Genomic DNA, 55,000 nt, shown 5'->3' on the forward strand with positions numbered 1-55,000 from the left:
CTGACCACCGGCAGCAGCAAGGAACTTGGCATCCATTCCGGCACGGTGAACGCGACATGCGAGCAGTACGCGAAGTCGCGCAGCCAGCACCGACGGCCTTTCCTGCGCTATCGCGGCAGAAAGTCGCTTGGCTGGGTGCCCCTGAAGGGCCGCGACCTTAAACGCGAAGGCCAGGCGTTCCGCTTTGCCGGCAACACCTTCCGTGTGTTCAACAGCCGTCCTCTACCCGAAGGCAAGATCAAGGACGGCACCAACTTCGCCCAAGACGCCCGGGGCAACTGGTTCCTCAACATCGTGATCGAGGTTGCCGACGTGCCGGCACGTCCGATCCGAACCGGTGTCGGCGTCGATCTCGGTCTGAAAGACTTCGCGACGCTCTCGACCGGAGAGAAGCTGCCCAATGACCGTTTTGGGCGATGTGCGGCTGAAAAGCTGGCGAAGGCGCAGCGGGCGCGAAAGCACAAGCGGCATATCGCTAAGCTGCATGCCAAGGTGGCCAATGCGCGCGCCGACTTCCAGCACAAGCTCGCGCTTGACCTCGTTCGACGCTTCGATTACATCGCGGTCGGCAACGTGTCGGCGGCAAAACTTGCCAAAACCAGGATGGCGAAGAGCGTCTACGACGCATCCTGGTCGTCCTTCCGGGACAGGCTCCGCTATAAGGCGATCGCGCACGGGGCCACGTTCGAGGAAGTGAACGAAAGCGGCACTACCCAGTCCTGTTCGGCGTGTGGCTCGAAAGACTGCACGACGCGGCCGAGAGGTATCTCAGGACTGCGAATAAGAGAGTGGACCTGTAGTCGCTGTGGTGTCGTGCTTGATCGAGATACCAATGCTGCTTTGAACATTCTCCGATGCGGACGTGCATCGCCAGCTGTGGGAATCTCCTGCCTTTAGGCAGGGGAGGACGTCAAGAATAGAGGGGCCAAAGCGCTCTCCTCTGGGACCCGTATCGACGGCGGCAACGCAAGTTCGTGCAGCGTCACGATTGACTATAGCCCTCAGACACCGCAATTGTTGCTCGTGATGGTTGTCCAACAGTCCAGCTGCCTGCGCTGAACTTGGTGCTTTCTGCTGCCACGGAAATCCCCAAAAGAAAAGCCCCGGACGGCGCCGGGGCTGAGCCTTCTTCGACCACTTCAGTACCTAAGAACGGCACCAAAAGCGAATCGCTGAAGGGATTTAGAGGGAAATGGTCAACTCCCGAGGGATGATCCCCCGGGGTGTTGATCGATCAAACGAGTGCTGCGAGGCTCGGGTCCAGCATTTCGAGAGCCGAGTCCCAGGCCCGCTGCTTGAGCACTGCGCCAGCCCCAAACCACGCGGAATCAAGGCGATTGCCTGCGCTGCGTGCGCGCTGCTGGTGGTCCACGTACTCAGTCACGCTGTTCACGAGCCCCCAGGCAGTGCCGGCAGCCGATTCCAGCGTGGCGCCGCGGCCGTTGCCCTCGAACAGGCTAAGCACAGCCTTGAGGCCGCGCTCGTTCACCTTCTCGGGGGTGCTCTCCTCCGGCTTCGCCCACCCGTAAGTGAACAGCTTTTGGAAGAAGCGCTCCGTCTCCGTGTGGCTCACCTTGCGGGCGGCCAGCTCGTGCATACGAACCATGAACCCATCCCAGGACGAGATGGCGATGCCCAGCTCTTCCTTCACGGCGCGGGGATCAAACTGGCTGCGGTGCGGCACCTTGACGGCGCCGCGGTTGCGGCCGAGCGCGATCTGCAGTGTGTTGTTGCACACCACCCGCACCGATGTGAACTGGGCCGTGGTAGCCAGGGTTCCATCGCAGGCGGTGGCCAGCAACAGATAGCCACGCACTTCATCACCGCCGGCAAGCGTCACCGATTGGCCGGTGCGGGCCAACGCCCAGAGCTTGCGCCCTTCCTTTAGAACACCAGCCGTCTCCAGTTGGTATCCACCGACCTCGGTTAGATCACGGTAGAACTCCAGAATTTCCGAGGGCTGCACGACCTGGTACTTCTTCGACACAGTGGACAACGGCTTCTTGTTGTCCGAGCGGAAAAGGACCTTCTGCGCGGGAAAGGAATGGATTGGGTCGAGATCGTGGGAGCCAATGCGATACATCACGTCCGTTTCCTCGATCCGCCAGTTCATGCCCGCGGCTTCCGCCCAGACTTCGAGCGGCTGGTGCTGCGCCAACTGGCTGCCGAGGCCGTGCCACGGGGTTGCGCCAACATAGGCCATGGTTTGGACTTCATGCGACATGGATTGCTCCTAAAAGGGATGGTGCGAGCGCGGCGTGACGCCGGTCGCTTGAAATGAGAAGGAAATGCAGAAGATTCGCTACGAGCAAGTCGTGCGAGGAGAAATGAGGCATAGCCGGGAGCCGCGATAGCGTTGGCTCGACGGTGATACGCCGCAAAGAGTTACAGCTGATGGGGAAAGTGCATGCGGGGCTAAGATCAGGCCCACGGGAGACCTCCCAACAGGGATGTCCCTGTGGGAAGTTGCAATGAGATGGCCGGCAAGCCGGCACGAGGTCGATGCGTCAGAGCGACGCGGGTAAAACGCTGTTTGGACTGAACCTGTTTCAGTGCGAACAGAGCTTTGTGGCTACTGCAAGGCTAACGGGAACGAACGCCCCAATTAGGCAGAATGCTCACGGTTTTCATACGTGATTCAAGAAAACTCCCCCAGCCAAAGGCCGGGGGACAACAAGACTCATGCGGGAACCGCGCTCGCCCCTTCCAGCATGGCCAGGCGGGCACGCGCATAGGAGAGCGTGCCATCCTTGGCCCGCAATGGACGGGAAGCTTGTCGCACCGGATCGTGAATCCAGTAGCGACGTGCCGCGCTGTCAACAAGCTTCGAAAAGCCTGCCGAGATGCAGAAGTCAACATACTCCCGGCCGGTCATTTCCTTGCCGGTTTCCAGTCGGTACCGGACTTTCTCCGCCTCTCTGGATGCTTCGGCCAACTCGCGCTCAGCACGCGCGCGCGCTGTCTCTTTCGCCGAATGCGCCTCCCACGCAGACTGCTCGTCAGGAGAGAAGCCGCACAGGTCGAAGATCCGCCGCCGGCGTTCCGCAGCCGAGCACTGCAGGAGATCGACGTCGAGCTCGTCGCGCAGTGCGCGCTTGGACACGGTGTTCCAGTCCTTGGGGTTGTCGAAAATGCTCAACAACGACGCGACATCCCGCTGCATGACAGCCAGAGCCACGGTGTTCGCCCATTCATAGCTTCCCGAGTGCCGTGCGTGCTCTGCGCGGCGAACCAGATCGTCGTAGTGCCGCTGACTGATTGCCATCTCGGCCCGCTGACTCTTTGCACGGTCCATCTCTGCCTTGTACTGGGCCTCGCATGCGTAAGATCGGATGCGCTCGGCAAGCTTGGTAACAGGAGCAGCTGCGGCACCTGTCAGCGCCTGCGGCGCAGGCGTGAAGCGCGGCGGCAGTACGCCCGCCGCATACAAGGAATCATCGACGTGCACCGCGTTGGCATCGGCCGTCAAGCCGCGCAGGCTTGCGACAAGCTTCGGCACGTTGTACTGGGTGATCTCCAGCTTCTCGTGCCGCATAGCCTGGCACAGCCCTTTCATCACGTTTGGCAGCAAGGCCCCGCGCAAGGATGGCACCGCGATAAGCGTATGCATCCATTGCAGGTCATGCCGGCCGTAGCGATCGTTCCCGCGGTACGTGTTGAGCACGCATTCACGGAGCTTTTCACCGCGCAGCAGCGCATAGGCGACGTGGACTTCGTGTCGCGAGTTCGGGATCTGGTCCGGCGCGTAGACCGGGCCATTGGTGCCGTATCCGAACCGACGAGTGAACTCAGACTGTACGTAGTGCGCGATATCGAACGGCCCGGTTTCCTCGAACAGGTCTTTGGTGTGGAACAACGGGCCTGCATCGGCCTGATTGAGGTCGATCGCCTCCGCCGGTGAATAGCCAATGCGTCCGGCTGCCATGACAGCACCCCAAGACGCGCGACTCATTTCGTGCGGACGCAGAACCTTGCCGTCCACGCGAACGATGAAGCGGTCCACCTCCTCGATGATGTTCGAGACAATGGATCGCGCGGTTCCGGCCGGACGTACCGCAAAGTCACCGGATGAAAGTCTGACCACAGCGATTGCGCCGCGCTCAATATGACGCACAGCGATATCTTCGATCCGCAGCGGGAGCTTCGTATCGCGGTCATCGTCGTTGAGCAGCTGCAGCACACCGGCGAGCGTCGTGCGCGTTTCCACGCGCTGGCCAAGGGTTGCAACATACATGTTTGGCTCCTGAACGGAGCACGCCCCTTCGGGGACATGCCCCGATTGGGTTGATATGAGTTACGTGACTTCCACCGCCTTCTCTACAGTGATCGCTCGCAGCAGATCGCTGGAAACGATGCGCCACACTGCTCCACGAGCGTTCCCGACGCCGAGGGTGCGCGTTGGAACAAAGCAGTCGGTGTCGAGAAGTGCGCAGACTGTCGATGCGGGAAGACGCCAGAGGCAGATGACTACTTCATCGCGCGCGAGCGCTTCTGCTGGAACGTTGCTGGTGAAGGTCTCGTAACAGTCGCCGGTCAACGTCTCCACGAGGGATAGCGCCGGGCGGTCGTTCACGGCATAGAACTCGACGCCGAATCTCAGCGGCCCAGGCGAGCCAGCCAAACCAGACCCATCGATGAGGGTAGGCATTGATGCTCCTCGGCCCATCCCTTGCGGGACGGGCCCGCAAGGGTGGATAACGACGTCAGGCGACAGCGCGAGGCTGGCGACTCCGACGATTCTTGGGCCGAAGCCCGGCTACGTCGGCGAGCAGCTCGGCATCGAGCACGCGCCAAACGTCATAGTTTGCAGAGACAGCCTGGTTCGCGCGGCCTGTGCGCTCGAACTTGCCGCTGTCCAGCAGCGCCGACTTGACGTCGGTCGGCAGATTCCAATCGGCCGACACGAGGATCTCGTCCTCTGCCAGTTCGAGCTCGGGGACGTTGACTGTCAGTGAGCCATACGGCATGCCATCGTCTGCGCAGACAAGCTTGAATGCCGGACGATGGTTTTCTTCGTAGATGCAGGCTTGCAGGATCACGCCGGCGGGATAGCTGGCCATCCCAATGCCGAAGATGGGTTGTTCCATGGGGAGACTCCTTTTTGATGGAAGCCGCCCCGACGGGACGACGCCCGTATGGGTGTGAGAAAGAAAAAACGCACCCCGAGGGGTGCGTTCAAGCGGTGAGCCGACGAATCGGCTCCTGAGAATCGGTAGGCTCAGCCCTTGCGGTCCAAGTCCTTGAGCATGCGCTGACGGTCTGCGTTGCGCAGAACCCAAAGGAAAAATCCGGCAATGCCCAATCCGAACAAAAGTACAAATGGACCAAACATCACTTATCTCCTTTCAAGAATGCAGCGCCGATGGCCAATAGTACCCCAGCGACAACAATAAGGCTCACGCAGTTCAACATCGTCGTGATGGACCACCCTGGTCTACCGGCCGCATAGCCGAAGAAGCCAAGGACGGCCGCAGCCGATAGCGTGTGGCAGTACCTCCCGTAGGCTTGGAGTTGGTCTTTGCTCGGATCACGAAAGGCATCTGCGATGCGCGTGGACCACCGCTCGCTGGTAGCGTGCTCCATATCCAGCCTGTAGCTGGCATCTGTTACGCAGACAAGCGGAACGGCACTGCCCTTGAACTGCGCGACGATGGCATAGCCTTCGCCGGCGTCCACGGCTGCCAAAACACGCATCATCATTCGCTTGGGGAGTTCAACGCCGTCGTCCTTGTGCAACGAGGCAAAGCCCGTGGTTTCTTCACCGGAAGTTGATGTGAAGGTCACCTTAATGAGGCGAGTCATTGTGACCCTCCTCAGCTGCGCCGCCCAGCAACCACGCGGAGCGTGGAGACTAGGTTTGCATAGCCTTGCTCAGTGGCCAGGGTTTCCATGTTGACAGCATTGTCACGGCCGCCGGTCAGATCATTGCGGCCGCGGCACGTCCGGTAGGACATGAGCACGCCACCGTCAGCGCCTGCCGGGTGTTGGATCTCCACCAGCACGGAGTCCGTATGCAACGCGAACACGTCCACGTCACGGCGGCGCTGGCGATGCTCACGAATCGTGTATTCACGCGGGCTCAGCGCCATATCGCTTGCGAAACGACGCAGCACGCGGCAGGCATCCTGGCGAACCGCTTGGCATGCCGACGAGTTGGTCGGGCCGTGCCGACGGGTAAAGGATTTGGGGAGTTTCATGGATGTCTTCGATAAAGTCGGGACATCCCTTCCCTGACGGGACGAGTTGTCCCGCAATGGGTTGGTCCAGGCGAAGCTGGACAGTAGGTCGATGCGTCAGTGACGCGGGTGAAAGCGGCTTGCCGAACCCCTCTGGGTTGGGCAAGCCCTCTCGGGGCTTGCAGAGCCCGCGCGGAAGGTCCGCGTGGGTAGGATGAAATGAGAAGGGAACCCGATGGATTCCATTTAACGCGTCAGACGATAGCCGCCACCGCCCGAGACGAGATACACCTGCTCTCCCGCCTGGAAACGCTGGTCAGCGTCCTGTGCGACGACAATCTGGCGGCCATCCTCCTTTCGGACGATGACCTCCACACCATCGCGACGGCTCATGTGCTTGGCAGCTGCCTGAGCAAGCACGGCCGAGACGGTGCCTGACATCGCGCCGGCCAGATAGCGGCCGTTGCCGTTACCGATGACGCGAGCGCCCAGCACGCCACCAACCAGAGCGCCAATGACGCCAGGCACACCGGTGTTGGCTGATGCAACGCCATCGGTGTCGGCGATCGTGACCTGACGGACACGTACGACAGTGACGACTTCGGCTGACCCAGTGCGAAGCGCTTCCGAGCCGCGATAGACGTTCGGAGACGTGGGCTGGGCAGCGCAGCCGGCGAAGATGATGCAGCAAACGAAAAGCGAAGCGATGCGCTTGAACATGATGGCCTCTATGGAAAAAAATAGGGCCAACATGCCCACGGGCAGGAAGGCCCGTGGTGGGAGAAGGAAAAGCTGTCCGGCTATACAACCGGAAGTGTCGATGCGTCTGAGACGCGGAAGGTGCAGCAATGGTAGCAGCGTTCCTGCGACCTTGCACAAGGCAAGGCCCGCCTCCAGCGCGAACATGGGTGTGGCAAAGCCATTCCAGTGGGAACCGTTCGAGTACGCCTCGACACTGAAATCATCCGGCAGACCTTCGCATGTCACGCGAACGAGCTTCCGATCGGATGCAACAATTACTTCGGTAGATTGGGTCACAGGGTGTGCTCCTAGAAAAATGGAGCACAGCCGCCAGGGCGATGTGCCCCAACGGGTGAAGAATTGCGTGGCACGTAGCCACGAAGGTCGATGCGTCATAGACGCGAGAAGTGCTGCACATGGTAGCAGCCAGGCCAGCACTACTGCAATGTGACCGCACAAAAGAAAAAAGCCATCCCCGACGAATCGGGAATGGCTGGTCAAACAGATCTGCGCGGCTTGCGCGCGGCACGAGGCTTGGGCACTGGTAGCTTGTACCCGAATCGTTCCCACGCTGCCGGATCGAGAGGTAAAGGACTCGTCCGGCCCGTGGCCAGATTCACGAAGGCACCGCAGTACTGCAGCTCGCCTTTGCGGAACAAAGTCCACAGCAGGTTGTACGCCTGCACTGCAATTGCCTGGTTGATCACCAGCGATTGCTTCTGCAAAGCATCGGCCATCGAGCAGGAAGGCGCGGTATCAGCTTTGTCCCCTTTCGGGTTCAGCAGATCCGGGAACAAGTCGCCCACGTGGGGCAAACGTTCCGCCGCCTTGCCGCGCACCTGACCGAGGATGACCTGACCACTGTCCGACTCATTGCCGCAGTCGAGATAGTAGCCAGCGGTTCCTCGTTTCATCGCGCCGAGAATCGCCTTTCTGGCGGCCCGCGTGTCGACGCAACCAATCACCATATCGCACACGAAGCGATCGCCGCTTCCAATCCGACGTGTCTGCGCTTTCCAGCGCGTGCCCATCAGATTGTTCAGACGATTCACGATCAGCGTCGCTTTGTGCTGACCCACGTCGACCGGGTAGAACCCCTGCCGGCCGACGTTGGTCTCGCTGACGGTATCGTCATCGTAGACCGTGCAGTCAATGCCGCCAGGGTGCCCCAGTTCAAGCATGGCATGATGAAGGCGCGCCAGGTTCGGTAGCAATGCGCTGCCGGTACCGCCAGCGCCCACCACTGCGACTTTCCATGCGCGGGCCGCCATGCTCGCTGGAATGCGGTGCTCGAAGGTCATACAAGCACCTACTCGCGCGCCGCTTCGTACCACTCGCCGGGCACCTTCTCAACGTTCTCGAAGATGCCCTTGGCACAAAGCCGCAGCGCCATTGAAGGCGTCAGTGCATGGCAGTTGCCCAATACGAACGCGAACTTCACGTCGTGCTGGTCATCGTCATCATCCGTTGCCGAGAAATAGGCAGGGTAACGCCCATGCGAATGGCAGTCGACCACCAGTACGTCGCCTGCGGCCACGACGGGCCGCTCGTACTTCAGGTGCCCTCCGCTATGCTCCAAAATGCCAACTGGGACAAGGCGGAATTCCAACGATGCAGCGTTCCAAACCACCCACCCGCCAGTCTCTTTTGGGTGTGCGGCACGCGCCATCGCGGCGAATTCGCCGATCAGGCCGGCGGGAATCCGCTCGCAGCGCAGTTCGGTAACTTCCACTGCTTCGCCATATGGAATGGCGGTGCGGTACTGGAAGGTGCCGAGACGACGGACTACGCGCAGCCAGGGTCGAACGATCTCAAGAAAAATGCCGTTTGCCGCGATGAGCAGGCGCTCACCGGATCGCTCCATGGGGGCGAGCGCACCGAAGCGCGGTACCAGCACGGAGGGGAAGGACTGCTGCAGGGCAGCGTCAGCAGGATGCATGGTTACTTGTCCAGTTTGCCGGCGATCAGATCGGCCAGCGTGAATTTCATGGGGATGAGAACTTGCCGTGGGTAGTCTGGAAACTTCCCGTCGAGCATGTCCTTCCAGAAGGCGTAGGCACCGCGTTCGAAATCGACGCGCTTGCCGCCCTGGTTCGGATGAGTGAAGGCCGAGGTGAAGAAGCTCTCCTCCCACCCGGCGATTGAGGCCACGTCAATCTGCTTGGGAACGTGTGCGCTCCCGATGCAGATCTTTCCTTGGTCCCACGTGTTGAAGTAAGGCGGTTCGTGCAGCACCGTGGTTGGCACCGGTCTGTCTTCGCCATGCAGCGCGAAGACCCGGAATCCGGATGCCGATGCCTGGAATACCAGTGCCGGATGGGGAACCACTGCACTGCGCTGGCCGAGCTCGTCGCAGTCGAAGAAGACCCGCCGATGGCCTGCCGGGCACCACCATGTCACCGCAGTGGGGCTGATCGACAGCACATTCGGCGTAAGGAATTCGCCCTTGGGGAGCGATTCCTCTGCCACTTGACGGACCGCATGAATCAGGGCCTGCCGGTTGAGTGGCGTCCCGGGTCCAATTACGGGACGTCCGCCGGCGCCCTCCTTTTCAATGAGGTGGGCGGTGGCGTACGAGAAATTCCCCGGATTCGGGCCGTAAAGCAGAATGGCCCCTTGCAGAGCCACGTCGAAAGACCGCGAAGCGGTCTGAATGGTGGCCATGGGGCCTCCTATGAAGAAATGAGAGTGAGAACGCGATCAAGGGCACCGATGATCCGCAGCATGCCGTCCAGATTCTGGAACTGCTGACGAATGGCATTGGGCTCGCTCGCGATAGGGATAAAGCACTGGTAAAACGTCGCCTCACCGGAACAATTCAGGGTGTCGTAGTGATCGTCGAGGATTTCCGACACGTAGCCGCTCTCCTTAAAGGCGATCACGGCGGCCGAGTAGGCGGGTTCGCCCCATTGGGAACCCTCAAAAACCGAACGGTTTCCCTGCCGCGCAACAAGCTGCTCCAGGTCGGCAAGAGCCCCACACAACTTCCCTATCCAGCCGCCTTGTGAGCGGGCCAGCGCACGCAGGGTGCGACGGCTCAATTCGCGCAGACGGGCCGAGCGTGGTTCGAGGTGGGCAAACCGTGGCACTACGTCGTCCGGCGCCAACTCGGGGCGTACGATCGACGGCAGGTAGCGTTCAATGTCCTCATCTTCGTCTCCGAAGCGTTCCTTGAGCAGTTCCCGTGCCTCGTCGTCTGTCGACTTCGTGGTCCAGTCGCCTTCCCAGTACCAGCGGGCGAACATGTCCAACAATTCGTCCGGCGTGCGCAAGTACAGCGACTTAGAAGCTGCCGAATTGATGACACTCATGGCAGTGAAAAGCAGCGACGGATGCACTTTACGCAGGGCTTGCGCGCGCTCCATGCCGATGGCGTAGACCGCGTCACCTGGCAAGTCGATTCCGAGGTACAGCGAGGCGTCAACCTCGCCGTCCCAGCCGAACTGACTCACCTGATCTGCCACCGCGCCGCGATCCAAAAGGGATAGGCTGAAACTCAGCCTTTGGCACTGCGGCGTCCGATCACCGATCCAAGCAAGCATCGCCTGCGCAAACGCATCTCCGGCGCTGGTCGGCGCTGTGACATCCTTCGCCCGCAGCACACCAGTGGCGAACTGCGCGCGAACGACATCGAGCAGATCCACCGTATCGCCGTGGCACAGGACTGCAGTAGCGGGCACGGCAGCCGGGACAGTCGGCAGTGTCAGAAAATCATGGGCAGGTCGACATTGGGCAGCGGAATGCTGTCTCGATGGCGACCATGCGGGTTGTCCTCCAACGTCTTCAAAATCAAACGACCGAGGATCGAACAGCATTGTTGAGTCTCCTCAGAATGAAAAAAAACCGCCCTTTCGGGCGGCTCCGTGTTGACGGGGAACTGGCCGGTGGCCAGTGCCCTCATGAGGTCAGATTTGCGCATGGGCGCCCTTCGCGCCGGCGGCACGAACGAACTTGTAGCGTGCCACGCCACCGCTGTGCTCCGGACCGTCCACCGCTGCGGTGGTCAACTCCGGGTACTGCGCCGAGAAGATGTCGCGCACCTGGTCCGGCGTGAACGCCGAGCCCGGATCGGGCAGCGTCATGCCGTTGTAGGTGAACTCGCGGTTCAGAGGCTTAACTTCGATTGCCATGGCCGATCTCCCTTAGAGAAGCGATGAAAGGTCGGTTCCGCCAGTCTGAGACTGGGTTTCCGGCTTAGCATCGCCCCGCGTCGGCAGATCGTCGTCATCACCCTTCTCGCTGTCGGTCGTAGCCGTCGTCGAGTCTGGCTTTGATGCCGACTTGGTAATCGCTTTCGTTGCCTTCGTGGACTGGGCGGACTTCGCCGCGTCCAGGATGGACTTGGTGGTCTCGGCCTGTTCGGCCAGCGAGCGATGGGACGCGGTGAAGCCAGCCAGAACGTCGGCGAGACCGACATCCAGCTCCGCTGGCGTTGCGGTCAGCACCAGCGGCGTGGCCAGTGCACTGTCGGCCGGATTCTTGACCACCGGCGCAACAACCACGGTCATCTGCTCGTCGTTGCATTTCATCAGGGTGAGTACGACCTTTTCGCTCGAGTTCACGAGCGATTGGAGTTCAACAAACATGGGAGTCCTTTCGGAAATATATGGAGAGAGGCGAAGCGCGCGCGGAGGCGCGCTCCGCATTGGGAGGATCAGCAGCAGAGGACCTTGGGTACCTTGCCGTTGTAGTCGAAGTCCTTGACGGCCAGCAGGCCTTCAATGACCTCCGGCTTGGACTTGTTGAAAAGCTTGGCGAAACCATCGCCCAGCACCTTACGGATGCCGAGTTCGTCGGCGAGGACTTTCATCTCCGCCTTGGTCAGCATTTCGAGAAAATCCCGCTCGTTCACCAGGTTCCAGTGATTGCGTAGGTCGAGCTTGTGGAAGCGGCAGAGTTCCCGAAGGTTGTTCACCTCCAGGCCCTCGATCGCAGCGATGGTCAGAGCGACCGTCAACTGCGCGCGCTTGCCATCCTCTACGTTCTGTACGGCGCCGAGGCAGCCGAGCAGTGTGGAGGACGATTTCGCGCCCGTGAGCTTCTCGAAGAACTTGGTCATCGTGTCACCGGCAATCGTTCGCGATTGCCCGTTCACGGCCAGCGCAAGCAGGTACTTGTTGGCCAGGTCGGGGGATGTGCCCACTTCCTTGCGCAACGCCTTGCGCCAGAGAGCGGTCCGGTAGTTCTTGACCTTCTCGGACTCACTGATCGACGTGACAGGCTTCTCAGCCGCCGCAGACGACTTGTCGCCTTTGGCACTGCCCGCAGCCTTCGCTCCTGCTGTGGACGTGCCAGGCGCGGTCTTCGTCGCGGCTTCGTTCGCATCACGCTCTGACTTGATGCGAGCTGCTACCTTCTGCTGGTTGCAGCCGGTATCGAAGCATTGGCCGTTGTAGACCTTGCCCACGGAACCGGGCAGGCCGCTGACCGCGGCGCCGAAGCTCTGGCAAGCGTGGCAGGCTCTCGCTTGCTCCTCGCCAACGCCGGTGGGACCATCTGCCCGCAACTGAACGCGGGTTTCATTGTCGCCTGCTTTGATAATGCGCACGATCGGGTATTCGTCCTTCAACCCGTAGGCGATGCCTTCGAGCTTCCGTTCGGTCTTACCGTCGTAGCAGGGGCGATTGGTGCAATTTCCAGTCGCAATCGCCTCGCTGAACATCTCCGTCTGCAACGAAGAGTTGTGCGGGCAAGCTGCGCACTCCGTCTTGTCGAAGATGGCCGATTCCAGGCTGCACGCGGCGGCCTCGATCGTCTTCTTCAACTCGGAGACAGGCTTCTTCTCGCTGATGATGATCGGCAGAAGAACGTTCTGCTTGTCCTTGGCGAGGGTGGCCAGCAATTCGGCATGGCCGAGTTGGATCTTCTCGTGGGTCAGTGCTTCAAGAACGTGCAAGCTGCAGTTCATGAGAGCCAATCGCTTGTCGAGCTTGCTGCGCGACCAACCTACGACACGCGCGGCTTCATCACGATCGCCCTTCTGGCGGCCGACCTCGTTGGCAGCCCATGCCGCCTCGTCAGCGGGAGACATATCGGATCGCTGAGTATTTTCGACACCCGCGAGCGTGTCCGCGGTGTCGTCATCCACGTCCTTGATGAAGATGGGCATCGGATAGTCAGGCCCATGCTCTTCCCAGGCGGCAAGATAGCGCCCTTCGCCAGCGATTTCCTCGTACTCGTACTCCCCATCCTGCGGGATCGGACGCACGAGAATGGGCTGAATTACGCCGTGGACCTTAACCGACGCGCGCAGTTCCGCGAATTCACCGGGGTTCCGGTAGGTTCGGGGGTTGGCGCGACGACGAATCTTGCGCAGCGGAATGGTGTTGTTGTTGGTTTGCATTGTGGGTTCTCCGAAACGGAAATGGGGAACCCGTTGCCGCACCGGGAACATGGTTCCCGATGGGATGGAAGGGACGGAATTGCCAGGCGATGCTGGTGACCGTCGTACTGCAGAAGCTGGCACCTTGCGGTGCGGGGTCGATGCGTCTAGGACGCGGTAAGTGCCGTGAGAATAGCGTAGGCCAGTTTCGGAATCAAGCACCTGCGGTAGTGGGGTACCGCTCCGGGGGCCTCCTCAAGAAACCAGAATCGTCCGGGCCGGGCCCTTCGCCGATCTTCTCGTGGTCCATTTCTTTCCGATCAAAACGAAGCCGGCGCGGCACCGACTCGGCGCAGCATCGTTTGGACTTCGTCCAAGCCAAACATCGCCATGGGAGGATGCCGATCACCCCGAATGATCGCCACAGACACGGCCGCGTTGTAAGCGGCCAAGCGTTCTCGATGCATCGCCTGAAGCCCCGCCACGAGCAAAGTCCGGTCCGCCTCGCCAACCATGGTTCTCAGGTCTAGTTCGTTGCCCATGTCATCCTTTCCGATGGCTATCCGACCTCAGTTCGTGCGCTGTGAAGGGGCGTACTTGCGCTCTATAGCGCGGTCAGCAAAGACACCAGCTACCGTCACTACGAGCGCGGCCGGCACGCCGACCCACCAGGACAGGCCCAAGTGTCGGCTCGCCAACAGAATCATCAGGGCCAACGCGCACCCCAGCAACGACACCAGTAACGTCCATCCGGGCAGCTTGCCCGCTTCGGTGCTTCGGTTCATGTCTTTTCGCCCTACAGCACTCGATGCATAGAGAACCGCCCGTCGTCCGCTGCGACTGCTGCGTTGCGACCAACGTCCGTCTCGATGTAGACGCACCGGTGCTCGCGGCGCTTGATGGCCTGCCACACTTGCTTGAATACCTCCTCGCCTTCATCACCGCGTGGGCCGAAGAGAACCAAGTGGCTGACGGCTTCATAGAGGAGAGCTTGTTTATCGGCCTCGTTTGCTGCGCGGAGATAGTCGACCCACAGCAGGCAAACATGGTGAAGTCGGTTGAACCCGGGCGCGTCCTGCGGGCGGGAATCTGCGGGTGGAGCAAGTCGCTGCATTTTTTTCCTTTCCTTGCCTTACTGGGCGGGCTTCCAACCGATGTCCTCGCTGCACACAACCGGTGTGCCGTCCGCAGATACCTTCGCCCCCTGCTGCGCAACACAGGGAACCCCTTGAAAGGCTGAGCGATCCTTCTCCAGGTAGTACCGGCCGATGCTGGCCATCGCGATAGCGATACCGAACAAGACGAGCTTCGTTTTGATGCCCATAATTGCTAATGCCCTTCCTGCGTAGTTAGCGCGTGGTCGAAAGCGCCTTCGAATCGCGCAGTTCCCGGTGGCCGGCATGGAAGGCACGTTTCATTGTCGCCCGATTCCACGTTGAACCTCACGCCAAAAGAGATATGTTTTTGGTGAACTTTCGAGGTTTTGGGTCGAAATCCCCCCGAACTGCAAGAAAAACCCCGACATCGGAGAACGGCATCATCGGCAGGCCAGCAACGAAATGAATGGACTCCCCTGCCGAAGGGGGATGTCCGGCTCTCCCGCAAATGCACGTTGCAATGAAAAAGCCCCGAACGTCTTGAGCGACGCCGGGGCTGATTGAAGGGAACGCGGTGGCGGTCAATGAACCGGCGGCTTTTCACCGGGTTCCGCGGAGCGAAGGATGTAGCAGTCACCGGCGACGGGCACAATCTGACCAGACTCTGTCAGGTTCCAGCACGACGGCCCGGCGCTCTTGACGCCGCGATCAACGATCTGGATAAGGGGGCGCTGGGGCTTTCCCTCATCCGGCACAGTTCCCGGCGCGTGCCGGGATTCGCTGTATAGCGTGACCACAGTCACAGGGCGTGCACCTGGTGCTTCATGGGGCGATTGCGCCAGCGCGACTTGCGTGGGCAGGCAAAGCGAAGCTGCGAAGAGAACTGCGCAGCGCAGGATCGCCGCGGGTTTCGTGGAAATAGTGGTTGCACTCATGAGTGGGCTCCTTTCAGAAATGGGAAAGGCCCGTAACGGGCCCAATTGGAGAGAGCTTCCACGTGCGAGAAGCATTCGCTGATACCTAGAACAGCTGCGGAGCAGTCTCCGATCCGGCAAGCGATTGCGAACACTCGCGGATGAACTCGCGCTTTGTGCGAGCGACTGACTTCACTCCATGGTGGCGGGCCACAAAAGCACGAGCTTCCGCCAAGGTAATGTGGTTGAGATCCAGCTTAGTGACTAACGTTTGCAGCGTGCACCGATCGATCATCACGGCCGCTCCGTCAAGGTGGACAGTTCAGCCACGCACGTCGCCCAGTCGATCAGTCCTGATTGGTGGCGCTGCATGATGGCCGACCGCTTCACGCCCAAGGCCCAGCGGGCCGTTGAAGCCACGCGGTCTAGTGCGCCGCTGTCGATCCTCCGATAACCGAGTCCCATCATCTCCTCAACGGCCGCAAGCATTGTGTCGTGCGCTGCGTGGCCGGAGAAGCCGTCCAGGTCGAAGTACTGCACGCGAAAATGGCACGGAGAACTCGCGTCAGGAAGGACGAAGGCCCACGCATCGCGCGAGACCGAACGGCACTCTATGCCGATTGGCACGCCAGCGTGCCGCCCCATCAATTTCTGATACGCGATCTGCGCGGGTCTTGCAGCATCGCGCAGGTGCTCGGCGAAGCCAGGATCAAGGTCACGGTCCTCGCCGCAGACGCGCATCCACGAACGAGTCCTATAACGAGCAAGCAGGTGGCGAGGTTCGACGTAGGCGAGCATGCCATGCTGGTTTAGCACGGCGACCGTGTTGTCCGGCTGATCTGAGGCGAAGGCCTTTGTTGTGACCGTCACGGAATTGCCGGCGCGGAAGCCCCAGCTGTGGCTCTCCTTGTTGGCATGAACCAGACGAAGCTTCATTCCGTCAGTGAAATCGATCTTTTGCATGAGTGGACTCCTATGTGGAACCCACATCCCCAATGCGGGAAGCGGGTCCCGTCGGGTGAATATGCGAAGCGTCCTCCACGATGGTGGTGGACAGGAGGGGTTGGACGTGGCCTACAGCCAAGCCGAGCGAACGAGTTTCATGAGGCGCCTGGTTCGGCGTATCGCGCGGACGCGAAACGCCAGCCAAAGGCCGCCAGTGCAGACGACCGCAGAGCCGCAACCCAACAACTGCGCGTTGAGCAGGGCCGCGTTCGTAGAAGTGACGAGGAAATAGGATGCGGACATCAGCATTGCCACTACCAGAAGGACAGCGGCGTCCGATGCACGAGTTTGAGACATGGCAAGACTCCCTAAGAGAACGAAGCCTTGCCCCATAGGGAAGGCCCCTATGGGTGGAGAAATGAGGTGTGCCGGCGAGCCAGCAAGGTCGATGCGTCAGAGACGCGGATGATCACGCTGATTTTAAGGGAGGCAGGAAGCATCGACAAGCCGCGCTCCTGCGGCACAAAAAAAAAAGCCCTCACGAATGAGGGCGGGTAGGAACGGGTCATCTGAGAGAGCTTCCGTAGCGAGGCGCTACAGAGACAATCTTAGGGGCATTCGGGTCGCGGCCATGCCTCGAAAGCTCCCCAATTTCGCCTCCTTTTCTCCATCAGAACAGCGCGAGCTGATCATCAGGAACGAACACTCGCATGGCCGGCCTGGTCACTGCTGGCTGCTCTGGATCCGCGCTTACGTGAAGAATCGACAGTAGGTCGGCGGCTTCTCCGTCACCGTCGACGTCCGGCAGGGCCTCCGCGCATTCGGTGTCGTTCTCCGCTGCCGGCATGTCCACCAAGGTCTCCATGGCCTCACGGAAACGCTTCAATCGAAGCTTCGCGCCCCAACCGCCTAGGATGTGCGCCGGCGTGAACCAGTTGGCCCAAGACTCCACCGACAGAGCATTTCCGTGAACGACGATGGCGGGAATGTTCAGGAGTGATAGTTGGACATACGCCATGTGCACGCACCGCGGATCGATATCAATGCATGTTGCGTGCATGGTCTGCTGATAGTTCCGGCCGGCATCGTGCAGAGCGTCGGCGCAGGCGATGACCATGCCGCCGGCCCCGCACGCTGGCTCGCTGATCGTGACGAAGCCATCTCAGTCGATATACGGATTGCCATCGCCGATGTTCATGCGGGCCATCATCCGGGAGACGTCGTACGGGGTGAAATACTGCCCTGCCCTGTCGTTGCCGAGCTCGAGCATCATGTAAGTTTGCCCAAGGATATCGGCCAGGCCGTCGCCATTGGGCACCAGCTGCTGAACGCGAGCCTCGAACGTGAGCGTCAATGCTCCCAGCATGCTTGCGAACCGCGCCAGGTCGTCACGCTCGTACCGTTTGGCGATCTCAAGGTATCGCTTCTCACGCACATCGAAATGATGGCGATCGACAGCATTGCTGATGGCCAGCGCGGACATCTCAACGAAATCCGAGAAGACCTCATGCGTCGAATGTTTGTGGCCAAAAGCCTTGAAGAGCGACAGCAATTCCTTGTGAGGATCACTGGCGTTGCCTTCGAACTTGCGTTTCGCTGCGCGGCTCATGGGCACGCCCTACGCAGAAACGGGTACGCCGCCGACTCCCGGCGAAGGAATGGGAAACTGTTGGTGGGCATTTTGGTAGGGTGCGATGCCCGGGATCACCCCTACCGGGACGATTCCCGGACGGGTTGAAGTAGATGGTTCAGTGCCCAACGAATTGAGCGAGGCGCACGGCAAGATCACGATTCAGCCGGATCTCCCAATGCTCGTTGAACTGTCGAATCTCGGCGCCAGGGAATGGCCGCCGTTGTGTGGGCGCAAACGATGCATCGACGCGGAACTCGTGCAGACACGCGGCGAGGGGAAGTTCGCCAGAGTGCTTCGCAAAGACCGCCAGGGCGGTTACGACCAAGCGCGCGCGCTCAACTGAGCCAGCGCGCAACCACCGCATGCCAGGCTGTTGGCCCGCCGCTGGCTCAGATGTTGCGGAAAGACGCAAAACCCCTGTCTCGCGCGTCAAGCGCATGCTGAGGACCGCGTTGTCCGCGAAGGCCCCGCGCAGCAGGTTTGCAGCGTGCTCGACAGCGACTGGTTGCATAGTTGGGGCGACCATCTCTTGCCAGAGCTTGTCCAGATCGGGAATCTCGCCAGCGTCGATGATTTGCCAGACGTTGCGGGGGCCATCGAGAAATACCCGCGTTTCGTCGACGCGATGACCGAGCTGCATGCTTGCCTTGTCGACAAGGTTTGCGGTTATCCGTTTCAGGAACGCTCGGCGGTGGCGCAGCCGCGACTCAGTGGAGCGCAGGCGGGCCGCTGGTCGTGTTGCATGGGGGAAGAGGTTCGATTCCAGTACAGCGATGCGATCCATGTCGGCGGCGCTGGACTGCACGGCGGCCAGGAACTGGCCGATGAGTTGGTTGTACATTCTGGTCTTCTCAATGAAATGAGGGAGACCACCCCATCGGGAGGTCTCCCGATGGAAGGAATTGGTGCGTCAGAAGCTGGCGTGAATGCTCGCCGCCGACGGCACAGTTATTCAGCCAAGCTGACCCAGTGGCGGGCAGCTTGCCTGGACACGTCGGCAACCGGCTCGCTCCGGACAAGAGCCTCTTGGCCACCCGGCACGGCCTTCAGTTCGTCTACGTCTGCGCCCTCGATGTCGTGATCCACGATGATCACGGTGGGATAGCCATCGCTTTCAACTTCCCGCACGAGGCCGCCGCTCAGATGAACGATGACCGTAGGGTTCGCGATGCTGGTAGGTTGATTGCTCATGGGTACTTCCTCAGTGTTTTCGGGAAGCGCCCGCCGGGACGTTTCCCGAAAGGGTGAAATGAGAGTTGCCGTGCAGATCCGAAAGGATCCACACGGCATATTGGTCAATGAAGACCGTAACTGAGATTGCTGGCGAGGATCATCTCTCGCGCGGCATGCTGCTTGAAGCCACCGAGGTTCTGGCGAATCCATGCGGCTGCAAGCTCATTCACATGTGCTTCATCGCGATAGATGTCACCTCCGAACCGACGCAGAAGAAAGGCGTGATAAGCCTCATGCGCGGCGCCGGCGATGCTGCGGCCGCTCGTAGCATCCAGACGATCAACCATGATGCTTGGGGCAACGCAGTTGAATGTACGGGTGTACACGTCACCGTCCCAAGCAGCCAAGGACTCATGGCCGTTGTTGAACTCAAAGAAGTCTCCTTCCTTCACCAACGTCCGACCAGGTGTGCAACCTTCATCCAGTGACACGAAAGCGTCACCGAGGATGTCGCGAACGACATCGATCGCAGTCCAACGGGCTTCCATATGCATTACTCCATAGGAATAGCGCGCAGGTAGCCCATCCCTTGCGGGGATGAATCCCCGCGCGGGAAATGAAAAAGCGAACGTGATCAGGCCGGCTGGCCCGAAAGATGAGAGAACTTTGTGAGCGCCCACAGGACTGCAACTGCCAAGGCAGCGACAGCCAGAGTGGAGAGCTGAAACGACAGCAGCGCAAGGTTCGACGTCGTGACGATGAAGAACAGGGCTGCGAAAAGAATCACGACCAGCGCAACGATGGCGACGGCCGTTTCACGGGTTTCAATGACGGGCATGATGGCTCCAATGGAAGATGGAGCCATGGCCCATTAGGGACAAAGCCCCAATGGGAGAAGAAAAGAAGATGGCCGGTACGCCGGCGAGGTCGATGCGCTAAAAGCGCGGAGAATCGGACGGATAGTACCTCGCACCAGCGCCAAGAACAAGCGCCTCGGGTCAGGCCGCGCCCTTCATTTCCGGCATGCAATCCCTGAAGTCCAAATGGAGAGCCCGCACCGGGATCATGTTCGCCTCGGCATCCGTCGAGACAAGCGCCGCCATCTGCGCCGCGTAGCAAACCAGGCCATTTGCGCAACGAACCACGTTGTCGATTAGAGCCATGGGGTATCCGGTGCTGGACCTGGACATGGGATGCATACCGCCGTGCGTGAAACTGTGCAACGCCCGCAAGGACTGCGCGCGGTACTCATCGAGATGCGCCACGATGCCCTTGACGCGTGGGTCATCGAGCTTGAGCAGCTCGTCAAACATGACCTTCACGCCCGGCGCACTGTCAGCCGCACGGGCCGACTCTTCCGTAAGCGGCTCATGGTACTGCCGCACCCATTTCTCGTCGGCTGCCTCCAGCAGCCAAACGCCGCGAATCAGCGTCTCGAACTGCGGCCGGAACAGCGCCATCGCTGCGTTTGGCATCCCGATCGTAAGCAATGCCACGGCGCCGGCCGCGTGCTCCACCGACATCAGTGCGCACTGGTATGCGGAGATCGTTCTTGGATGGTCCGTAGTAACTGCATTGGTCATGCAGGCCACAGCAGCGGAGTGAAGTTCGGCCGAACGCGCCAGAATATCGGCAGCCATAGTTATGTGAGCACCTTTATCTCGTTAGCCTCTCGCCGCGCCTGTCGAACGCGGTTGACTACATCCCAGCGCCGCTTCTCTACCTCCTCCGGGTTCTCTAGGTTGGCAAAGTCCGGCATCGGCCCATCCCCAACGAACGGCTTGTAATCTTGAGGAAGCTTGCCCTCGGCCTTCAGCTTGTCGCGCTGAAGGCGGCCCAGCCCGTCAGTCGTTTCCGTGATTGCCACGTAGTCCCAACGAGTGGGCACGGCCGCGTCGGAAAACCAAGCCTCCCCCTCGCCCTGGCCAACGATGGCGACGACATCGTAGATCCTCCCAGCGGAAGACGGCACGGCCCGCACCTCGAAGCGCAACACCTCCGGCCGCGGATGCCAAAAGACCCTGTCCAGGTAGCGCTTGAACGTGAAGGCGTCCATTCGGGCGATTTCACTGTATTGAGGCTCACCGGGGGGGATGAACTCGCGCTCGTCGCGCGGCCGAGTGCCGAGGGAGACCTCACGAGGCATGGGAGCAGGGGCGTTGGGCATGATTTTCCGCAAAAGACACACGAAATTCTATAGCTTTCGCGGCTGCGACCGGCTCCGCACACCCCGAAAATGGTTCTCGGGGCATCTCGCCCGCCGGTAGCCTTGACTTCGCCGCGGCGCCGGTATCTTGGTCTTAGACCATTCCGTACCTTGATGCCATGCGCTTTACCCGATTCGAACGCTACGAGCCGATCCAACGCAACACGCGCCGCGAGGTCGCATTCTCGCGCAAGCAGGCGCGCGAGCGTGACCGCTACCCCCTCTTCTCCGATCACGTCGCATGCGAGCAGCACGGCGTGGACGAAGAGTTTGCGCGTCGGCAGCGGCAATCCGATCGATTCGAGACGACACAGCGTGCCTTTCACGCTCGAGTCTGGCGCAAAGCCCGTACTCGATTCTTCTCGTTGCCGGAAGCCGTCAAACAGCAAATCCGCGACAAACGGCTGACATGGCCGGGGCCCACGACGGCGATGTACTTTAGCTTCATCGTCGAAGAGCTGAGCGGCGATCAAGCTCGCCGAGTAGCCGAGGCTGCGGCGAAACTCGAGGACAACCGCGCGCGAGGTCGCGCCGGCACGGGCGTGCAGCAGCGCATGGGGCTCACGCGATGACACCCACTGCCGAGCAAGACTGCGCCGTGGAGACCGTTCTCTCTGGCGGACCTGTCAAGGTCAAGGCGTACGCCGGCGCGGGGAAGAGTTCCACGCTCAGAATGACCGCGCAAGCACTGCCACGCTCCCGCGGCTACTACCTGGCTTTCAACAAGGACATTGCCGAGGAGGCCAAGGGCAAGTTTCCGAAGAACACGACCTGCAAGACGTTCAATTCGCTGGCCTTCGGTGCAACGCGACCGGAGATCACCCGCAAGCTCAAGAACCCTGTCGAGCCTCCATTTCAACTGGCGCAGCGCTACGGCCTTGGCACCGTGCGGCTGCCGACGACAATCGGCAAGGATCTGGAGCTTGGCCCCAGCAAACTTGCTCGCATGGTGATGGATGGCGTGGCCCGCTTCTGCCGATCCGCTCAGGCCGAGCCGCTGGCATGGCACATTCCGGTCGACGAGATCGTGAAGGAAGACGAAGCCGAGCACTTGCGCAACAGCCTTCTCCCTCACGTCAAGAAACACTGGGCCGAGTGCATCGCCCCCAATTCGCCCTCCGCAATCACGCACAACATCTACGTGAAGCTGTGGGAACGCAGCCGCCCGCGCATCGGCGCCGATTTCATCCTGTTCGACGAGGCCCAGGACGCTGATGGACTGATGCTCTCCGTTCTACGCGCCCAACAAGCCCAGGTAGTCTACGTCGGCGATCCGTATCAGCAGATCTACGAGTGGCGCGGCGCCGTCAATGCGATGGAGCACATTCGCGCGCCCGAGTGCGCGTTGACCGAGTCCTTTCGCTTCGGGCCCGCGATCGCTCAGTTGGCCAGCCGGATGCTCCGTCTCATGGACGAAGAAACGCCGCTGCGAGGCCAGGACGACATCGAGTCGCGCATCCTCCTCGACGAAAGCCCCGGTTTGCAGAAGTTCGACGCCATCCTCTGTCGGAAGAACGCCACGCTGCTGGCAAAGCTCGCAGAAGGCATTAGTCGTGGCCACAAGGTCGCAGTGCGCGCCAAGGCTGAAGACCTGCGCGCATTCGCCGACGGCGCCGAGCGCCTGATGCGCGGCGAGCGCGTCTTCTATCCGGCTGCCCTTGCCCTGTTTGAGACGTGGGAGGAAGTTCAAGAGTACGCCGAGTCCTTCGCCGGCCGCGACCTGCAGCCATTCGTGAAGCTGATTGACAACGAGGGCGTGGACTACCTGCGCTTGATCCTCACCCGCGTCACGCCTGAGAAGGATGCGGACTACGTCCTCTCGACGGTACACCGGGGCAAAGGGCTGGAGTGGGATCACGTGCAGCTCGCCGGCGACTTCAAGTTCAAGCAGGACGAGGGGCGGCTCACGATGACGCCCGAGGAAATGCGGCTGCTCTATGTCGCCATGACGCGCGCCAAGCACGTGCTCGATGTCAGCGAGATTCGCCGCGACCTGTACACCATGTTCCGGGAAGCCGGAGTCTAGGAGGACCCATGATCACCGTGCGGATTGGCGGGAACGAGTTCCCGATCGACGATGTGCTGGAGGAACCGGGGCGCTATGCTCGCCACCTTGAGCGCGCAAAGACCATCCAGGGATTTGCAGAATGCGGCTGCGTTCAAACCCGGCCGCGCCCGAAACTGGTCATTCGCCGCCACCGCGACATCTTTCTGCTGGCTCGCTGGCCGGAGCAGGCCCACCGCCACGCCGATTGTTGCCCTTTCCACCGTCAGGCACAGGGCAAGCCAGGCTCCGGGGACAATCTCGACGCCTTCCGCACGCGCGATGGCCAGCACGACATTCGCCTTGATGCGACGTTATCGGTCAGCGCACGTACACCGGCAAGGACCATCCAGCAGACGCCCAAGGGCGAGACCACCAAACCCCAACGACGATCCGCAGGCCTGCTCGCATTTCTCGAGTACGCGTGGGAGCACGCGGGCCTCAACGTCTGGCCCGGTACAGGCTCTCGTGGCTGGAATGCCTGCTGGTCGCAACTCACGACAGAGTTCGCCGACTGCCGCATCAATGGCAAATCGGCAGACAGCCTTCTGCACGTGATGCAGCGCTGGGACCCGGCACGCAAGGCCGAGCTCCTGGCCGAGTTCGAGGCCTGGCAGGCTCGCCTCACGCCGACGGCGGCCGGCTCGCCGCGCGGAATTGTCATTGGGGAGATCGATTCGCACGAGACAACCCAGTACGGCGGAAAGATCGTGCTACGTCAGAGCACTCAACGATTCTTCTTGTCGGGCGGACACTATGAGCGGCTCCAGGCGTCGTTCGGTACCGCGCTGGCGGGTATTGGGAAAGCCGACCAGCGCTGCATCGCAGTCCTGCTCGTCGAGAAATCCAAGTCCAATTATCTGACGGTGGTCGATATCGCCGTGATGCTGGCCAACCGCCAGTTTCTGCCCTGTGATTCGTCCCATGAAGTCGCGATGGCCGACTACCTGGTCAGCCTGCGGCGAGCTTTCCGGAAGCCGCTGCGCCATGTTGGCCGGGCGCCCGTGCACCCTGACTTCGTACTCACCGACGTTGAGCCGGAGAGGGTGATCGAGGTACTGGGCATGACCGGCAACGCCGAGTATGACGCGCGGATGGTGGAGAAGCGGGCGCATTATCAGGCTGCGGGCACGCCTTTCACCGAGTGGGACGCCACTGCGCACCCCGTCACATCCGTCCGTCTGCCCCCTCCTGCTCGCCCCAATGACGGCACCTGACATTGCTTCGGCCGCACAGATCGAGAGGCAGTATGCCCAGGCTCTCGATCTCGTCCAGAAGTACCGAGCCGCCTCGATAGTGTTGGTCCAGCGGCACCTACACGTTGACCTCCGAGATGCGGAGGCCCTCTTGCGCCGGATGGCCCAGGAAACCACGATCGTGCGCCGCATGCCGAATGGGCTCTACCAGTTCACCGGCGAAGCGATCGGCGGGGAACTCAAGTCCCTCCACGGCTTTGCCCGCGAAGTGCTCGACGCAGTAGCGACCGGACAGGTCGACGCACACCGGCTGAAGGAGGCAGCTATCCGCTTCGGAATAGCAGAGGACCTCATCGCCACAAGGCGCTGTGGCGAGCGGTGCCAATGCACCGATTTTCCGACCAGATGCCTGCGGGCTCGTATGCGCCAGTCTCCCCCAGTTACACCCCTGCCTTGACATTGGGAACAGGCCGATAGGCTGAAAGGGTCAATGGCTGCCCCTGGACCACATGAAACCCCACTCAACGACTCCCCCCGGTTTGCCTGCGGGTGACGGCGCCCCACCCTCCCATCTGGTAAGCCTGATCGCTTCCCTGATCGCCGCAGATCTCGTTGGCCAGCCAAAAGCCGAGGATCTGCAACTGGTCGAACTGCGTCTCGTCGAATTTCTCGTTCGCGCCAAGACGCACCCGTACTGCGAGCGCCCATCCACCCAGGCGGAAGCAGCAGAACGGGAACACATGGGCTGCGCGTTCTGCGGCACCGGCATCTATGCCACGCCGTCCCCAACCGCTCACATGATGCTTCGCAACGCCCCGGCCTTGCCGCCACGAAAGGACTGAAAAATGCCAACGGACCAAACCGTCTCGCCGGCGATGCGCCGCATTCTTGAAAACCTGGTGGCCGGCCGGCCCACACTTGGCCACCTGCGCGGCCAAAGTGCACACGGCGGGGCCTTCGGCACCGTTCAGGCGCTCCACCGCCGCGGCTGGATCGGCCTGAATGAGGCAACGCAGTGGGTGATTACCCCTGCAGGCCGGACCGCCATCGGTGCCGACGCGCCGGAGCGCGATACCCGGACCATCGACATGTTCGAAGGAGCACCGCTATGAGCGAAAACTCCAAGATTGGCTGGACCGATCACACCTGGAACCCATGGGAGGGCTGTCAGAAAGTCGGCCCCGGATGCGACCACTGCTACGCCGAGACCCGCAATGCGCGCTTCTGCGGCGGCCATGCCGATAACTGGGGGCCAGGCGCGCCGCGCCGCCGCACTTCGGTGGCCAACTGGCGCAAGCCCTTCCGCTGGAACGCCGCTCACGCGGCATTCGCCGCTGTGCACGGCCGCCGGCAGCGCGTCTTCTGCGCAAGTCTGGCCGACGTCTTCGATAACGAAGTGCCGATCGAATGGTTCATCGACGTTCTGGACGTCTGGCGTCAGACCCCGAACCTCGACAAGCAGATCCTGACGAAGCGCATTGGCAACGTCACCAAGCGGCTGGGTGAAGCGTTCAACGCCCTGCTATTGCGAGAGGACTGCGACGACAACCCCACGGTGCCGTGGCTGGCCACATGGATTGCCGGCAACGCGCCTGCCGACATTTGGCTGGGCGCAACGATCGTCAACCAGGCCGAGGCGGATCGCGACATCCCCAAGCTTCTGAGAACGCCCGCGAAGACTCGCTTCCTTTCCATGGAACCGCTTCTCGGGCACGTCGACGTTTTCTCTACGATCACCGGCGAGCTACTTCACACATCCGGCAACGACTACAACCCTGGCTCGATCGACTGGATCATCGCTGGGGGCGAGAGCGGCACCGGGGCGTCCATTCGCCATATGCACCCCGCGTGGCCTCGGAGCCTACGGGACCAGTGTGCTGCAGCTGATGTGCCGTTCAACCTCAAGCAATGGGGCGAATGGCACACTGCGGCGGTCCACACCGGCACCGGTGAACCTGTGTTCCGTACGTTCGAGACGTTCGACGAATGGGCCAACAAGGCCTCGACATGGGTTGGCAACGGTATCTGCCTCGACAGGCACGGCCAGCTGCTGGCCAGAGGCGAAGACTTCATGCGGGCACGTGACGAGGGGCGCTTCCCGGTCACCGTCATGCACCGCGTGGGCACCAAGGCCTCCGGCCGGCTGCTCGACGGCGTGGTACACGACGCGTTTCCAACGACAACCCTCGATGTCGCCGCGGCTTGCCATCGCGCCCTCGAGCATGGAGTCACCTAAGGGTTCAGCCTGCGTAGGCCAACGGATTCAACATATTCCGCCCTTCACGGGGTAACAATGTAGCGGCAAAGCTGTAATGTCCGGTTTTAGCAAAGCAGAAATGTCCGCTTGAGGCGCTCTTCGTGGTATTCAGCCAGCCCAGTTGAATGCAATGGATAGCGCCCAGGCGATGGCTAGAACCGACGTCATTACAGTAAGCATGCGCGAGTTAGACAGGCTCAAGACCGTCCAGGCGGTCGTGGATGGTCAGTTGCGGCCCGGCGTGGCCGCCGAACGGTTGCAGATCACCGACCGGCAGTTCCGGCGGCTGTTGGAGCGCTATCGGCAGGAAGGCCCGTCCGGGCTTGTGTCCCGGAAGCGCGGCCGGCCCGCCAACAACCGGCTATCGGCCGATCGCGAGGCTGCAGCGCTTGGCCTGATCCGCGAGCATTACGCCGACTTTGGCCCGACCCTGGCCACCGAGAAGCTGCGCGAGCGCCATGGACTGACGTTGTCCAAAGAAACGATCCGCCGACTGATGACAGCAGCCGGCCTGTGGGTGCCGCGCAAACAAAGGCCGCCGAAGATCTACCAACCTCGTAACCGGCGCGCCTGCCTGGGCGAACTGATTCAGATCGACGGCTGCGATCACCGCTGGTTCGAGGATCGTGCGCCGGCGTGCACGCTGCTGGTCTACGTGGATGACGCTACCAGCCGGATCATGGAGCTGCGTTTTACCTATACGGAGTCTACGTTCAGTTATTTCGCTGCGACGCGGACATATTTGGAGCGCCACGGTAAGCCGGTAGCGTTTTACAGCGACAAGGCGGGTGTCTTCCGCGTCAACCATCCCCACGCCACCGGCGGCGATGGTCATACCCAGTTTGCTCGGGCCTTATTTGAGCTCAACATTGAAGGCATCTGCGCCAACAGTAGCCAGGCCAAGGGACGCGTTGAGCGGGCGCACCTGACGCTGCAAGACCGGTTGGTTAAGGAACTTCGTCTGCGAGGCATTAACACGATGGAGGCTGCCAACGCGTTTGCGACTGAGTTCATCGCCGACTACAACGCGCGCTTTGCCAAAGTGCCGCGCAACAGTCATAACGCCCATCGGGCGCTGCGATCGGATGAAAACCTGGATCTGATCTTTGCATGCCGCGAGCCCCGTCGTGTGTCCAAGAGCCTGACAATCCAGTTCGACAAAATGCTGTATCTGTTGGCGGATACGCCGGAACATCGCAAGCTTGTCGGTCACTACATTGATGTCTATCACTACCCCGATGGCCGGATAGAACCGCGGGCGAATGGCATTGCTCTAACCTTCACCACCTACGACAAGTTATCGGAAGTGAACCAGGGCGCGATCGTGGACAACAAGCGACTCGGACATGTGCTGCAGTTGGCCCAATACGTTCAAGAAAAACGGGACAACACACGATCTCACTCTTTGCATACCACTGAAGGACCTCCCCGCAAGCGTGGACGGCCACCTGGTAAAAAGTCCCAGCGCTCGCTGGATCAGAGCGATATGTTGGAAGGGTTAAAGCGCCTGCAGAAGCCATCGTGGCCCCTTAACGGAACGGATAACTGACTCACTTACTACTGGAACCAAAATTCGCTCTGCTTGCATGATAGCCCTCACCCTGAGCTGGACTCATTCGTGTCAGGCCGGCACCACCGCCCTACGGACAACCCCAAAAAACTGACCAAGCGAGTTGAAGACTCACCGGACATTTTAACTTTGCCGGCGACCGGACATTTCAACTTTGCCTGGACAACAAACTCGATCAAGGTAGCAATGCAGCAGTTCGACAACGAAGAAAGAGAGTATCCCGAGCCGGAGACCGTGCTCGCCATTCGCGGCGCCATCGCCACCGGCCAGATGGGCGGCCCAATGGGCGAGCCGGACAACTGGCTGAACGAGTTCTGGCAGATCGGCGCGGCCCTACGCGACCATGCCGAAATGCTTCAGGGCTTTCAGGGAACCGCCAGGCGGGAGCTATTGAGCACAACGAGCGAGTATTTGACCGCCAATGGGTCGATGATCGAACAGCCCGCCGACCAAACCTGATCGGACCAGGCCGCAGGAAGGCATAATGCCGGCATTTTCAGCCCCCGGGATATGTCATGCCAAGCGGCCTACTTCCATGCGACCACTGCGACGGCGCGCCTTTATATGTTGCCGGCCGCCTGCAGGCAGTTATCGTCTGCGAAGAATGTGGCATGTCCACGCCGCCAGTTCAAATCGACTCCACAGATCCTGATGCGGCTTTCGTGCGCCTGAGCGCCATCTGGAACAGCCGCGTGGAACACCGCCCCGCGGACCTGGAAGCCATCTCTATGCTGGCGCGCCGCACCCTTGGCGAACCCGACATTCCCTATTTCCTCAATCTGCTCGCGTCGACCTCAGGCGACTGGGAGACGAACGGGCCGAAGTTCGCCGCAATTGCCGCAGCTCTGGCGCAGCCCAGTTCCGACTTCCAGCGGGTAGCCCCACCCAGCACAGTGCTTGCGGACGCCGCCCGGTATCGAAAGCTGCTCCGGCGCGCGAGGGTCATCTATGTTGACGGCGCGCCATTGATTCACTTCGAGCATGTCCCTGCCCTGGGGGCCGAGATCGCCGAAGAGGCACTGTCCGACAGTGAATTGGCGTTCTCTGATCGAGAAGCGTTCGTCGGCAGGGCCATAGACGGCCTGCCCGAGGGCTGGCAACCTTGACTTCGCCATCGGCGAGGCAAGCTGGTTGGGTAGCCTCCTAATAAGGACTCCCGATGATTCGCCACCTCGCCGCTGTCGCACTTCTTTGCCTCACCTCGGTCTCCGCTGGAGCACGAGACACCCAACCTCCGCAGTGCGGTACCGTATTTAGCCAAAGCCCTCCGGCCGTCACAAAGCCCGCCGGCCGCACGCAGCTCCTGTGCAATAGGGCATACGCCGTGCTGTACTCGAGCAGCACACGCACCGCGCTGTGGGCGGCAGAACGACTCACCCGTGAAGCCGTGGATGCCGCAAGAACCCTTTCGCGCGACAGCGACTTCTACGAGGAGACTCGGTTGGCCGACGCCGACCGCAGCCGGTTGTCGGACTATGCCCGTTCTGGCTATGACCGCGGTCACCTAGCGCCGAGTGGGGATTTCGCAGACAAGACTGCGCAGGCGGAGAGCTTCAGCCTCGCCAACGTCGTGCCGCAGAACAGTTTTTCAAATCGCCGCACGTGGAGTCATATCGAGACGTCGACTCGGCGGCTTGCCCGCCAGTACGGCACCATTCAGGTGATCACCGGGCCGGCATTCATCCGCGATGTAGGCGCCCTCAACGGACGCGTTCGGATTCCGGACTTTCTCTGGAAGGCGATCTATGTCCCCGGCGTGGGTGCCGCCGCCTACATCGTCCGCAATGACGCGACGCCGGCGTACAGCGTCATCAGCCTGGACGAGCTGCGCCACTTCACCGGAATCGACCCGTTCCCCGCCTTGGGCAAGCCGATGCACTCGGTAGCCATTGAGCTACCGGCTCCGACGCCTCACCCGGGAGAGAAGGCGGCTCGCCGCGTCGCCTTCGCCTGGCTGGCATCCAGCGACAATGTGGGAAGTTCGGCGGGGCCGGGATCTCTCAATCATCTCGTGCGCGATGCCGGGGCGCTGGCTTCCCTGGTTCTTGCCTACGCCCGCTAGCGCGCGCCCCTTCCATACGAACCTTTTCGCTCGAAAGACAAAAGGCGCATCTCGTGATGCGCCTTTTTCATTGGCCATGACCCGTCCTGAATACCCTGTGCCGCTTCAGCGGTTCACGGCTTCTTTGAACTTCTGGCCAGCCTTGAACTTCACCGTCTTGGCCGCTTCAACCTTGATCTCTTCGCCGGTTCGCGGGTTGCGCGCCGTACGCTCGCCTCGCTCCCCCTTGCCAAATGTGCCAAAGCCGACCAGGGTCAGCGTCTCGCCCCTCGCCACGGCTTCCACAATGGCATTGAGGGTTGCGTTCAATGCCTGTTCGGCCTTGGTTTTCGACAGACCATCCACACCAGCGGCAATCGCGTCGATCAGTTCAGCTTTCGTCATGCTCCAGTTCTCCAAAGTGACAGCCTCACGATTCAATCACGCTGTCGCTGGGATTGATCCGCGAATGACGACACTAAACCTTGGCCTTTCCCCGATTTTCCGGTGAGCGTGCTCAGAAAATCGCACCCGAGTGGAGCGCCGGCCACCCGCGACACAATCCCGCTGCCGGAGCGACCCCTACTGCGAGGATTCCGCACGGCCGGTAATCGCCAGCCACAGATACCGGATCGTCATCCTGCAATCCGAGGTAAAGGGCAAGAGGTTGTAGGCCGCGCGGAATCCGACCAGGCAGCACACTAACACTGGGATGGGGCCCGTTGCACCTACGAGGTAGACCACCGCGGCAACGATGAGCGCGACCAGCACGTCCGCCATCCACCCAGCGGCACTCATGAAGGCCCGCTTCGCACAGCTCAGTTGCCAGTACCGGTCGTCATAGGTAACCCGACCACCGAGGGGCAACATCCGCAGCGCGAACTTGCAGCCGGACGGCGTGGCACGCGTGCGGAAAATTGCCGGCCCCACTCCCAATGCAAACTCTTCGCTGTCGATTCCGCATAGCTTGGCCGCGTAATAGTGGCCGGCCTCGTGGCACACCGTCATGAGCATCTGCAGGCCGATGAGCGGGCCGACGTATGCACGCAGCAGCTCGCCATCCGTGAGCGAGAGAAAGTACGAGGCCGAGCAAGTCCAGTCGCAAGCTGTGGTCATGATGCCTCGATAATCCGGTAGAGCTTCGCGCGAGATATGCCAAGGGCGCGAGCCGCGGCCACCTTGTTGCCATCCGCAGCCGCAATCGCTGCGTCGACATCCGTGAGTGTCGGCGCCGGCCGGCCAATCGAAAGCTGCGTGGAGTACGTGGAGAGGTAGGCGTTAGCCTTTGTTGCACGGCTGTGGCCAGCCGCCTCCACTACCTTACGCATTGCTTCTCGGTGCGCGTCCAGATCCACGATCTTCCCACCGCCCTTGACCGCTGCGGCCTGGCCACTGTGCCGCTCGTACATCTGTTGCAGGAACTGGTGTCGCAAACCGTGTGCTGTAACGCCGTCGCCACCCTTGGTGATGCCGTGTTTCTCCAGCACTGTGTAGAACCGCCGGCGCCACTGGCTCTGTGTGTACGCCGCCGGGATCAACGTGCCCCGGCCGGGATTTGTCGACTCAGCTAGCCGCGCGGCCTCACCGAGCAGCTCGTACTGCCAGCCGAAGTCAATCGGCACGCGCCTGGGCCGGCCACCCTTCGTTCCATCGTGGACATGCAGCATGCCGGATGGCAGGACGTCCAGGGCCGGGCGCAGACGCCAGCTTTCCTTGGCGCGCAGCCCGAACCCCGCCTCGAGCTTTAGCTGTATCGCCACATGCGGGTCCGTGGCAGCGATCTCCGCGATCTTCGCCGCGGCATCGATGCCTTTGCCCTCCCAAGATCTGTCTTCCTGGGCCACATAGCTTCGGACATATCCCTCCGGACGCACGATGTAGTCCTCGATGCGCCCGACCATGTTCGACTTGCCCATCCACGAAGTGAAGGCCCGCAGATGAGTGAGCCGCAATTCAACCGTCCCAACGTTCAGCTTTCGATCCTCTACCCAGTGGCGCACTAGCCAGCGAATGTGCTTTTGCCGCACGGCGTAGGGTGACATCACGGCCATCGCACCGACGCGCCGGAGCTCCACGACCATCGCGAGCAATGCCTGCACACGCTGCCGCTGGGACATCTGCGACAGCGATCGGCCGCTTACGCGCGTGCCGCTGTGCGGAAGGTGGAGATGCTCGGCCGCCAGGATGGCGAATTCAGCTTTGAATCTGTCCGGCAGCTCGTACTGGCTCAGGATCGGGCGCAGGTTGATGGATTTGCTCATGGTCGTATTCGCTTGCGCTGCGCGCACGCAGCCTGGGCCATGCCTACGGCTCGGGCCCTCGGTTGGAACAGCCCGACCCCGATTCGGATCTGCCCCGTTCGATGTGCCGGGCTACCACCCCCAGCTTTCCGGCCCATCCAGCCGGTCCTGCCACCAAATCTTCCGGTCCTTTAGCGATGCCAAACCGATCGGCCCTGAGCATGGAAGCAATGCGTCGTGACCGTCCGCTAACGCGAACACGCAGGCCGTGGAGACTTGCGTTCCGCTTGCGCGGCCACCCTATCCGGTGCATCTCGCGATGCGTGCCCGCCCTCGTAAGGATTTCGTCCTTACGCCTGCGGCATATCCCGTGATGGGTGATTACCTGTTGCGCTGTTTTGGTTCCGGTAGCGCCCCCCGGTTCGATATTTGCTCAGAAGCCTGCGTTCACCGTCTCTCGGCACGCAATCAGCTCCCCGCCCCAAAGTCAGATCATCCCCGCCGCAGTGTGTCGGGCTTCGTGATCCGCACCCAGCCATACGGCTGAAAGGGCGTCGGGCATTCGCGGTTATTCCACAGATCACCTGTCCGGTGTCCGGCTTCGGAATTGTCCGCACTACGGTCTATTTTCACGAACAGACCGCCAATCGGCTTGGTATCGCGGTGTCCGGTGTCCTCACTATCCGACACGGTCCACTTGATTTGATTGAAAAAAAAGCCGGTGCAATTTCCGGCGTGAACAGCGGGCCTCGTGTTGACCCTTCACGATGAAGAATCTGAGGTCATTTGTGCCGCGCAACTGGCGGCAGGATCGATGCGTCGGGGACGCTGTAGGTGTTCAGAGCATAAACCAGCACGCGTTTCCGTGGCAACGTATCGCGCGGCAATTTGGCGAGCTTTTGGCAACTTGACATTGTTTTTTCGTCGGTAGAGTTGGTCATGACGATATGCCACCACGTCGGACAAAGTGGCACTTCACTGGGCCATGTCCCACGTCATGCCACGAGATATGGCAGCACGAAGGACTTGCACCTACGAAGTGGGACTTGCTCAGACTTGGGCGGGCGATGCCAGACCAGTTGCATATCGAGTCACTAGACCAAATCAATCTGAGAGGAAGCAATGAAGCAGACCGAACACATCAAGCACTCGACCATGGCCATCGACGTCGGCTACGGCAACACCAAGTCTGCCTGGGCACTTGGTTCGGATATCACGATGAACATGTTCCCGTCACTCTCGCCCCTCGCAGCGAATACGGCTCTCAACTCCTATGGCGCGGGAGTGTTCAAATCCCGTAACGTCATCAATGTAGAGGTCGACGGAGCACGGTACGAAGTAGGCCCTGACGTATCGATCAGTGGCGCACACGTCCACACTGGCCGCTCGCTGTCCGAGGACTTTGTGACAACGGCGAACTATGCGGCGCTGCTTGCCGGCGCGTTGCGCTACGCGAACGCCACTGAAGTGGAACGCTTGGTGCTGGGCCTGCCTGTTCACAACACACAGAAGTACGCTGCCTTCTTGAAGGACCGTTTTGCCGGCACGCACAACTTCGGCTGGGGTGAGATCCACATCGGGAGCGTCCTGCCGCTGCCACAGCCGCTGGGGACGCTCATCAGCTACATCCAGCACAGCGGCAAGAAGTACGACCCGGAGAACGCCTACCTGGTGATTGACGTTGGTTACTACACAACCGACTGGGTAGTGGCGCGCGGCTACACTGTCGATGACACGCGCAGCGGCGGTGTGCCGGGCGGCGCTGCTCGCGTCCATCAGCAAGTTGCCAGCCTAATCACGGCGGAGAAGGGGCACCCCTTCGACAGTATCGAGCGCATCGACAAGGCGATCCGCGAAACCAAGCCCCTCGTGTACTTCGGCGACGATCTGGACGTCACCCCCTACCTCACCGAGGCAGTTGCGATCACCCATCAGCCCGTCAAAGAGATCCAGTCGCGAGTCGGCCGAACCGACGATCTGCGTGCGATCATCTTGACCGGCGGTGGTGCGCAGCTATATGCGCCAGCCATTCGCGCCGCGTTCCCGGCAAACGCCATTCACATGATGGACGCGCCATGCTTTGCCAATGTGCGTGGCTTCTATACGATTGGCGCAGCGCGGCAACAATCCGCCCGCGCCGCCTAAGGCCCGCCCATGGACAAGCTTCAGATGACCGTGACGCTGTCCGACGACTCGGCTCCCGAGCTGCTCGCGTATCTGCGGCAGATCCCGGGAGCCCGGGAACGCTCGATCATGCTCCGGAGGCTTGCGCAGCGCGGTCTGCAGATGGTGATGAGTGCTGGCCCTGACGTGCTGATGCAGCCGTGTGCGAGCCCAGGTATGCCCTCGCCACCACTTTCGTCGAGGGTGAATCCAAGCCCGCTCCACGACATGCCCGCTGCGACGACGCAAGTCAAATCCATCACCAGTCCCTCACCCACCCCAGCAATGACGCCGACACAAGGCCCTGTCGCCGCTGCCGTTTCGATGGCCGACGCATCGGGCACCGATCAAGCCGACCCCCTAGCGGGAATTGATGTCGCAGCTCTAAACGACGCGCTGGCGCGCTATTGAGTGAGACTTGACCGTTAGCCTTCCTGTGGCAACCTAAGGCCATCAACTCAAGGAGCAAGATGCCATGAAGTTCTTCGACTACCTTTCCACTACCGCCGACCAGAACCGCTTCATTGTCGCGGCTTTGATCGGCTGGTGCGTTCTGGAGGCTCTGTCCGTTGCTTACAAGGGTTGGCGCTCGCGGAAGCTACAAGGCTAATGCAAACCCCCAGATCGGCATAGGGGGTAGCCGTGAAGGCTACGCCCCTGCCACACCACCCGGCATGCGGGTCCGCACCGGGCGGTTCGAGAAGTTGAGGTCAAGACAGGCGAGGCACGCCCAATCGGTCGAAGTAGCTGATAGTAAACACAGTCTTGAGAAGACCGTCACTATTGCGCCACCAGCAACGGCTATTGGCCGCCACCTGTTTCGGAGGTGTCAGGAATTCTGTGTGCTGAGGTAGGTTAAAAAAATCTCAGCGTAGGGCGTTGGTGAAGCGGTCGCCGAAGAGGATGGCGAACTGGTTGGCCGCCTGCTTCCAAGTAATGGGGGGCATCTTCCAGTCTTTCTCGATATTGCGCAAGGCCAGGTAGAGCAGCTTGCTGGCCGCCTCGTCGCTGGGGAAGTGGCCCCGGTTCTTGACGATCTTGCGCAACTGCATATGCATGCTCTCGATGGCATTGGTGGTGTAGATGATCTTGCGGACTTCGAGTGGGTAGGCAAGAAACGGGATCACCTGCTCCCATTGCCGGCGCCACATATCGGCCACCGTCGGGAATTTCCGGCCCCAATCGCTGGCGGCGAACGCCTGCAGCGCGCCAGCGGCGGCATCGGCCGTGGCAGCTTGGTAAATCGGCTTGAGCGCAGCCGCCAGGCCCTTGCGGTCCTTCCAGCTCGCCAGGTTCAGCGAGTTGCGGATCAGATGGACGATGCAGGTCTGGACCTGAGCGTTCGGGTAGACGGCCTCAATCGCCTCAGGGAAGCCGCGCAGGCCGTCGACGACGGTGATCAGGATGTCGTCCAAACCGCGGTTCTTCAGCTCATTGAAGACCTTGAGCCAGAACTTGGCGCCTTCGGTTTGCTCGATCCACAGCCCGAGCACTTCCTTGCGCCCGTCGGCGCGGATGCCCAGCGCCAGGTAGACGGCCTTGTTCCTGACGGTGCCTTCGTCGCGGATCTTCAGGCGCAGCGCGTCGAAGTAGACGATCGGGTACATCGCCTCCAGCGGGCGTTGCTGCCATTGCTCGACCTCGGCCAGTACCTCGTCGGTGATGGTGGAGATCAGGTCGGGCGAGACCTGCAGGCCATACAGTTCCTGCAGGTGGCCCTGGATCTCGCGCACGCTCATGCCGCGCGCATACATGCTGATCACGTGATCGTCGAAGCCGGGCAGCCGGCGCTGGTACTTGGCCACCAGCTGCGGCTCGAACGTGGCCTGCCGGTCGCGTGGAATGTCCAGTTCCAGTTCGCCGTGGGGCGTGAGGACGGTCTTTGGGCTGGTGCCGTTGCGGTGGTTGCCGCTCCTGCCTTCCTTGGTCTCAGCAGCCAGATGGTGCGTCAGTTCGGCGGCCAGCATGCGCTCGGCCAACCGCTTCTTGAGCAGGCCAGCCAGGCCTGATTCGCCGAGAATCGACTCGGCGTCCTTGTTCTCGACCTGGGCCAGCAACTCGTCAATCAGCTCGTCGGAAACAAGCTTGGGTGCCTTCGGTTTCGTGGTCTTCTTGGTGGGCATCGCTACGGTCATGGTCAGTTTTGCTTACAAGCATCTCATGACCTCTGGCACACGGAAAATCTGACACGCTCCCTGTTTCGCAACCGGGGCAGGCGCCCCGAGCTTCAGCAATTCCCGATACATAGTGGCGCCGCGCTTCCAGTGCTTGAGCTGGATCGCCCGTAGCCTGTGACGCATCCATTCATCGAGTTTTCGCCAGAGCCGCGGCGTTTCGGCCAGTCGGAAGTACCCTTTCCAACCCAGCAGGTAGGAACGCAATTTCTCCACAACCTCCGACATGCTGCGCCCGCCTGATCGGCCGGTCAGTTCCCGGATGCGTTGCTTGAACGTGGCTAGCGGTTTCGCTGCCACCTTGCGTTTGACTTCGCCCCCACGCGCCACCCACAGACTGTAGCCGAGGAACTTGCGACCGAAGACGCTACCGACCGCGCTTTTGCCTTCATTGACCACCAGGTGCAATTTGGCATAGCAGCGGCGCAGCAGCGCCATCACCCGCTCACCCGCCTGCACGCTGCGAACATACACGTTCGCATCGTCAGCGTAGCGCGCAAAGCAATGGCCACGTCGCTCCAACTCCTTGTCCACCTCGTCAAGCAAGACGTTAGCCAACAGCGGCGACAGGGGACCACCTTGCGGCGTGCCCTCGTGCCGAGACTGCACCACGCCATGATCCATGATGCCGCTGTTCAGATACGCCCGAATCAGCCGGATCACTCCAGCATCATCAATGCGCTTCCGTAGGCGATCGATCAGAATGTCATGGTTGACCCGGTCAAAGAACTGCGCCAAGTCAACATCTACCACGACCCGCCGCCCCGACTGGACATACGCTTGCGCGGCCAAGACCGCATCTTGCGCACGCCTGCCCGGACGGAAGCCATAGCTGTGCTCGCTGAATGTGGGATCAAGGAGGGGCTGCAGTACCTGTAGTAAGGCCTGCTGGATCAGCCGATCCGTCACCGTCGGGATGCCAAGCTCACGCTCACCACCACCGTCCGGCTTGGGGATCGTCACCCGACGCACCGGGCTGGGCCGGTACGTCCCTGCCAGCAATTGTTCACGTATGGCCGGCCACGCCGTCGCCAGATGGCGGGCGGTCTGATTGATATCCAGACCATCCACCCCGGCCGCGCCCTTGTTGGCGCGCACGCGCTTGAACGCCTGCTGCAGGTTCTCTCTTCTCAGCGCCGCTTGGAGCAGCGCCGTCCCTGCGTTCCCTGTTACATCTCGCGGGCAGCAAGCTTCATCGCTGGCGGCTTCCGGCATGGCTTCACCTTGCCCTGCGGCCACCCGCCCCGCTGACGCGGGCATCTGATGCATTGCCTGCTGCATCGACATGTCGGTAAACACTCCTTCTCGTTCGGTCCTTCGTCGGCGGATTCGAGCCTCACCAGCGCTACCTCCAACTGTCGGGTAGCGGCAGCGCATTGCTGCGCCGCTGCCCCCTAAGAACCGGACGTGCAGGTCACCCCGCATCCGGCTCAAGCCATTCTTCAGCACCACGCTGTGGCACCGGGCGACTCGACGGAGCGATTCGCAGTTTGACGGCGGGCCAAGTAGGTGTCCCACTTCGGATCGAAAGGCTGCGCCGCACCCCGGATCTTGACGTGCCTTGTAATCGGAATCGTCATTGCGCGGAAGAGCTCAATGCCCCTACTGTCGTAGGTCGAGCTCTCTGTAGCAAAGACCCATGAGCGGTGCCTCTCTACCCGGAAGTATCGTTTCCGGACCCAGCGTGCCCCTTTCGTGGGGTGCCTGCGTCTTGCCCACTTCCAGAGCAGTTGCCAGATGTGTGAATCTACCAACGAGAAGGTTGCTTTTGCCACGACGTGACGGTGATACATTGCCCATCCCCGGATGACCGGGTTGAGTTTCTGTATCAGCGCTTCCTGAGTGGCGCTCGCGTTGCCTTTGATGATTCCCCTGACCTTGTCAAGCAGCGATTTGATGCTCTTCTTTGCTGGCTTGATCAGCAGCTTGCCGCCGTACTTGCGCACGTTTTGGCCAAGGAAACCGAAACCCTCCGCTATGTTGGTGATCCTGGTCTTCTCTTCCGAGAGTTCCAGACCTCGGGCGGCCATAAACCGCCTGACCGCGGGAAGCACCCGGGATTCCAGCACATCTTTCGATGCGCCAGTCACCACAAAGTCATCGGCATAACGGACGACGTTGAGTTGAGCCTTGCTGCGAGCAAGTTTGGATGTTCCCACACTTGCATGAACTGCTGCTTCGAGCCCATCCAGCGCCATATTCGCGATCACGGGCGAGATGATGCCTCCCTGTGGTGTACCAGCCCGCGTCTCGAACAGAGTTCCCTCATCGATATATCCGGCTTGAAGCCATTTGCGAAGGACCTCCTTATCCATCGGTATGTTCTCCAGGAACCAGGGATGACTGAAGTTGTCGAAACAGCCTCGAATGTCACCTTCCAAGATCCATTCTGGCGAGACACGCTTGGCCAGAACGTTGAAGCACTGCCCGATGGCATCAGCGGTCGAACGCCGGGGCCGAAAGCCATAGGAGTTCGGATCCGCCAGGGTCTCCGCGACCGGTTCCAGGGCGAGCTTCCATAACACTTGCATCGCCCTGCACCGCATACAGGGAATTCCCAGCGGACGCTTCTTGCCATTACTCTTGGGAATGTAGACGCGCCGCAGCGGCATCGCACGATAGCCACGATGTCGCAGTGACGACATTCCTTTCCATCTGGCCGTCGGGGATGTCCATATCCTGCCATCGACCCCCGGCGTCCTCTTACCGCGATTTTCCGTCACACGCTTCACGGCTAGCATCTTGCCGCTGTGCGAGCGGGTCAGCAGACGTTGCAGAGCTTTCACCTTGCCCCATCGGCCTTCCAGAGTTGCCTTGGCGGTACGCACCTGAAGTCGTTTCACCTCGGCTTCAATGTGAGACCAGTTGGCCTGATCCCACATCTGTGCCGCGCGCGAGGACGCACCAGCGCCGGTCGCTTTCGCGTCGCTCGCCGTCATCTGCTTTTCCTCGTATAACGATTGGTCAAAGTTCTCTCGCCATGAATAACCATGCGGAAGTCTGCCCGCTTTCGCGTCGGGCGATGTTTCAGCCCGTATCCCGTCCATTACAGCCGGGCGTTCGCTTTCTCCGCCTTCCTTTACCCACAGCACCAACAGCGTTCCTTGCGGTTCGCCTGCCATTACTGGCAGCACTATGGGCTTACCCTGTTTCGCTAGAATTTCCGACTGGGGCGGACCCTTCCTATTCGCCGGCGGCTTGACATCCATGATGACCCACACAATAGGGGCCATTCCTAACCGCACACCATTTTGGTTCAAGCCTGTCAGCACGTTTGGCTTGTTCAGAGTGACGGCGTTTAGCGGAAGTTCACATACGTTGGTCGTACCCAATCATCCCTTGCTCCTCTCCGCCTTCGTGCTGGCAGATTCCGCCTCGCCTCGCGGTTCGGCGTACCGGATCTCCGGTGGCTACGTTGTCCCCAGAGCTTCACACCGAGCTGTTACCGGCTCCGCATGTCCGGGTAGGGAACGGCTGATGGAACAGCCGGTTTCATCAAGGCAACAATGCTCCGTGAAACAGAAAATCCAGCGACTTGCAGGTCGCACACTATGACCTCTGCTGAGACCCCGCTCCGATTCTCACCGTCGCCCTTTCAGGCACAAGGCGGGGCGTCCCCAGGTAAGAACGCACTCCTTCACCGCACAGCCGCTGCATCTACGCCACTTCGCCTTGGTCACAAGAGCTTCGCGGTTCGTTGCCCGCTCGCCCTGCTCGGCAGCGCCTTCTATGCAGTTCTTGTCCATCGGCTCGCGATTTACGCTCCACGCTTCCTCCCCACACTCGGTCACCCTCATGCGGTTGCGCTTCACTTCATTCGCCGTGACCAGCTTATGACGGGACTTGCACCCGTAGGAGTGCGCCCATGCTGGGCGCACAACGAAAAAAGGCCCAGCGTATGCTGGGCCTTTGCGTTAATGGAATTGCCACTTAGTGGAGTGTGGCTGGAGTCAAGCAGAGATCGAATGCCGTGTCGAATGGAAGCTGGCGCTCGACCAACGTCAGATCGCCGGACGGCTCCTTTCGATAGACATGAAAGAACTGCGCGTCGGATTGGTTCGCCTGTACTTCGCCGTCTCCGGCGATGCGCATTGCGTGAATCTGAAGTTTGTTCACAATCGCGATGAAGCCCTTCTGCAGCATGAGATTTCTCCTGAGAGATCCTGCCACGTGGGGAGCCTGCCCTGTGGGGAGGACCCACAGGGCAGAGGTTAAGATTGGCTGGCCACCGAACGGTGGCCGATTGACTAGGCCGCGATCGCAGCCGGTTGGGACATTTGGCGCAACTGATACACAGTCTTCCACTCGTCGCAGAAGTCCGTGTCACGCACCTTGGGTCGATGAAACACTACTTTCAACCCGGCCGCGCGCGCCCGCTTTTGGAGCGTTAGCGCATCAGCCATACCAGGCGATTTCCCGGTCTTCGGATCAATCTTGTCGAAGTCCGCGAATATGTGCAGCGTGTGAATGCCCAAACCTTCCGGCACCACAAATTTGCTCAGTTCGACGCGGTTCAGGCAGAACCAGGTCGGGACATGAAACAACATGTATGCGGCATAGGCATTCTCCAGACCTTCAGCGACGCCGATCTCGCCGTTGCGAGGCGCCATCAACCGCACCGCACCGCCATCCAGAGGCAAGGCTCCAGGATAGTTTCGCTTTGACGGCAAGATTTCTCCGTGGCGCGATATGACCGTTGCTTTCTCCGGCTTAACCGGATCTAGCGTAGTCCTGTGCACAGTAGCAATCCGACCATCTGGCAGCCGATACTCTGCAACGATCGTGGGGTATTTCCCGAGAATTTCCCCGTCGTGCCAGTAATCCTGCATACCCAGCCGCAATCCTTGCGGCAGTGGCGCACGCAGGCCAGGAACTCGACCGGCCAGGTATTGCATAGCGTGGTCCCCGCGCGTTACTGGTGCTGATCTTGTGACCTGCTTCATCACTCGATTCATCAACACGATAGGGCTCACGTCGTTCTCTTGCCTACGTGCAAGCCTGTAGCTCGGGGGCGGTTGCTTGACCTCCACCGGATCGCTGCATACGCCATTCATCCGGCGTTTCAGCTCGGAATAAGACATGCCGGTGTATCGGCGAACTAACTCAAGGCCGTCGCCGCCGGCAGGGCCGCCAGCATTGCATTTGCGACACACCCAGTCTCCGCGGCCGCGTTTGCAATGGTAGGTAAAACGGTCCGTACCCTCTCCGCAAAGAGGACACGGGCCAGGGCGGCCTCGCCAGAAAGCGTCGGTGAGGACAGCGGCCGGCAAGTACTGCGCAACCAGAGCGTCCCATTGATCGGACTTCCAGCTCGCAACAATTTCACTAATGTCCTTCATTGTCATGGGATGACTCCGGTTGGGAGTGGTTGGTCGATGCCTGAGACAGGCGAGGAAACGCTTGCTCAAAAGACATCCCGGCCGCACGAGGGGCCAGAATGTCTTTTCAGCATGGCGAACGTACTGGGGAAAAGAGAGTGGCGCGGAGCCGTAGAAGCGGAGCAGCCCCCTGCGCTGAATATCGCGAGGCGGGCTGTCCTAAATGCATTTTTATGGAATCACGTTCTGTCAGTCAGAACGGTATGTCATCATCCATATCTTCAAAACCGTTGGACGGTGCAGGCTGTTGCTGGCGACGGCTCTGACTCTGACTGCGTTGACCGCCGCCATATCCGTTGCCAGTTCCACCATCATTTCCACTGGCTTGGCCGCTGTCCTGCTGACGGCCATAACCACCGCCGTCACCTTCGCTCGAGGAACCACCCCGGCCACCAAGCATCTGCATCTGATCGGCAACGATCTCGGTGCTGTACTTGTCCTGGCCAGACTGATCCTGCCATTTGCGGGTGCGGATGCGGCCCTCGATGTAGACGGAGGAACCCTTCTTCAGATACTGGCCCGCGATCTCGGCAAGCTTGCCGAAGAACGCAATGCGATGCCATTCGGTCGCTTCCTTGAACTCGCCGGACTGTTTGTCCTTATAGCGATCCGTCGTAGCGATGCGAATGTTGGTAACAGCGTCGCCGCTGGGCATATAGCGAGTTTCAGGATCGGCCCCGAGGTTGCCCACGAGGATGACTTTATTGACGGATGCCATTGATGCTTCCTTGTTAATGAATGTGATTGACCTGCCAGACCTTCCGATCCCAGAGCTTCTGTTCTCCGGTCTCGTCGTCAAGAATGGGGCGGCGGGTTCTCTGGTCAAAGGCAGGCACCTTTTCGGTACCTACCTGTTTGATGGCGACGCGATCACCGATCTTGCAACCTGCGTTCGCCAGTGCGTCTTTGAGGCCTTCACCTGGCAGGGTCTTCTCACCCTCAGCAGTGTTCAGCTTGACCGCGAAGGATGTGTAGGTCTTCTTGCGACCCGGCTTGCGATTGGGGAACTCCATCTCGCCCCACTCGATAAGCGTGCCCACCGTGTACGTAGAATTCGAAGCTCGACCAGGGTTCGGTTGAGCGTTCTTTTGCATCGCCTGCCGAGTGGGAGCCTCAATAGAAGATGAGACTTCCGGCTCTCCATGCGGCGAGCCGGTGGGCTTTCCGATCGATTTGCTGCCTGGGTCGGCCTTGAGCTTGCCGATCACGACCTCCGCAACTGATTGCGGCGTGACGCCGCTGCCCCGGTGTGTCCCCACCTTGCTCCAGCGCGGTACAACCTCCGGAAGCAACTTGCACCCGAACGATGTGTGTTGCATCTGGCGCTCGAATACAGCAACGAAGTGCACAACATGGTCGCCTTCATCGAGAAAGAGATGTGGCACACCAGAGATGAGGATCTGATACTCATTGTCGGCACCAGTGCCGACCGGAATTTCATGATCCCGAGGCGACTGCGGCTGAGGAGCGGCGAGGCCACAAAGCGCAGTCGCCGCATTCTTGATCAAACTGAGCAGTGTCATAGGTACTAAATCAGGGCGCCGCAGCATTGCCGCCTAACCTCTTCGAGATCGGCAGACAGGCGGGCATTGTTGAGGATCACGTCTTGCAGAACTTCGGGGCTCACCCCGCAGATTGCACAAACGTATGTGTATGGCAGCGCGCCACCCCAGTAGCCGAAGATCCAGCCGAGCGTCATCCTGTAATCCTTGAGATCGAGGCCACTGTGATTCCGTATGCGCTTGCGCAGCAACTCGGCACAGTCGATTAGGGACTCGGGCATGTTCTCGCCGTGGCGGCTGTCGCACGCAAGGCTGATAAGCGCATCGACCATTTGCTCACGGACGGACTCGCTCCACTGCGAAGGGGAAGACGAAGTGTCGGCCGTGGGCCGCTTCGGCCGTCGAACAACGATTGGAGTTGGCTCGCTGAAGCAATCCAACTGCCATCCTGTTGTCTCTGTTGTCATGAAGATCTCCAGGCGGATACCCGGAGACCCACCAGCCGGCGGGTAACGAGTACCCGCGACAGGTGGAAAGGACCGCCCAGAAGATGGGCGGCGATGGGATCAGGAACGATCGTGCGTTCCGGTACGACGAATGGGTGTAACCACGGCCGTGCGCTCATACAAGCGTTCGGTCGGTTCTGTTTCTTTGGCAGGTTGCGCTGCAGCAGCCTTCGGCGACGAGGCGTGCTCCGGCATCGAGACCTTCGGCGCGGCGGGTACAACCTTGCTCCACTGCACCGCTTTCTCCTTCAGGAAGAAGATTGCGACCGCGGCAACAAACACACCAACAAGGAATGACTGCGAAGCCAGATACAGCACGACGCAGAGTCCGGCAAGTTTGAGAGGACGCTTGATGAGGTTCTCGGCAAAGGATTCCATGGTTTCTCACGAGAAACGTTGAAAGGGAGTTTCCTGGCGGGTGCCAGGCGATCATTCGATGCTCGACGAGCAAGGAATCCTGAGAGGCGCGCAAACACGCTTTCGGCATGCTCAATGCATGGCGGAAACGCGCTGGCAAGGGAGGGGCTGCAGGATGGCAAAGCTCTGACGGGAGCTTTGCGACTCGATGCGTCACTGGACGCGGGGATGCTCTGATCCTACGAGTGGAGTGCCGGAGGCAGGCGGTAGAAAGCTCACCAAAACTCCCCCTCTTTCCGGATTATTCCGATGAGCGCGCTCAGATTTCACGCGACGTGGGGCCCCAGACCAGAATTACGTTTTGTCTATATCTGTCGTTATTGTTATTTATATCGACCCCTGACCGTAGGGGTAACCCCCTAAATTCCGCCAACTCCTGGCCCGATATGAAGCAGGAATGCAGCCAGCTTTCTGCCACTCCCGGTAAAAGCCGCTAGATAAATGCGAGCTTTCCCGCCGCCACGCGCTTCCTTCGTTTCGTAATCTCCACGAGAACTTGACACGGCGTTTTGGTCGGTACGCTGGCTGTCAGGACCACGATCTAGAGAGCGAAACATGCCACAACGAAAAGAAAAAGGACCTCCAGAGCCCGCCACAGCCGGAGCCGATATCGTCAGCTTTCCCGGAAGCCCCGACGATGCACGCGCGGAGCTAGCGCTGCGCGGGGCTTTCGGCGACATCCAAGTCAGCGAAGATGTATTGAGCCGCCTCATGGAGTGCGTGCGTAACATCCGGCGCACCCAGGACAAGATCGCACGCCTGATCATTGATATGGGCGCGGACCTGCAGACCATGTACGACTGCAGCACGGACCTTGCGAACGCCCACTACAGCGACCCTCGGGCTGCACGATCACGCGGATGGGACCTCTTTTGCCAGATCGCGGAGCAGGCTCTGGACCTTACCCCAAGCAAGGCGGAGCTTTACCTGAACCTGTACCGTCGCTTCCTGAACCACAACGGGGCACTTTCCAAACTGAACGTCGGCGAGCTGATGATCCTTCGTCGCAAGGACTACACAGACGGGGAGATCGACGCGGTCATCGAGTACAAGGAAAACGATCCTTCGTTCCACCGGGACAACATTCGGGAATTCGTCAAGCGCCTGCGCAGCCAGCAGGAGGACCTTTCCGAAACGCAGAACAAGCTGGACATCACGACGGCCGAACTCGCCACCACCGTTGCGGAAAACACCGAGAAGGATTTCGAGATCCGCAAGCTAAATGCCGAAATTGCTCGCCTCACCGAGGAAACCGATGCGAATCGGACTGCGTTGAGCAACGCTCGCGAGGAACTGACGCGCCAAAACTCGAGCTTTAGCCGCCTGCAAATGCAGATCGATGACCTCGAGCGCGAGAAACGAGAACTCCAGGACAGAATTGCCTACTCGAAGACCCACACCAGGCCGGAAACGGTAGAAATCGAGGTGATTCCTCCTGGCTTCGCGTCTCTTCAGGATGCCCTCGCCGCCAAGAACGATCAGATCGCCGCGGCGAACGCCGAACTCGCCAGCCTCCAGCAGAAACGCGACGAACTCGGCAGCGAGATCTCCGAGCATCAATCGGTTATCGAGAGCCGAACAAACGCGCAAGCCGAGCTGACGAAGCTGGTCAGCATGTTCGAGTCCATCGTCTCGACATTTGCAAGTGCCCAACTGGCCGTGCAGATGGTCGTGCAAGGGGACGGCAACGTTGTGCAGTTTCACCCGACCCTGAAGGTCCTCGACAGTGTCGTGGCGCGCTTGCACACGGATATCCGCTCTGCCCTGAAGACTCGTTGATAGATTCCCATGCAACTCCAATCTCCGACCGCAGACTTTGAACGCCTTCAGATCACGCGAATGACGCGTGACCGCATTCGCTCTGCAAACTACCACCTGACCGATCACCTGGCCGAGGTCCTTGCTCACCATCCGCAACTCGAATCGGTTCTTCAAATCGGGCATGGCGAAGTTGAGCGAGTCCGAAAAGCGGAGGCTACTCAGCGCGAGCTGATGGGCACGCCATTCCTTGTCGTCGTGCCTACGCTGATGGATGTACAGGACTGGCGCAGCCTCGCCGAGAACACAACAACGACGTTGGCCATCGACACACTGCGATCGAACATGCCGTCGTGGAGCAACGACGACAAGCTTCGCCTCTTCTACAACAATCGCCACTACATCTGGCTGATGGTCGAGCTGCTCCATGTCAGCATTCTGGCGGCGCCTTTGCTTGGCATCACCAAGGAACTGGCCGAGTACCTGCGATCGCTACCCCAGCATGTCCTCGACCTGGCGATTGCTCGCGTCGATTTCCCCATCTTCAAATGGCGCCTGAACAGCAAGACCTTCTGGATTGACTTCGACACCGGCCGTATCGTTCCGGAGACCCTGGCCCACCACTTCCTGATGTCCACTCCCCTGCGAGCGGACAGGATGATCGGCAAGCATAGCTGGACACGGCTCGGCCTGAGCTCGATGCCCAAGAAGGTCTACTGCGAACTCCTGATTCGACAGAAATGCCGGGCCTCGACTGTTGCCTCATTGCTTGGAACCAGTCCAACCTACACGCGGGGCCTGTTCCAGCAGATTCACGGCGAGTCTTCGCCGTCCGGACAGCTTCCTACATCGACGGCCTGGTACTTCGAGCACGCGACCCATCGATTGCAGGCAACCGTAGTCGTCTCCCTTTACCGGTTCGCCCAGGCATTCGGCGCCAACGTGCCTGAGTCATTGATCGCAGCGTATGACCTGTTCGACAAGTTCTTCGGAACCGCGTCGAAAATCTCTGCCGATCGGGCTTGCCACATCTGTAGGACGCTCTCCACCGAGGCAACGCTAGAATTGTCGCCTTGCCGCGCCTGCAGGACGCCGTACCTCATTGCGAACGCCGCTCCACGAATCGAGCTCAGTCACACATTCTCGTGTCCGGGCTGCAGCGGCACGCTCGGGGGCCCTCACGCTGCGGCCCGCAAACGGAAAAAATAGGGGATTGGATATGTACTTGTTGTTGTGGCTGCCCGCAGTGGTCGCTCTGTGGCTTGCACCACGATTTGGAAGAAACCGGTACAAGTGGGCTGCGATCTGCCTTTGCACCTCCTTCTTTGGCCTCATCGCCATGGCAGTACTGCCAAATCGCAAGTACTCGAATCTTGAGGACTATCTCCGGGCGCATCCAGAGTGCAAGACGAGCCGCGGAATCAGTTGCGCTCACTGCGGCTCCGGGAGCATTCGCCTCTGGCGTCAGAAGGAGTTCTTGACTGTCCGCCATTACCACCTCTGCAATCACTGCGGCAAGACGCTCTACACATCCTAACCCCCCGCAACGAAGGGTAAAGAATGGCACCTCGATGCCGATGAAAGGGACGAGCCCTCCTGTATGCTTCCGGGCTTTGCCACTTTTGCTACTTGCAACGATGCGCCTGCTTCTTGCCATTTTCTTGCCGTGGGTTCAATTTTTCACGATCGGTCGCCCATTCGCCGGGATCATTTGCCTGATCCTGCAAATCACGTTGATTGGCTGGATTCCTGCCGCGATCTGGTCCACCTACGCACTTAGCCAATACAAAACCGACAAGAAGATTGAGGCGGCGCTCAACAGGCGCAGCCGCCAGTCTCGCTAACTTGACATGCGAGATAAGTCGGTAGGATGAAATTAAGCGGTTCGTTTGAATCGCCGAATCATCCAAATAACAGAGGAAGAAAAAATGAAAACCAAATTCGCACTCTCGATGCTTTCTGCTGCAGCCCTGCTCGCACTCGCCGCCTGCGGTGGTGGTGGTGGCGGTGATAGCGCTCCGGCTACCCAGCCGAGCACGCCGACGCCCCCAGCGCCGGCGCCTACCATCACGGTCCAAGGTAGCGCGACGGCCATTAGTGGCGATCCGCTGGCAGTGATCTTTGTGCCCCACACTGAAACATCGACCAAGCCAGCACCGCAGGCAATTGCAAGCAACGCCTTCCCGGCGCAGTTTCAGAAGTCCACCCCTGAAGGGGCGTACACGCAAGTCGGCATCGATGCCAATAGCCTTATTACCCTTGCCACAGGCAAGATCGTCGACGTCGCTGGTAACGGTGATTATGCTATTGGTCGTTGGACCGACGGCTCGTCGACAATCGGCAGCGCGAGCGTCAACCTTGGCGAGCACTATGCCGTGGGCAAGCCCCTGAAGATCCAGCAAGTGCTGGGCATTGGGAAGACGCTGGCTTGCGCCCTTGTGGCATCGACGAGCCCGACGGCTGTATCGGGCAACTTCACGCCCGGAAAAGTAAACTCGGCAACGGCGACGATCGATCTGAATGGCCCAACGCTCCAAACCATCAGCCTTGACGTGGCGATCGGCTCGGACGCTCACGCCACCGCGACCGTGAACGGAACAATCCTGAACGGGGTCTTCCAAAGCAATGGCGTCCTTCATCACGTGCAAACTCTCGGTACGTCGCAAACGCAGCCGTATCTCGCCTTCGGCTACGCGATGCCTACGCCGTCTAGCGGCGACGTCACGGGCCTTGTCGTTCTGAAGTGCCAGTGATCGGCCTGAGCCTGAGTAAGGGAAAGGGAGCCTACGGGCTCCCTTTTTATTCATGTACTTATCTTTAGCTGCCGCCTGTACCACCGACCTGGCTAGTTATCTGGAAAACTGAGCCGACAGGACATGCTTGTATTGAACCAGTATCATCCCAGCCGGTTCCTCCAGGCCACGAGATGCAGATTCCTTTGACGAGCCAAATGCCAGACCATCCACTCCAAAAGCCAGTAACTTGGCCCTGCGAAGTTCCGCCAGCCGAACGCCAATATCCGTTCTGGCAGGACATCGTCTTCCCGTTCGGATCGCTGCGAATTGAGCCTTGCGGATCCCAGCACTGCTGCCCATCCGACACTTGCTGCCCCCCACCTATGGATGGAACAAGGGCACCCGCAGCATACAGGTAGCCGCTTGCCACCATGTTCCCGGCGCTTGTCACATTGCCATTCGATGTAACCTGGTTGCCGACGACGGATCCGACCGCAACAACACTTCCGTTCGATTGAACATAGTTTCCGTAGACGCCGTTTCCGTAAACACCATTCCCTGAGACGTTACCGTCAGCAGAGACACTGCCTGTCGCCGCTACCGCTGCGGCATACACACTCCCCCCTGCCGCTACGTTTCCATTTGCGGAAACCGACCCGTTCGACTGAAGATTCCCAACCCGATTCATCGCCTGATTGTTCGCATCCATCGGACCAGTCAGGTTTAGCGAGCCGTCCCGCTTGTAGAACTGGTTCATGGATTGCGCCAGCAACGAGGTATTGCCAACCCGCATCATTAGGACGCCGGCGGGGCCTCCCGGCAATGGATTCGCCGCACTCCAGTTCGCCGCCATGCCAGTAATGACTCCCGGCGTATCGGCGTACGAGGCTCCGCCATCTGCACCGGCCGCCTGTACTGCGGCCGCCATCAAGTCCGACCGGATAGCACCGGAAGCGTCCCGGTAGGCGACGGTCGAGTACAGTTGGCCGGGGATCGTGCAGTTCGTCAGCCCCGCAGAACAGTTTGTCGGAACCAGGTCAGCTTTGAAGGAGATGCCCAGTGGGCTTGTGTCGCTGAAGCCGATGGGCAACAGCTTGAGGTTCACCAGGTCTTGAATCGTTGGATGCAGAGGGTTCTGCACCACGGCCGTTACGCTGCCGGCCGTAATGAGCGTTGGTCCGTTGGGGCTAGTCGCCAGCACGGTCATGTTATCGAACACGTAAGTGTTGATAGCCTGCCCGACGTTGGTCATGTACTGGCCGGTTCCCATCGCCAACGCGTCGTCGATGGCACTGTTGGTAGTCGCAATCATTGTGGCCAGCCCAACTGCCGAAATGGTCAGCTGGAATGCCGCATCGGTCATCAGCATCGTTTGGCTCTCCGAATAAGCGAAACCCGGCCAGAGGTGGCCGGGTCGTCAAGCTGCACTACTGTGCGCCCGTTTCGCGTGGAAGTTTCTGCCGAAAGCTCGCCAAATTGGCACCTCTTTCGGCTCGATCGCGTCGTCAGGCGACAGTAATGTTGATCGTGTTGTTTCCGCCGCCGCAGGTAATCTGCGACGGATCGACGGCACCGCCGACGGCCTTCACCGTCGTACCGTTCACCACAATCTTCCCGGCGCTGCCCTGATACGCTGCGACAATTGCGCTGCAAGCTGCGTCCGGTTGCTGAGACAGGGTCCACTGAATGGCGTCATTGGCACTCAGAAGCTGCGCCGGTGCAACAGCCAGCTGAGCGCCGCCCGGTTGCACGATCACATTGGTGCCCGAAACCGTCATCGTGGTCAGGTCCTTGAAGATGCCGTTGTTGATGAGGCCGGTCATCGAGACCTTGCTGTACTGACCACGGTATGTCGCCTTGGTCTTGCCCACGACCGAATTGAGCTCCGAAGTCAGCTGCTGCACTTCGGTGTCGGTCAGGGTGCGGGCAAATGCCACCAGTACCGCAATCAGGACAATGCCGGCGACGAGGAGGTAGATGCCGTATTCCTCAATAATGCCGGCGCCACGCTGGCGGCGGAAGCGGCTGTTCGAGCGAATTGGCCCGTGCTTCTCCGCCTTCAAGTGCTCGACATAGTCGACCGCAGCTTCGGTGTTGGCCGCGATGTTATGCTCATTGATCTGCTGGGTCATAGCGATTCTCCTTGGGGTAATCAGGGTTGGGTGGTTACGGGCGCCGGCGTGCCGATTCGCTTGGACATGCCGACAATCTGAGAACGTCCCTTCATCTCCATCGCAATGAAGAAGGGGGTGAAAGACAAACCGGTAATTAGAAAGGCCATGATCACGGACATGCGCCGGTTAAAGGCAGAAGCCCGACGAAGCATCTGCACTGGCGTGTCCTTGAGCATGCTCGCCGCCACCGTGCTCAGCATCTTCGAGAGGTCTTCCTGGTACTCGGCGATATCCTGGATCTCGAAGCTGGTGTCCTTGTCGAAGAGACCGGTGTCGAATACCTTCCCTCCCTCGTTGGGGATGTATTCGAGGTTCAGCTCGATGCGCTCAATGTGATAGGCCAAGTAGGGGTATGCGTTGTCCCGCATGAGGGCCAAGCCGGCCGACAGACTCTTCCGGTCACCACCAACGCGCTTTGTCACGGCAGACAGGCCCGCGAAGAACTGGGCGCCCTGGAAGCGGCGGAAGAAATCGAAGGGGAGTAGGTTCCGGTCCATCCAGCCGCGATGCTTGCCGACATACCGCGTCATCGCTCTCGACATCCATACGACGCACCACATCTCAGCGGCGAGAACGAGCCAGCCCCAATGCCGCAGGAACGTCGTACCAGCGTGGAAGGCAGTGCCAAGCGGGCCATACTGACTCGGGTCCAACAGTGTCTGAAACGACTTCTCCAGTTTCGGGCCAGCGTAGAACGCCATCGTGGCCAGGTAGATATGGAGGATCACGAACGTGAAGAGCACCCCGGTCAGGATCGTCACCATGCCCGTACGCGCTTCCTTTAGCGCAAGCAGATTTGAACCCAGCGTCTCCAGACCCTCCCGAATGTCACCCCCCTGTTCCGCGACGGCGAGAATGGGAATATCCTCATCCGGCACCGTGCCGCGGAAGATCTCCGTTACAGTGGATTGCTGCTTTTCGCCATCGAAGCCTTCGAAACGGGCAAGCCAGTGTGCCGAGAGTCGTCCCAGTGGCTCTCCTGCCCGGCGCGCTGCGTCTTTGGCAAAGAAATTTGAGATCGGCTCGCCTGGCATGGCGGCAATCCGCTTGGCCAGCGCACTGTAGTAGGTGCCACGCTCTGCCCGGAAACGGAACTTGGCCCAGAAGAGCCGATCGGCGAAAACACGGTCGCCAGTCCGCAGGCCGGGACCGAATATCCGGCGCTGCACGAAATCGCCAAGGCGATGCATCAACTTGATCACGTCAGCTCCTCCGTTGCAGTTCCCGCTGGCGTTTGGCCTCGTAGGCATCCAGCGACGTGATTCGCTCCGCCTCGCGCGGGTCAATGATTCCCGCGAATACTTTGTACATAGCCACTTCGAAAACGGTCTTGCCAGTGCTGTCTGGCACATCGAATCCCGTGGTGCGCTTGGTGCGTTGATACGCTGCCAGTTCGATGTTCATGGCGTCGCGGATGTAGACAAGGTCCTGCTCATCCGGCTCGAACATTTCGGCCACGACGGTGCGGCCGCGGGCGCCATTAAGGTCCGGAAGGTTCGGGCGCGCGCAGAGTTCGCACCCATCCGGGTTGCGCAAGCGAATGCCCTCCACATCAAAACCGAACAGCCGCTCGATCTGCTGGAGCTTGTCCGCGCCCAGGACATTCTTCATCTGTGCACCATGCAGGCCGCATTCGCATGTCTTCGGCAGAAGTGCCTGGTAGACGTAGAGGTTGATAAAGCCGGGCGTCGCCAGCACGCTGCGTGGGATGCGCAACTCACCATCAGACAACCGGTCCGGAGCCGTCAGTGCACTCGGGGCGTGGACGGTCGTGAGCGCCCGCAGGCCCGCGCCGGCGACGTCACGGAATAGTCCAGCAGACTCGTGGTCGCGCAACTCACCCACCATCACGAAATGAGGGTTCATGCGCTTGATCTGTCGCTTCATCGCAATGAAGGGGTCCTCATCACGATTGCCGCTGTCCAGCGTCCGGGAGACAGAGAAGTGGTGCGTGCCAGGTGCGATCAGCTCAACCGGATCCTCCACCGTCATCTTGTTCATCCACGCCGGCAACCGCTGCATGACAGCTTGTGCCGACGTCGTCTTTCCCGATCCCACAACCCCAACAAATACCGTTCCGCCACCGAGATTCAGCGTGCAGCGATCGAGCAACGATGCTTGTTGGGGGAAGTAACCCAGATCTTCCACAAAGTCGAGAATCCGAGTCTGTGCTTCTTCTCGATGGACCCGCATCACAGTCACATGCCCATTGACGCTTTGGGCTGATGCCCAGCGGCACACGACGCTCTGCCCATCGATACGAGTACGGATACTCGTCTGTTGCGGCAAGGCTCGCGAGAACGCGTTGTGAGAACCGCCTTTCCCCTTCTGGAAGATGTGCGACAGAGTGTCCAGTAGCACCCCTGTTTCCAACCGGAATTCAGGAGGATCAACGAGGTAACCGTCGATAGCGAAGCGGATCTGCGAGTGTGTCCCCTGGTCAACGATCTCCCAGTGGATGTCGGACGCCGATTCGCGCAGCGTGAAGCGCAGGATGGCCTCGTAGTTGTGCCACAACGCGCTGGCAGGCCTGCGCCCCGCCGATGGCGTTCCATCCGCCACGCCTATCGGATCGACGCCGCCACGCGAGAGCGTCACCATGACCTGCGGTGCCGCGACATGCAGCATGGGGCTTGCCGCGTCATACCGCAGACGCAACTGACGCAGGATCTCCTCGGTTACATCCGAGTTCACCATCTCACGAGTCAGGATCACCGCAAATGTGCCGCGCCCCGCTTGACTACTTCCCTCAGATACCAGCACCGGACAGACCGAATGGCGAAGCGACTGGGACAAGTTCAGCTCCTCATACAACGTGCTGAGGAACACAGGCAAGTCGTCGGCGGTACCAATTTCCGTCGCGGCAGCTGGCGGTGGCGCGAGAGTAGGCTCAACCGGGGGCGCCGGAATGATCGATGCGCCATTGCCTGTGAGCACCGTCACACCGTTTATGCCGCCGCCGGGCTTCGGCCGCTCGGCTTTGCTGAACAGTCCCATCATTTCGAGCTCCTCAGCGCTGCGCCACAGACGGGAATCCGGCCGGAAGAGGCGCAGGCGCCACCGCTGGCGTAGCCGGGACTGCGGGCGTCGGCGACGGAGATGGCTGCGTAGGAATCAACGGCGTAAAGCCCGGGGGCGTCGATCCTTGTGGCGGCAAGGGTCCGGCAGCACGAGAAGCAGTCGGGGCCTCGCCTTGTGGACGTTGTTCGACCAGGTTCACCGTATCGTCCTGCTCATACGGCGCAAAGACTGTGGTCTTGCCCTTGGCCAGCGTCGTACCGCGTTCCGTGATGGCGCCTACGGCGTAGCCACGGCACTGTCCACCGACCCTGGCCGCGCATATTTCACCGCCCCATTGAACGTAGCTACGCAAAGACAACTTACCACCTGCTGCGCGGCCGTCGACACCGTAGAGCGCGATCGTCCGTGCCTTTGAGCGGTCGGCCACTGCTTTGACCTGGGCAGGCGTTGGAGCAGCGGAGACTGCAGCCGGAGGTGCTCCCTTGTTCAAGTCCTGCTCCATCTTCTGCAGGGCAATGCGCCCATCGGCCTCGACTAGCTTCTGCGTAATGGTCTTGTCGTCGTCTGCATAGGCGCCGCCAATAACGGCCATGCCAATGATCGTGGCCAGCGTGCGG

Annotated in this window: 65 protein-coding genes and 1 pseudogene (1 of these 66 cut by a window edge); 18 read left to right on the forward strand and 48 right to left on the reverse strand. The window is 60.5% G+C overall.

Annotated elements, in window-relative coordinates; translation table 11 throughout:
• Positions 1-897: RNA-guided endonuclease TnpB family protein (locus tag RN01_RS24860; RefSeq protein ID WP_039016780.1), on the forward strand; the 897-nt coding region annotated here is incomplete at its 5' end.
• Positions 898-1,234: 337 nt separating this feature from the next.
• On the opposite strand, the gene RN01_RS24865 is transcribed toward RN01_RS24860, so the two are convergent.
• From RN01_RS24865 to RN01_RS25000, 28 genes are all read right to left on the reverse strand, one after another.
• Positions 1,235-2,224, reverse strand: coding sequence for a DUF932 domain-containing protein (locus RN01_RS24865; RefSeq protein WP_035884569.1), 990 nt, complete (start codon positions 2,222-2,224; stop codon positions 1,235-1,237).
• A 456-nt stretch (positions 2,225-2,680) separates the two neighbouring features.
• On the reverse strand, positions 2,681-4,207 hold the full coding sequence (locus RN01_RS24870) for a hypothetical protein (RefSeq protein WP_231582300.1): 1,527 nt from the start codon (positions 4,205-4,207) through the stop codon (positions 2,681-2,683).
• Positions 4,208-4,294: 87 nt separating this feature from the next.
• Positions 4,295-4,648 (reverse strand): hypothetical protein, encoded by a 354-nt coding sequence (locus RN01_RS24875; RefSeq protein ID WP_035884571.1) that lies wholly within the window; start codon positions 4,646-4,648, stop codon positions 4,295-4,297.
• Positions 4,649-4,703: 55 nt separating this feature from the next.
• Positions 4,704-5,087, reverse strand: a complete 384-nt coding sequence (locus RN01_RS24880; protein ID WP_035884572.1) for a hypothetical protein — start codon at positions 5,085-5,087, stop codon at positions 4,704-4,706.
• A gap of 244 nt (positions 5,088-5,331) precedes the next feature.
• The gene (locus RN01_RS24885) at positions 5,332-5,802 is read right to left on the reverse strand and encodes a hypothetical protein (RefSeq protein ID WP_039016781.1); all 471 of its coding nucleotides are present in this window, start codon (positions 5,800-5,802) and stop codon (positions 5,332-5,334) included.
• 11 nt (positions 5,803-5,813) lie between these two features.
• Positions 5,814-6,197, reverse strand: a complete 384-nt coding sequence (locus RN01_RS24890; RefSeq protein WP_035884573.1) for a hypothetical protein — start codon at positions 6,195-6,197, stop codon at positions 5,814-5,816.
• A 225-nt stretch (positions 6,198-6,422) separates the two neighbouring features.
• Positions 6,423-6,896: a glycine zipper 2TM domain-containing protein gene (locus tag RN01_RS24895; protein WP_039016782.1), complete on the reverse strand. Its 474-nt coding sequence runs from the start codon at positions 6,894-6,896 to the stop codon at positions 6,423-6,425.
• Positions 6,897-7,414: 518 nt separating this feature from the next.
• Positions 7,415-8,218, reverse strand: coding sequence for a PRTRC system ThiF family protein (locus RN01_RS24900; RefSeq protein WP_039016783.1), 804 nt, complete (start codon positions 8,216-8,218; stop codon positions 7,415-7,417).
• Positions 8,219-8,226: 8 nt separating this feature from the next.
• Positions 8,227-8,856 (reverse strand): PRTRC system protein A, encoded by a 630-nt coding sequence (locus RN01_RS24905; RefSeq protein ID WP_039016784.1) that lies wholly within the window; start codon positions 8,854-8,856, stop codon positions 8,227-8,229.
• Between the two features lie 2 nt (positions 8,857-8,858).
• Positions 8,859-9,581: a PRTRC system protein B gene (locus tag RN01_RS24910; RefSeq protein ID WP_039016785.1), complete on the reverse strand. Its 723-nt coding sequence runs from the start codon at positions 9,579-9,581 to the stop codon at positions 8,859-8,861.
• Positions 9,582-9,589: 8 nt separating this feature from the next.
• Positions 9,590-10,597, reverse strand: coding sequence for a PRTRC system protein F (locus RN01_RS24915; protein WP_231582301.1), 1,008 nt, complete (start codon positions 10,595-10,597; stop codon positions 9,590-9,592).
• 23 nt (positions 10,598-10,620) lie between these two features.
• Positions 10,621-10,836 carry a hypothetical protein gene (locus tag RN01_RS34740; RefSeq protein ID WP_052261198.1) on the reverse strand — a complete coding sequence of 72 codons (216 nt, stop codon included), beginning with the start codon at positions 10,834-10,836 and terminating at the stop codon, positions 10,621-10,623.
• Complete coding sequence (locus RN01_RS24920) at positions 10,823-11,047, reverse strand: PRTRC system protein C (protein WP_039016787.1); 225 nt, start codon at positions 11,045-11,047, stop codon at positions 10,823-10,825. Before RN01_RS24920 ends, RN01_RS34740 begins: the two co-directional genes overlap by 14 nt.
• 12 nt (positions 11,048-11,059) lie before the next feature.
• Positions 11,060-11,503 (reverse strand): PRTRC system protein E, encoded by a 444-nt coding sequence (locus RN01_RS24925; protein WP_039016788.1) that lies wholly within the window; start codon positions 11,501-11,503, stop codon positions 11,060-11,062.
• A gap of 68 nt (positions 11,504-11,571) precedes the next feature.
• Positions 11,572-13,260, reverse strand: coding sequence for a PRTRC system ParB family protein (locus RN01_RS24930; protein ID WP_039016789.1), 1,689 nt, complete (start codon positions 13,258-13,260; stop codon positions 11,572-11,574).
• A 299-nt stretch (positions 13,261-13,559) separates the two neighbouring features.
• Positions 13,560-13,781 carry a hypothetical protein gene (locus tag RN01_RS24935; protein ID WP_039016790.1) on the reverse strand — a complete coding sequence of 74 codons (222 nt, stop codon included), beginning with the start codon at positions 13,779-13,781 and terminating at the stop codon, positions 13,560-13,562.
• 27 nt (positions 13,782-13,808) lie between these two features.
• On the reverse strand, positions 13,809-14,024 hold the full coding sequence (locus tag RN01_RS24940) for a hypothetical protein (RefSeq protein ID WP_039016791.1): 216 nt from the start codon (positions 14,022-14,024) through the stop codon (positions 13,809-13,811).
• A gap of 11 nt (positions 14,025-14,035) precedes the next feature.
• Complete coding sequence (locus RN01_RS24945; RefSeq protein WP_039016792.1) at positions 14,036-14,353, reverse strand: hypothetical protein; 318 nt, start codon at positions 14,351-14,353, stop codon at positions 14,036-14,038.
• A gap of 564 nt (positions 14,354-14,917) precedes the next feature.
• Positions 14,918-15,271: a hypothetical protein gene (locus RN01_RS34065; protein ID WP_156149787.1), complete on the reverse strand. Its 354-nt coding sequence runs from the start codon at positions 15,269-15,271 to the stop codon at positions 14,918-14,920.
• Between the two features lie 273 nt (positions 15,272-15,544).
• The gene (locus tag RN01_RS24960) at positions 15,545-16,213 is read right to left on the reverse strand and encodes a hypothetical protein (RefSeq protein ID WP_231582302.1); all 669 of its coding nucleotides are present in this window, start codon (positions 16,211-16,213) and stop codon (positions 15,545-15,547) included.
• 652 nt (positions 16,214-16,865) lie between these two features.
• Positions 16,866-17,312, reverse strand: a complete 447-nt coding sequence (locus tag RN01_RS34745; RefSeq protein ID WP_231582303.1) for a hypothetical protein — start codon at positions 17,310-17,312, stop codon at positions 16,866-16,868.
• Between the two features lie 45 nt (positions 17,313-17,357).
• On the reverse strand, positions 17,358-17,804 hold the full coding sequence (locus tag RN01_RS34750; protein WP_231582304.1) for a hypothetical protein: 447 nt from the start codon (positions 17,802-17,804) through the stop codon (positions 17,358-17,360).
• 139 nt (positions 17,805-17,943) lie between these two features.
• The gene (locus tag RN01_RS24975) at positions 17,944-18,669 is read right to left on the reverse strand and encodes a hypothetical protein (RefSeq protein ID WP_035884575.1); all 726 of its coding nucleotides are present in this window, start codon (positions 18,667-18,669) and stop codon (positions 17,944-17,946) included.
• A gap of 107 nt (positions 18,670-18,776) precedes the next feature.
• Complete coding sequence (locus RN01_RS24980; protein WP_035884576.1) at positions 18,777-19,019, reverse strand: hypothetical protein; 243 nt, start codon at positions 19,017-19,019, stop codon at positions 18,777-18,779.
• Positions 19,020-19,123: 104 nt separating this feature from the next.
• Positions 19,124-19,549, reverse strand: a complete 426-nt coding sequence (locus RN01_RS24985; RefSeq protein WP_035884577.1) for a hypothetical protein — start codon at positions 19,547-19,549, stop codon at positions 19,124-19,126.
• An 86-nt stretch (positions 19,550-19,635) separates the two neighbouring features.
• Positions 19,636-19,839 (reverse strand): hypothetical protein, encoded by a 204-nt coding sequence (locus RN01_RS24990; protein ID WP_051705548.1) that lies wholly within the window; start codon positions 19,837-19,839, stop codon positions 19,636-19,638.
• 160 nt (positions 19,840-19,999) lie between these two features.
• Positions 20,000-20,641 carry a hypothetical protein gene (locus tag RN01_RS24995; protein WP_035884578.1) on the reverse strand — a complete coding sequence of 214 codons (642 nt, stop codon included), beginning with the start codon at positions 20,639-20,641 and terminating at the stop codon, positions 20,000-20,002.
• Positions 20,642-20,643: 2 nt separating this feature from the next.
• The gene (locus RN01_RS25000; protein WP_035884579.1) at positions 20,644-21,168 is read right to left on the reverse strand and encodes a hypothetical protein; all 525 of its coding nucleotides are present in this window, start codon (positions 21,166-21,168) and stop codon (positions 20,644-20,646) included.
• A gap of 158 nt (positions 21,169-21,326) precedes the next feature.
• Here RN01_RS25000 and RN01_RS25005 point away from each other — a divergent pair, with 158 nt between their 5' ends.
• The 3 genes from RN01_RS25005 to RN01_RS25015 are packed head-to-tail and all read left to right on the forward strand — an operon-like array spanning position 21,327 to position 24,468.
• Positions 21,327-21,779, forward strand: a complete 453-nt coding sequence (locus tag RN01_RS25005) for a hypothetical protein (RefSeq protein ID WP_035884580.1) — start codon at positions 21,327-21,329, stop codon at positions 21,777-21,779.
• The gene (locus RN01_RS25010; protein WP_035884581.1) at positions 21,776-23,233 is read left to right on the forward strand and encodes a 3'-5' exonuclease; all 1,458 of its coding nucleotides are present in this window, start codon (positions 21,776-21,778) and stop codon (positions 23,231-23,233) included. The genes RN01_RS25005 and RN01_RS25010 overlap by 4 nt, the downstream gene beginning before the upstream one ends.
• Before the next feature lie 8 nt (positions 23,234-23,241).
• On the forward strand, positions 23,242-24,468 hold the full coding sequence (locus tag RN01_RS25015) for a DUF1173 family protein (protein ID WP_035884582.1): 1,227 nt from the start codon (positions 23,242-23,244) through the stop codon (positions 24,466-24,468).
• Between the two features lie 97 nt (positions 24,469-24,565).
• Here the strand turns inward: RN01_RS25015 and RN01_RS34070 are convergent, their stop codons facing one another.
• Entirely contained in the window at positions 24,566-24,832 is a 267-nt protein-coding gene (locus RN01_RS34070) for a hypothetical protein (protein ID WP_156149788.1), read from the reverse strand.
• 124 nt (positions 24,833-24,956) lie between these two features.
• Between RN01_RS34070 and RN01_RS25025 the strand changes: the two genes are divergently transcribed.
• From RN01_RS25025 to RN01_RS25055, 7 genes are all read left to right on the forward strand, one after another.
• Entirely contained in the window at positions 24,957-25,289 is a 333-nt protein-coding gene (locus RN01_RS25025; RefSeq protein WP_152564944.1) for a hypothetical protein, read from the forward strand.
• A 3-nt stretch (positions 25,290-25,292) separates the two neighbouring features.
• Positions 25,293-25,559, forward strand: coding sequence for a hypothetical protein (locus RN01_RS25030; RefSeq protein ID WP_035884584.1), 267 nt, complete (start codon positions 25,293-25,295; stop codon positions 25,557-25,559).
• The gene (locus RN01_RS25035) at positions 25,556-26,683 is read left to right on the forward strand and encodes a phage Gp37/Gp68 family protein (RefSeq protein WP_039016795.1); all 1,128 of its coding nucleotides are present in this window, start codon (positions 25,556-25,558) and stop codon (positions 26,681-26,683) included. The genes RN01_RS25030 and RN01_RS25035 overlap by 4 nt, the downstream gene beginning before the upstream one ends.
• Positions 26,684-26,852: 169 nt before the next feature.
• On the forward strand, positions 26,853-28,253 hold the full coding sequence (locus RN01_RS25040; protein WP_152564870.1) for an ISNCY family transposase: 1,401 nt from the start codon (positions 26,853-26,855) through the stop codon (positions 28,251-28,253).
• A gap of 69 nt (positions 28,254-28,322) precedes the next feature.
• A complete protein-coding gene (locus tag RN01_RS25045) occupies positions 28,323-28,733 on the forward strand; it encodes a hypothetical protein (protein ID WP_231582305.1) in 411 nt (136 codons plus the stop codon).
• A 152-nt stretch (positions 28,734-28,885) separates the two neighbouring features.
• Positions 28,886-29,380: a hypothetical protein gene (locus tag RN01_RS25050; protein WP_369799888.1), complete on the forward strand. Its 495-nt coding sequence runs from the start codon at positions 28,886-28,888 to the stop codon at positions 29,378-29,380.
• Positions 29,381-29,433: 53 nt separating this feature from the next.
• Positions 29,434-30,336 (forward strand): DNA/RNA non-specific endonuclease, encoded by a 903-nt coding sequence (locus RN01_RS25055; RefSeq protein ID WP_035882473.1) that lies wholly within the window; start codon positions 29,434-29,436, stop codon positions 30,334-30,336.
• 105 nt (positions 30,337-30,441) lie between these two features.
• On the opposite strand, the gene RN01_RS25060 is transcribed toward RN01_RS25055, so the two are convergent.
• From RN01_RS25060 to RN01_RS34075, 4 genes are all read right to left on the reverse strand, one after another.
• Positions 30,442-30,720: an HU family DNA-binding protein gene (locus RN01_RS25060; protein WP_035882474.1), complete on the reverse strand. Its 279-nt coding sequence runs from the start codon at positions 30,718-30,720 to the stop codon at positions 30,442-30,444.
• A 177-nt stretch (positions 30,721-30,897) separates the two neighbouring features.
• Entirely contained in the window at positions 30,898-31,431 is a 534-nt protein-coding gene (locus RN01_RS25065; RefSeq protein ID WP_035882475.1) for a site-2 protease family protein, read from the reverse strand.
• Positions 31,428-32,576, reverse strand: a complete 1,149-nt coding sequence (locus tag RN01_RS25070) for an integrase domain-containing protein (RefSeq protein WP_035882476.1) — start codon at positions 32,574-32,576, stop codon at positions 31,428-31,430. The genes RN01_RS25065 and RN01_RS25070 overlap by 4 nt, the downstream gene beginning before the upstream one ends.
• 761 nt (positions 32,577-33,337) lie before the next feature.
• Entirely contained in the window at positions 33,338-33,496 is a 159-nt protein-coding gene (locus tag RN01_RS34075; protein WP_156149789.1) for a hypothetical protein, read from the reverse strand.
• 181 nt (positions 33,497-33,677) lie between these two features.
• Between RN01_RS34075 and RN01_RS25075 the strand changes: the two genes are divergently transcribed.
• The 3 genes from RN01_RS25075 to RN01_RS34940 all read left to right on the forward strand — a co-directional run bounded on the left by RN01_RS25075 (position 33,678) and on the right by RN01_RS34940 (position 35,328).
• Positions 33,678-34,700 (forward strand): PRTRC system protein D, encoded by a 1,023-nt coding sequence (locus tag RN01_RS25075; protein WP_035882478.1) that lies wholly within the window; start codon positions 33,678-33,680, stop codon positions 34,698-34,700.
• A 9-nt stretch (positions 34,701-34,709) separates the two neighbouring features.
• Complete coding sequence (locus RN01_RS25080; RefSeq protein WP_035882480.1) at positions 34,710-35,129, forward strand: hypothetical protein; 420 nt, start codon at positions 34,710-34,712, stop codon at positions 35,127-35,129.
• 64 nt (positions 35,130-35,193) lie between these two features.
• Positions 35,194-35,328: a hypothetical protein gene (locus RN01_RS34940; protein ID WP_255354660.1), complete on the forward strand. Its 135-nt coding sequence runs from the start codon at positions 35,194-35,196 to the stop codon at positions 35,326-35,328.
• Positions 35,329-35,428: 100 nt separating this feature from the next.
• Here the strand turns inward: RN01_RS34940 and RN01_RS35085 are convergent.
• The 10 genes and pseudogenes from RN01_RS35085 to RN01_RS25125 form a co-directional block, all read right to left on the reverse strand.
• Positions 35,429-35,539, reverse strand: a pseudogene (locus tag RN01_RS35085) (group II intron reverse transcriptase/maturase); the annotation flags it as partial.
• Positions 35,540-35,584: 45 nt separating this feature from the next.
• Positions 35,585-36,841 carry an IS256 family transposase gene (locus RN01_RS25085; RefSeq protein WP_152564874.1) on the reverse strand — a complete coding sequence of 419 codons (1,257 nt, stop codon included), beginning with the start codon at positions 36,839-36,841 and terminating at the stop codon, positions 35,585-35,587.
• A 24-nt stretch (positions 36,842-36,865) separates the two neighbouring features.
• Complete coding sequence (ltrA, locus tag RN01_RS25090) at positions 36,866-38,179, reverse strand: group II intron reverse transcriptase/maturase (protein WP_051705368.1); 1,314 nt, start codon at positions 38,177-38,179, stop codon at positions 36,866-36,868.
• 155 nt (positions 38,180-38,334) lie between these two features.
• The gene (ltrA, locus tag RN01_RS25095; RefSeq protein WP_231582307.1) at positions 38,335-40,224 is read right to left on the reverse strand and encodes a group II intron reverse transcriptase/maturase; all 1,890 of its coding nucleotides are present in this window, start codon (positions 40,222-40,224) and stop codon (positions 38,335-38,337) included.
• A gap of 598 nt (positions 40,225-40,822) precedes the next feature.
• A complete protein-coding gene (locus RN01_RS25100) occupies positions 40,823-41,035 on the reverse strand; it encodes a hypothetical protein (protein WP_035882484.1) in 213 nt (70 codons plus the stop codon).
• Between the two features lie 104 nt (positions 41,036-41,139).
• Positions 41,140-42,231: a primase-helicase zinc-binding domain-containing protein gene (locus tag RN01_RS25105; protein WP_035882531.1), complete on the reverse strand. Its 1,092-nt coding sequence runs from the start codon at positions 42,229-42,231 to the stop codon at positions 41,140-41,142.
• Between the two features lie 232 nt (positions 42,232-42,463).
• Positions 42,464-42,988, reverse strand: a complete 525-nt coding sequence (locus RN01_RS25110; protein WP_035882485.1) for a single-stranded DNA-binding protein — start codon at positions 42,986-42,988, stop codon at positions 42,464-42,466.
• A 13-nt stretch (positions 42,989-43,001) separates the two neighbouring features.
• Complete coding sequence (locus tag RN01_RS25115) at positions 43,002-43,793, reverse strand: hypothetical protein (protein WP_035882486.1); 792 nt, start codon at positions 43,791-43,793, stop codon at positions 43,002-43,004.
• 5 nt (positions 43,794-43,798) lie between these two features.
• Entirely contained in the window at positions 43,799-44,239 is a 441-nt protein-coding gene (locus RN01_RS25120; RefSeq protein WP_035882487.1) for a hypothetical protein, read from the reverse strand.
• Positions 44,240-44,338: 99 nt separating this feature from the next.
• Positions 44,339-44,656 carry a hypothetical protein gene (locus tag RN01_RS25125; RefSeq protein ID WP_035882489.1) on the reverse strand — a complete coding sequence of 106 codons (318 nt, stop codon included), beginning with the start codon at positions 44,654-44,656 and terminating at the stop codon, positions 44,339-44,341.
• Positions 44,657-45,250: 594 nt separating this feature from the next.
• Between RN01_RS25125 and RN01_RS25130 the strand changes: the two genes are divergently transcribed.
• The 4 genes from RN01_RS25130 (at position 45,251) to RN01_RS25150 (ending at position 49,206) form a co-directional block, all read left to right on the forward strand.
• A complete protein-coding gene (locus RN01_RS25130) occupies positions 45,251-46,474 on the forward strand; it encodes a hypothetical protein (RefSeq protein ID WP_152564872.1) in 1,224 nt (407 codons plus the stop codon).
• A 60-nt stretch (positions 46,475-46,534) separates the two neighbouring features.
• Positions 46,535-47,662, forward strand: a complete 1,128-nt coding sequence (locus RN01_RS25135) for a FlhC family transcriptional regulator (protein ID WP_160172192.1) — start codon at positions 46,535-46,537, stop codon at positions 47,660-47,662.
• Between the two features lie 428 nt (positions 47,663-48,090).
• The gene (locus tag RN01_RS25145; protein WP_035882492.1) at positions 48,091-48,297 is read left to right on the forward strand and encodes a YqaE/Pmp3 family membrane protein; all 207 of its coding nucleotides are present in this window, start codon (positions 48,091-48,093) and stop codon (positions 48,295-48,297) included.
• An 84-nt stretch (positions 48,298-48,381) separates the two neighbouring features.
• Positions 48,382-49,206 carry a hypothetical protein gene (locus tag RN01_RS25150; RefSeq protein WP_035882494.1) on the forward strand — a complete coding sequence of 275 codons (825 nt, stop codon included), beginning with the start codon at positions 48,382-48,384 and terminating at the stop codon, positions 49,204-49,206.
• Between the two features lie 64 nt (positions 49,207-49,270).
• Here RN01_RS25150 and RN01_RS25155 read toward each other — a convergent pair whose 3' ends face one another.
• The 5 genes from RN01_RS25155 to RN01_RS25175 form a co-directional block, all read right to left on the reverse strand.
• Positions 49,271-50,557: a hypothetical protein gene (locus RN01_RS25155; protein ID WP_051705370.1), complete on the reverse strand. Its 1,287-nt coding sequence runs from the start codon at positions 50,555-50,557 to the stop codon at positions 49,271-49,273.
• A gap of 136 nt (positions 50,558-50,693) precedes the next feature.
• Entirely contained in the window at positions 50,694-51,320 is a 627-nt protein-coding gene (locus RN01_RS25160) for a pilus assembly protein PilS (protein WP_035882495.1), read from the reverse strand.
• A 20-nt stretch (positions 51,321-51,340) separates the two neighbouring features.
• Positions 51,341-52,564 carry a pilus assembly protein TadE gene (locus tag RN01_RS25165; protein WP_231582309.1) on the reverse strand — a complete coding sequence of 408 codons (1,224 nt, stop codon included), beginning with the start codon at positions 52,562-52,564 and terminating at the stop codon, positions 51,341-51,343.
• Position 52,565: 1 nt separating this feature from the next.
• Positions 52,566-54,362, reverse strand: coding sequence for an ATPase, T2SS/T4P/T4SS family (locus RN01_RS25170; protein ID WP_231582310.1), 1,797 nt, complete (start codon positions 54,360-54,362; stop codon positions 52,566-52,568).
• Between the two features lie 10 nt (positions 54,363-54,372).
• Positions 54,373-55,000, reverse strand: the 3' portion of a protein-coding gene (locus RN01_RS25175) for a hypothetical protein (protein ID WP_051705371.1). It continues 23 nt past the right edge of the window; only the last 628 of its 651 coding nucleotides appear in the window; the start codon falls outside the window, past its right edge — the gene reads right to left on this strand; the stop codon is at positions 54,373-54,375.

Origin of the sequence: Cupriavidus sp. SHE (assembly GCF_000812445.1) — a bacterium.
Taxonomy (GTDB): Bacteria; Pseudomonadota; Gammaproteobacteria; order Burkholderiales; family Burkholderiaceae; genus Cupriavidus; species Cupriavidus metallidurans.

Bases quoted from the DNA above. Each gene is read 5' to 3' on its own strand.
- RN01_RS24865 (WP_035884569.1), bottom strand. From the start codon at position 2,224: ATGTCGCATGAAGTCCAAACCATGGCCTATGTTGGCGCAACCCCGTGG.
- RN01_RS24875 (WP_035884571.1), bottom strand. From the start codon at position 4,648: ATGCCTACCCTCATCGATGGGTCTGGTTTGGCTGGCTCGCCTGGGCCG.
- RN01_RS24880 (WP_035884572.1), bottom strand. From the start codon at position 5,087: ATGGAACAACCCATCTTCGGCATTGGGATGGCCAGCTATCCCGCCGGC.
- RN01_RS24885 (WP_039016781.1), bottom strand. From the start codon at position 5,802: ATGACTCGCCTCATTAAGGTGACCTTCACATCAACTTCCGGTGAAGAA.
- RN01_RS24890 (WP_035884573.1), bottom strand. From the start codon at position 6,197: ATGAAACTCCCCAAATCCTTTACCCGTCGGCACGGCCCGACCAACTCG.
- RN01_RS24895 (WP_039016782.1), bottom strand. From the start codon at position 6,896: ATGTTCAAGCGCATCGCTTCGCTTTTCGTTTGCTGCATCATCTTCGCC.
- RN01_RS24900 (WP_039016783.1), bottom strand. From the start codon at position 8,218: ATGACCTTCGAGCACCGCATTCCAGCGAGCATGGCGGCCCGCGCATGG.
- RN01_RS24905 (WP_039016784.1), bottom strand. From the start codon at position 8,856: ATGCATCCTGCTGACGCTGCCCTGCAGCAGTCCTTCCCCTCCGTGCTG.
- RN01_RS24910 (WP_039016785.1), bottom strand. From the start codon at position 9,581: ATGGCCACCATTCAGACCGCTTCGCGGTCTTTCGACGTGGCTCTGCAA.
- RN01_RS34740 (WP_052261198.1), bottom strand. From the start codon at position 10,836: ATGCGCAAATCTGACCTCATGAGGGCACTGGCCACCGGCCAGTTCCCC.
- RN01_RS24920 (WP_039016787.1), bottom strand. From the start codon at position 11,047: ATGGCAATCGAAGTTAAGCCTCTGAACCGCGAGTTCACCTACAACGGC.
- RN01_RS24925 (WP_039016788.1), bottom strand. From the start codon at position 11,503: ATGTTTGTTGAACTCCAATCGCTCGTGAACTCGAGCGAAAAGGTCGTA.
- RN01_RS24930 (WP_039016789.1), bottom strand. From the start codon at position 13,260: ATGCAAACCAACAACAACACCATTCCGCTGCGCAAGATTCGTCGTCGC.
- RN01_RS24935 (WP_039016790.1), bottom strand. From the start codon at position 13,781: ATGGGCAACGAACTAGACCTGAGAACCATGGTTGGCGAGGCGGACCGG.
- RN01_RS24940 (WP_039016791.1), bottom strand. From the start codon at position 14,024: ATGAACCGAAGCACCGAAGCGGGCAAGCTGCCCGGATGGACGTTACTG.
- RN01_RS24945 (WP_039016792.1), bottom strand. From the start codon at position 14,353: ATGCAGCGACTTGCTCCACCCGCAGATTCCCGCCCGCAGGACGCGCCC.
- RN01_RS34065 (WP_156149787.1), bottom strand. From the start codon at position 15,271: ATGAGTGCAACCACTATTTCCACGAAACCCGCGGCGATCCTGCGCTGC.
- RN01_RS24960 (WP_231582302.1), bottom strand. From the start codon at position 16,213: ATGCAAAAGATCGATTTCACTGACGGAATGAAGCTTCGTCTGGTTCAT.
- RN01_RS34745 (WP_231582303.1), bottom strand. From the start codon at position 17,312: ATGGTCATCGCCTGCGCCGACGCTCTGCACGATGCCGGCCGGAACTAT.
- RN01_RS34750 (WP_231582304.1), bottom strand. From the start codon at position 17,804: ATGAGCCGCGCAGCGAAACGCAAGTTCGAAGGCAACGCCAGTGATCCT.
- RN01_RS24975 (WP_035884575.1), bottom strand. From the start codon at position 18,669: ATGTACAACCAACTCATCGGCCAGTTCCTGGCCGCCGTGCAGTCCAGC.
- RN01_RS24980 (WP_035884576.1), bottom strand. From the start codon at position 19,019: ATGAGCAATCAACCTACCAGCATCGCGAACCCTACGGTCATCGTTCAT.
- RN01_RS24985 (WP_035884577.1), bottom strand. From the start codon at position 19,549: ATGGAAGCCCGTTGGACTGCGATCGATGTCGTTCGCGACATCCTCGGT.
- RN01_RS24990 (WP_051705548.1), bottom strand. From the start codon at position 19,839: ATGCCCGTCATTGAAACCCGTGAAACGGCCGTCGCCATCGTTGCGCTG.
- RN01_RS24995 (WP_035884578.1), bottom strand. From the start codon at position 20,641: ATGGCTGCCGATATTCTGGCGCGTTCGGCCGAACTTCACTCCGCTGCT.
- RN01_RS25000 (WP_035884579.1), bottom strand. From the start codon at position 21,168: ATGCCCAACGCCCCTGCTCCCATGCCTCGTGAGGTCTCCCTCGGCACT.
- RN01_RS25005 (WP_035884580.1), top strand. From the start codon at position 21,327: ATGCGCTTTACCCGATTCGAACGCTACGAGCCGATCCAACGCAACACG.
- RN01_RS25010 (WP_035884581.1), top strand. From the start codon at position 21,776: ATGACACCCACTGCCGAGCAAGACTGCGCCGTGGAGACCGTTCTCTCT.
- RN01_RS25015 (WP_035884582.1), top strand. From the start codon at position 23,242: ATGATCACCGTGCGGATTGGCGGGAACGAGTTCCCGATCGACGATGTG.
- RN01_RS25025 (WP_152564944.1), top strand. From the start codon at position 24,957: ATGAAACCCCACTCAACGACTCCCCCCGGTTTGCCTGCGGGTGACGGC.
- RN01_RS25030 (WP_035884584.1), top strand. From the start codon at position 25,293: ATGCCAACGGACCAAACCGTCTCGCCGGCGATGCGCCGCATTCTTGAA.
- RN01_RS25035 (WP_039016795.1), top strand. From the start codon at position 25,556: ATGAGCGAAAACTCCAAGATTGGCTGGACCGATCACACCTGGAACCCA.
- RN01_RS25040 (WP_152564870.1), top strand. From the start codon at position 26,853: ATGGCTAGAACCGACGTCATTACAGTAAGCATGCGCGAGTTAGACAGG.
- RN01_RS25050 (WP_369799888.1), top strand. From the start codon at position 28,886: ATGTCCACGCCGCCAGTTCAAATCGACTCCACAGATCCTGATGCGGCT.
- RN01_RS25055 (WP_035882473.1), top strand. From the start codon at position 29,434: ATGATTCGCCACCTCGCCGCTGTCGCACTTCTTTGCCTCACCTCGGTC.
- RN01_RS25060 (WP_035882474.1), bottom strand. From the start codon at position 30,720: ATGACGAAAGCTGAACTGATCGACGCGATTGCCGCTGGTGTGGATGGT.
- RN01_RS25065 (WP_035882475.1), bottom strand. From the start codon at position 31,431: ATGACCACAGCTTGCGACTGGACTTGCTCGGCCTCGTACTTTCTCTCG.
- RN01_RS25070 (WP_035882476.1), bottom strand. From the start codon at position 32,576: ATGAGCAAATCCATCAACCTGCGCCCGATCCTGAGCCAGTACGAGCTG.
- RN01_RS34075 (WP_156149789.1), bottom strand. From the start codon at position 33,496: ATGACCAACTCTACCGACGAAAAAACAATGTCAAGTTGCCAAAAGCTC.
- RN01_RS25075 (WP_035882478.1), top strand. From the start codon at position 33,678: ATGAAGCAGACCGAACACATCAAGCACTCGACCATGGCCATCGACGTC.
- RN01_RS25080 (WP_035882480.1), top strand. From the start codon at position 34,710: ATGGACAAGCTTCAGATGACCGTGACGCTGTCCGACGACTCGGCTCCC.
- RN01_RS34940 (WP_255354660.1), top strand. From the start codon at position 35,194: ATGAAGTTCTTCGACTACCTTTCCACTACCGCCGACCAGAACCGCTTC.
- RN01_RS25085 (WP_152564874.1), bottom strand. From the start codon at position 36,841: ATGCCCACCAAGAAGACCACGAAACCGAAGGCACCCAAGCTTGTTTCC.
- ltrA (WP_051705368.1), bottom strand. From the start codon at position 38,179: ATGTCGATGCAGCAGGCAATGCATCAGATGCCCGCGTCAGCGGGGCGG.
- RN01_RS25100 (WP_035882484.1), bottom strand. From the start codon at position 41,035: ATGCTGCAGAAGGGCTTCATCGCGATTGTGAACAAACTTCAGATTCAC.
- RN01_RS25105 (WP_035882531.1), bottom strand. From the start codon at position 42,231: ATGAAGGACATTAGTGAAATTGTTGCGAGCTGGAAGTCCGATCAATGG.
- RN01_RS25110 (WP_035882485.1), bottom strand. From the start codon at position 42,988: ATGGCATCCGTCAATAAAGTCATCCTCGTGGGCAACCTCGGGGCCGAT.
- RN01_RS25115 (WP_035882486.1), bottom strand. From the start codon at position 43,793: ATGACACTGCTCAGTTTGATCAAGAATGCGGCGACTGCGCTTTGTGGC.
- RN01_RS25120 (WP_035882487.1), bottom strand. From the start codon at position 44,239: ATGACAACAGAGACAACAGGATGGCAGTTGGATTGCTTCAGCGAGCCA.
- RN01_RS25125 (WP_035882489.1), bottom strand. From the start codon at position 44,656: ATGGAATCCTTTGCCGAGAACCTCATCAAGCGTCCTCTCAAACTTGCC.
- RN01_RS25130 (WP_152564872.1), top strand. From the start codon at position 45,251: ATGCCACAACGAAAAGAAAAAGGACCTCCAGAGCCCGCCACAGCCGGA.
- RN01_RS25135 (WP_160172192.1), top strand. From the start codon at position 46,535: ATGACGCGTGACCGCATTCGCTCTGCAAACTACCACCTGACCGATCAC.
- RN01_RS25145 (WP_035882492.1), top strand. From the start codon at position 48,091: ATGCGCCTGCTTCTTGCCATTTTCTTGCCGTGGGTTCAATTTTTCACG.
- RN01_RS25150 (WP_035882494.1), top strand. From the start codon at position 48,382: ATGAAAACCAAATTCGCACTCTCGATGCTTTCTGCTGCAGCCCTGCTC.
- RN01_RS25155 (WP_051705370.1), bottom strand. From the start codon at position 50,557: ATGCTGATGACCGATGCGGCATTCCAGCTGACCATTTCGGCAGTTGGG.
- RN01_RS25160 (WP_035882495.1), bottom strand. From the start codon at position 51,320: ATGACCCAGCAGATCAATGAGCATAACATCGCGGCCAACACCGAAGCT.
- RN01_RS25170 (WP_231582310.1), bottom strand. From the start codon at position 54,362: ATGATGGGACTGTTCAGCAAAGCCGAGCGGCCGAAGCCCGGCGGCGGC.